The sequence below is a fragment of the Enterococcus sp. BWB1-3 genome (assembly GCF_016745275.1).
Lineage (GTDB): Bacteria > Bacillota > Bacilli > Lactobacillales > Enterococcaceae > Enterococcus_L.
This window is the reverse complement of record NZ_JADOEP010000007.1, coordinates 54,422-112,092: the sequence shown is the minus strand read 5'-3', so window position 1 is coordinate 112,092 and position 57,671 is coordinate 54,422. Positions and strand designations below refer to the sequence as shown.

Sequence of the window (57,671 nt, the reverse complement as noted above, 5' to 3'; positions counted from 1 at the left end):
GATTTTCCTTTTTCATAAGGGGTATCCAGGTTTCTGGTTGATGGTACAGGCTCCCCGTCATCAGTGAAATCAGTGACTGCCAGTCCCTCCGGCAGATTTTCTTTAGGGAATGGCTGCAGCCATGAATAATCTTTGCTTGTGTCATTTCCAAATGTTTTAGAAGAAGAAGGGAGCAGATCATGATTAAAGTCCCCTCCGCAAACAACATAATTCCCGTTTTTATATTCATTTTCCATATGGTCAAACAGTGTCATAATTTGGTTCTTTTGAATTTCTTCGTCTTTCATGTAGGCTGATAAATGAACATTGTACAACATCATTTTCTTGCCGTTTGCTACATCAATTTCTGAAACGGTAAACGCACGGTCCAAATCAAAGAATTTATTAAACGACGTTTCTATAGGCAGGCTATAGCGAATACTTGAATTTATTTTTGTGTTGCTTAAACTTAAAATACCTGATTTAGATTTACCAATCGGATCTAGTACCGGATACATTAAATAGGCTGAATCGTAGTTGGTTGCTGAAACAGCAGAATAGTCGCCAAAGCTGTCGCTGATCATTTTTACTTCATTCACACCATGACTTCTTGTTGCTTTTTCATCCACTTCCTGAAGTACTGCAAAGTCTGCATTAATTCGTTCAAGGGTTTTGACTACTCCTTCAATATTTTCATTTACAGATTCCTTACTTCGAGCTTTTGATTCTTTTCCGCCATCCATAAAGAATGTATAGTCCGGAGGGTATGCGCCATACCCAATATTAAAGGTGACTGCAGTATATTCTTTATCCGTTTCCACCTGACTATCTTTCGCTTTTTGTTCAACCTTAAGTATCAGATCATCTTCTATGCGGGAATAACCAAAAAAGACATAGCCTACATAAATCACGACTACTAACAGCATCACTCCAAGGATTGATCCAATAATTATCATTGCTTTTTTCATTTTTTTACTCCTTTTATTTTCTGATTTATTCATTACTCCAAATGATAGCAAAAAACAAAGACAGGAACCAGCTTTTCGCCCTGTCTTACTAACTCTTAATTTTATCTGTTTGTTTATTATTCGACAATCAGACTTCAATCCTAATAGCCTATTCTATGGAACACCCCTCAGTAAACACCTCTGCAACCATGGAAATCTGATGATTTGCGTACTTTTTGACTCCTTCTTCGGCATGAGCCATTGCATATGAATTTGGGAAGCAGCGGAACATACTAATATCGTTGTACGAATCTCCTACAACGGCTACCTCTGTTGCTTTAATTCCAAATTGCTCAACCAGAGAACTTACTGCAGCTCCTTTATTCACACTTTTTGGGTTAATATCAATGGTATATGGACTGGTGATTTGATAGTTTACTTCTTCATTTGCCAGAACTCTGTGAAGTCTCTCCATGTCTTTACGCAAATCATTTACATTTTCTCGAACTACGCAAATATTCGCAGGATTTTCCGGGTGAGCGAACTTTTCCGTTATCTCCATTTTTTCTACAACATTACCAAATGCCTGTTCCATCAGTTCATCAGAGACATGCGACTCATACGTATGCTGGTTTAGCGTTGAACAGCTGAATGGCAGATTTAAGCTGCGCAATTTTGCATAAATCCTTTTTGACTGTTCTTCTGAGAAGAAATCCTCCGCTGCTATATTGCTTTCACGATCCATTGCAAATGAACCATTTTGAACGATCTTATAACTTTTTGAAAACAACTCGTCTCCAAGAACAGAACGCACATCTTCCAATAAGCGTCCTGTTGCTACACAAAACAATCCACCAGCTTCAATAAATTCACTGATTGACTGATGGTTGCGTTCCGGTAATCCTTTTTTTGAAGGAGTATAGGCAGCATTGTCACTTTCTTCATAAGTCAATGTTCCATCCATATCGCAGACTAACAATTTAATTTTTTTGAATTGATCCATTATTGCTCCTTTCGCGATTCAAGAAGATATATTGATAGATAGCTATTTCTTTTACCAAATTATAAATTACATTAAAAAATAGTCTGTACATGATGTTCAATAATAGAAAATTTTAACTTGTATGCTCCAATAGTGATTACTTGGACTTGCTGTATTAATTGTTCTCTGACTTCCATCAGAGCAAAACCAAAAGATTTTCACCTTTCCATTGCAGAAAATTTTCTATTGATGGACTATCCTCAATCATACTTAGCCCTCAGATTTTATCTACAGGGCTGGTCTCCATCAGAACTCTGTTTTTCGTGTCCTGCAAAAATTTCATTAGGCTTTCGTCCTGATTGAACTTTAGATAGTTGCTCTGCTTTACAATCATGAACTTTTCTTTATCTCTAAACTGACAAGACCACCATTGACTGAAGCAGCATTTTGAAACCGAGCCGTCCTTTCCATCCCGATGCCTCTAAAAGAAAATGTACGTTAACTTCTTTTTTTAATCTTCAGATTCTGCACCTTCCCTAAGTTTCAAGCAATTCTATTCTGCTTCTTTAATTATATCAACTAATTTTGACCATTATTCACAGCTATTATTTATCCCCTTACAAAAATAATTATACTAGAGAAAAGATTGAAATAGAAAAGATTTTTCAATAAAAAAGTCTCTCTATAATATTTTTCTCAAAAAATTACGATTTTTGAAAAAAGCTGAGATTGAATGATTCATTCAGGTCTGATAAACTAAAGTTTGTTATAAAATAAATGGTAACTCAAAAGAATCTATGAAAAACTGACCAATTAAATAACTATAACATTTAACAAAAAGCCTATATTATTGAGCATTACGGAGTTAAAAAATGCGTATCAAAACAATTATTGCAGCTCAATACTGCTCAGTGTAAAGTGTTCACTTCGATACCTAAAATAACATAATTAAATTGTTATAAGGGAAGAAGAACGAAACAGGTTATGAATTCTTGCGTATCAAGGATTTGGAGGTTTTAGGCGAATATATTTTGAATTACCAAATAAATAAAAGGGGTTCAATAATGAAAAAATACTTGAAAGCATCAATAATTATGTTGCTTGCTTTGCTTTTCACAGCATGCGGAAATGGTGGGGGTGCAAAAGCTGAAACCAGCACCTATACAGTCGAGATTGAGGGTGCAACTATGGAAGCGATCTTCACACATGAAGGAGATAAGTTGATCAAAGTTGACCAAAAAATGGACTATCCGTACTCTTATTTTGGGTATGAGGATGGATATTTCATTGATGATGAAACCAAGGAAGCTCTTGAAGAAAGAGTTCGTTCTATGTACGAGGCTTATGAAGATGGAGAAGGTACTTCTATGGACATGAAATTTACAGATACAACATTACTACTTACAATGTCCGTTGACCTTGAAAAAGCAGATGCTTCCACACTTGGACTTGCAGTAAGTGACGACTCAGATAATGTCAGCTTCAAAAAAACTGTTGAAGATTTTGAAGCACAGGGATTTACAAAAAAGAAATAGATTATATAAAGCTAAGACAAACTGCGTCTTGGCTTTTTTTATTTGAGCTGAATCAATATATTAGCTTATGAGAAAAACACTCTGTTTAGATTAAGACAAATCCGTAAGAGACATTTTCTATTTTTTTAGCAAAATTCAAATTATACTTTGTTCAGATTAAACCACTGGCCTTGATTTCTTCAACTTCATATTTACCAAGATTTACATTACACTCTGTTTAGATTAAAACGTGATCAATAGCAAGTTCGATAGATTCGCCACAAAGATTTACATTACACTCTGTTTAGATTAAAACGGCTACGTTCTTGTTTATGGTAAGAAGGCATTCATATTTACATTACACTCTGTTTAGATTAAAACCGAGTAGTTCGCCTCGATCATCATGTGTGTAACGTTATTTACATTACACTCTGTTTAGATTAAAACGGAATGACTGCTTCTCCAGATCCCGAATACCTGTAAAATTTACATTACACTCTGTTTAGATTAAAACCACCCGATTTCACCTCTTGCTAAATAAGGGTTTCTAGCGGCTATTCTGTCGATCTCTTTTTCTGAATCATTCTATCCTTACATTTTAAACTACATATATTACAAAAGTCAATTTGCTGAAAAGATATTTCTTTTTCCATAATTAAATTTCTGACCCTTAAACTCCGGAAAATCAGCGTTTTCTATTCAAAACATTCTATTTCAAAGAAAAGTCTGTCGATCTCCCTGTATTTACGCGCTATCGGAGATCGACAGACCATTTACTACTTATCATTTTCCTTACTGTTGAAGAACTTCAAATAGGATTGTAAGTATTTCTTTTTAATCAATATCTCCAATTCTTATTTCTTCAATAACTGAGTATAGCTTTCTGAGCGTTCTTCCATGTCCGTAACTGTCTGATGAAGCATTTGTTCCACTTCAATTTCATCCTGTTTTATATTACGCAATGCTGAGAAACGTACCTGACTGCGTAGGAAATCTTCCATTTTTGAGAAGTCTGCTTTTTTAAAGTCTACACGCATTGGCTCCTTGCCTTTTGCTCTTAGACGAGGATCATGACGATAAAGCGGCCAGTATCCTGATTCAACTGCATCTTTCGCAACTTTAATAGACTGACTCATGCCACCACGCTGACCATGATTGATACATGGAGTATAGCCGATAATCAAAGATGGTCCCGGATAGCTTTCTGCCTCTGTTATTGCTTTCAAAGCCTGAGCCGGATTTGCTTCAATGGAAATTGATGCTACATACACATCCCGGTAAGCCATTGCCATTAAACCAAGATCTTTTTTCTTTGTCTTTTTCCCGCCGGCAGCAAATTTTGCAATCGCTGAGGTTGGAGTGGCTTTAGACATCTGCCCGCCAGTATTAGCATAAACTTCATTATCCATTACGAAGATATTTACATCTGCTCCTGTAGCCAGAACATGGTCGATTCCGCTGTAGCCGATATCATATGCCCAGCCGTCTCCGCCAAGCATCCACTGACTTGGTTTTGCAAACATTTCTTCATGATTCAAAATCTCTTTCACTCGATCATCTCTATCTTCACGAAGAGCCTGAGCCAGTTTGGCAGCCCGCTGCTGTGTCCCTTCTCCTTCAGCTGCATGATCCAGCCAATCCTGCATTTGTGCCTGTGTTGTTTCAGATCCGTAGCCGTTGTCAACTGCTTTTTGCAGCAGCACAGCCAAACGCTTACGCTTGGTTTCATTCGCAATATACATACCTAACCCATATTCTGCATTATCTTCAAACAATGAATTGCTCCAAGCAGGTCCTTTGCCCTCTGCATTTACAGTATAAGGTGTAGCTGGGGCAGACGCACCCCAAATCGATGAACAGCCGGTAGTATTAGCAATCATCATACGATCCCCATAAAGCTGAGTAAGCAGCTTAACATATGGTGTTTCACCACAGCCTGCACAAGCTCCCGAAAATTCAATCAGCGGCTGTTCAAATTGAGAACCTTTGATTGAGAATTTTTTGATTGGATTTGCTTTTTGCCTCAAGGTCATCGCAAATGCCCAGTTCAGAGCCTGTTCTTTTTGCTCTTCGTATGATTTCATCACCAGCGCTTTATCTTTGGCAGGACACATTTCCACACAAAGACCACAGCCTGTACAATCTTCCAGAGAAACTTGGATACGGTATTCTAAATTATCCGGTCCTTTCATTGTCCTTGTGATGAAGCCTTCCGGTGTTTCTTCCATCTCTGCTTCATCTGCAAGGAACGGACGGATAGCCGCATGTGGACAAATAAAAGCACATTCATTACACATTGTACAATTTTCAGGAATCCATTCCGGCACTTCTAATGCAATCCCACGTTTTTCATAGGCTGCAGTTCCCATCGCCATTTCGCCGCCCAACATACCGTTTTGAATCAAATCATTTACAGAAAGCTGATTGCCTTCCTGACGGTTTACGGGTTCCAAAATATTTCGAACGTAGGCAGGTTTATTACTTATCTCTGCCGCAGCTACTGGATTCTCCAGCGTTTTCCATTCTTCAGGTAAATCGACTTTCGTCAAGGCTGCAAAGGTTGCATCAATTGCTTCCCAGTTTTTTTCAACAATAGCCATTGATTTTTTCCCATAAGCTGCTTTTACTTCATCTTTAAGAAAAGGCAGGAATGTGCTGCGGTCCATGATATCTGTCACTTCAAAGAAAGCAGCCGACATCACTGTGTTAATTCGCCGTCCCAAGCCAAGACGCTGTGCAATTTCCATTGCATTGATAATGTAAAAGTTAATGCTATGTTCTGCAAGGTAGCGTTTCAACGATTTTGGTAAATGAGTTTTTACTCGTTCAACATCCCATACTGTATTCAACAGGAAGGTTCCGCCATCTCTTAGCCCTTTAACCAAATCATACTTATGAAGATATGCTGCATTATGACAACCGACAAAATCCGGACACTCCACATTATAGGTAGATAGAATCGGATCGTCACCGAAACGTAAATGCGAAACAGTCAGTCCACCTGATTTTTTTGAATCATAGGCGAAATAAGCCTGAGCATATTTATCTGTGTTATTTCCGATAATCTTGATTGCCTGTTTGTTTGCCCCAACTGTCCCATCTGAACCAAAGCCCCAGAATTTCGCCTGGAAAGTCGTATCTTTTGTAAGATCCAGCATTTCAGTCATTGGCAGAGATAGGTAAGTCACATCATCATTAATCCCAATTGTAAAGCGCTGTTTCAATTCATTTACTGGCAGCAGCAGATGATCAAACACAGACACAATATGATTTGGCGTTACATCTTTTGAAGCAATCCCGTAACGCCCGCCAATGATGATCGGACGATTTTCATGACGGTAAAGAACACTTTGCACATCCAGCAATAACGGTTCACCATCTGAGCCAGGTTCTTTTGTCCGGTCCAGTACTGCCACACGTTCTACTTTTTTCGGCAATTTTTCCAACAAGTTTTCTGCAGGAAAAGGACGGTACAGGTGAACATCAATATGACCAACTTTTCTTCCCTGACTGTTCAGGTAGTCTACTGTTTGCTGGATCGTTGGTGAAGCAGAACCCATGGAAATAATAACTTCAGTTGCTTCCGGGTCACCATAATAGTTCATTAAATCATAATTAGTGCCGCGCAGATTATTAATTTTCTGCATGTATTTTTGTACAATCTTCGGCATTTCATCATAATAACTGTTCACTGTTTCTCTTTGCTGGAAATGAATATCAGGATTTTGTGCGGTTCCCGATACTGTAGGATGATTCGGGTTCATGCCTCTTTTTCTAAACCGCTCCAGTGCTTCCCAATTTACCATTTCCTTCAGTTCATCATAATCAAGTGCTTCAATTTTCTGCAGCTCATGGCTGGTACGGAATCCATCAAAGAAGTTCATAAACGGCAAACTGCCTTCAATACTCGCTAAATGTGCGACAGCAGATAAGTCCATGACCTCCTGCACACTTGATTCTGCCAGCATACAGAAGCCTGTCTGCCGTGCAGCCATCACATCACTGTGATCGCCAAAAATACTCAACGCATTGGTGGAAACTGCTCGAGCTGCCACATGAAATACTGTAGGAAGCAGTTCACCGGCGATTTTGAACATATTTGGAATCATCAAAAGCAGTCCCTGAGAAGCTGTATAGGTTGTTGTTAAAACGCCCGTTTTCAATGAACCATGAACCGTTCCTGCTGCTCCGGCTTCAGATTGCATTTCAATCAAATTGACTGTTTCCCCAAAAATATTCTTTAAACCATTTTCTGCCCATTCGTCTACAACCTCAGCCATGGTAGAACTTGGTGTAATCGGGTAAATTCCGGCTACTTCGGTAAAAGCATAGGAAATATAGGCTGCTGCTGTATTGCCATCCATTGTCTTCATTTTTCTCATTACTTTACCACCTCAATTAATACCTAAATCGGCATTTTCTGTTGTTCCTTTTGAATGTACTGATCAATTTCTTTTGCTGCGATTTTTCCTGCACCCATCGCCAAGATTACTGTAGCTGCTCCTGTAACAATGTCTCCGCCTGCATATACTCCTGGAATCGAAGTCGCTGCTGTTTCGGTGTCTGCATCAATATAGCCCCATTTATTTGTTGCCAGTTCAGGAAAAGTATCCAGCAGCACTTTATTGGCTCCCTGACCAATTGCTTCAATCGCTGTGTCTGCATCAATAATAAATTCGCTTCCGGGAATCACTACAGGACGGCGCCGCCCTGAATCATCGGCTTCTCCCAGCTCCATTTTCACACATTTTACAGCTTTCAAGGTACCCGACTCATCTCCAATATACTCAATCGGATTAGTCAGCCAGTGATATTGAATTCCTTCCTCCACAGAATGATGGTATTCCTCTACTCTTGCCGGCAGCTCCTCCAACGAACGGCGATAGATGATGGATACATTTTCAGCACCCAGACGTTTTGCTGAACGAGCGGCATCCATCGCAACATTTCCACCGCCAATTACTACAACGTTTTTCGATTTTTGAACAGGTGTATCATATTTAGGAAATTGATAACCATGCATTAAATTAATTCTTGTCAGATATTCGCTGGAAGAGTACACGCCATTCAACGAAGTCCCTGGTATTCCCATAAAATTCGGCGCTCCTGCGCCGACAGATAAATAACAGGCATCAAATTCTTCCATGATTTCTTCCATTGTAATTGTTTTGCCGACAACCACATTTGTCTCTATTGTGACTCCTTGTGCAACGATTCTTTCGATCTCTTTATTGACAACCGTTTTAGGCAAACGAAATTCAGGAATACCATACGTTAAAACACCTCCTGGTGCATGCAGTGCCTCATAAATAATCACTTCATAGCCTAATTTCGCTAGATCACCTGCTGCAGTTAACCCAGAAGGTCCAGAGCCAATAACAGCCACACGACCTTTCTTCTCATCTGCTTCTTTATATTCAATAGGCTGCTCCAACGCCCAGTCCGCTACCAATCGCTCAAGTTTTCCGATAGCTACCGATTCAAATTTTTTCGAGCGCCCCAAGCGGCAAACCATTTCACATTGTTTTTCCTGAGGGCATACACGTCCGCAGATTGCCGGTAGATTGGTATATTTACTTAATATTTCTTGTGCTTTGGGCATATCCCCATCTTCAATCGCTTTGATAAAACCCGGTATATCAATCATTACAGGACAATTATCAATGCAGGGTGCATTCTTGCACTGGAGACATCGGCTGGCTTCAAGCTGTCCTTCTTCAAGTGTATATCCTAAAGCAACCTCTTCAAAGTTATGGCAGCGAACAGATGCTTCCTGCTCTTTCATTGGCGTTTGAGTATAACTTCTTTTTACCTTAGCCATTTTGTATCACCTGCTTTTCATACATTTCATTGGACTGCTGCTCTTCCGAGTTATACTGCTTCATTCGATTAATAAATTCATCCCAGTCAACAGCTTCTCCCAGAAATTCCGGGCCATCCACACAGGCAAACTTGATTTCATTTGAAATCGTCACTCTGCAGCCACCGCACATCCCCGTTCCGTCAATCATAATTGGGTTCAAAGAAACATAAACAGGTATATCATACTTCTGAGCGGTTATTGTACAGAATTTCATCATAATACTTGGACCTATCGCCCAGGCAAAAGCTACTTTTTCACGTTGAAAAACTTCTGCCATTGCCTGAGTCACCAGACCTTTTTGTCCTACAGAACCATCGTCAGTCATTAGAATCAATTCGTCGGAATATTCTTCGCACTCGTCCCTTAATATGAGTAATTCTGAATTTTTTGCTCCTAAGATGGTAATTACACGATTGCCGGCTTCTTTCAACCCTTTGACGATTGGAAACAATGCCGCTATTCCTACACCACCGCCAACTAAAAGGACTGTGCCATAATTTTCGATTTCCGTTGGTTTTCCCAATGGTCCGACTAAATCTGCCAGCTCGTCCCCTTTCAACAGTGTTGCCAGTTGAGCGGTTGATTTTCCAATCACCTGAAAAATCAATCGTACCCAGCCTTTTTCAGCATTCGTATCCACGATTGTCAGTGGAATCCGCTCACCCATTTCATCAATTCGCAGTATCACAAATTGTCCTGGACGAGCTTTCTTTGCAATCCGCGGTGCATCAACCAAAATATCAAACTCAGTCGGTGCCAGTTTTTTTCGTTCTATTATTTTAAACAAAATTACTCACACATCCTTTTATCCCTTTGCGTCCACCAAGGCTTTTACAAATGCTTTAAGCACTTTTTCATCCTCTTCATCTGCATCATTTTCAATCTTAACCAGTTCCGCTCCTCGAGTTGCCCCAGTCTTAGCCAGTGCTTCGTCAAAGTCAACTGCAGCAAAACAGAAATAATCCGGATACAGTTCGCTGTCGCCGCTGCCAACTACACCAAACACTTTTCCAGTCAGATCCTGTTCCTGTATTTCTTCATAAAAATCTTCCAGGTCAAATGGACGCTCGCCATCCCCATCTGTATAAGTTGCTAAAACACAGATATCTGCATCTTCATATGAATCTTCATCCGCATCATCTGCTTCGATACGTTCTACTTCAATTCCTAAATCTTCAAAGGCAGCCTCCAAAATTTCTGAGATTCCCTCTGTGTTCCCCGTTGCACTGGCGTATACAATTTTTGCTGCTGTCATAAATTTGTCATCCTTTCATTTTTTATGCTTTATTGTTAATTTTTATTGTTACCGATGATAAATGTTTCCTTCTTTCACTGAAAATCTGATAAATATAATTATTTTTACCCTAAAATATCTATATATCATAACAGGATATAACTTAAATAAATTTAAATTCACAAACTATTAAATTTCTCTTTAAAAAATGTATTAAAATCTGTTACAATAATCTCTGTAAAGATCTTTCATAAAATAAATGTTAGTTATAGGAATTGCTGATACTGTGTTTCCTTAAACTGACACAGATTTCCACATTTAGAATGAAAGGAAGTGAACAGGCGTTTTTTGTGAATTTAGTCACAATCAGTATAACGTCACTAATTATGAACAAGAATACTTTATGGATTACTCAGACTGCTGTCCTGCTCGCATTGCTAATTGCCGTACAGGCCGTTACTTCCGGATTTGGGAGTACACTGCTTACCGGATCACTCGTTAATTTACTCTTAATTGTAAGCGTTATTCTAGTTGATTTGCCCAGTGGTTTAACCATTGCACTTATGTCACCATTCTTTGCTTTTATGTTTGGTATTGGACCAAAATTCTGGCAGATTATTCTTTGTATTGCAATTGGAAATGCAACACTCGTTATTCTTTGGCATCTTTTAAGGAAAAGCTCTTCAAATCAGATGACAGCATTTACAATTTCTGCAGTTATTGCAGCCACAGCCAAATTTTTAGTCCTTTATGGCTTAGTAGTTAAGCTGGTTGTCCCAATTGTTCTCGGTATCCCTGAACCAAATGCCAGTGTGGTTTCAGCAGCCTTTTCTTTCCCACAGCTGTTCACAGCACTAATCGGCGGTGTACTTGCACTCTTCATACTTCCTCTTCTGGCAAAGGCACTTCAGAGAGAAATTTAACTTATCCGTGTGGATGCAGGGCAGCAGTCAAATTAGCTGGTTGTCCTGCATCCTTTTTATGATTAACTCGTACATTGAAGTTGTAACAAGTACCTAACTTCCAATAATACTTTAAGAATGCTGCAAAGCCGATCGGTCACAATAAGAAGTATGCAAAAGATGATGCGCTTTTTCACTACCCGGATGTTCCAAAAATTCTTTGTACAGATGCTGCACAATAGGACTGTCATTGGATTTCCGCAATTTCATGGCAGAGTCTTCATCGTAAAGAGCTGCGGCACGTTTTGCCTTCAGATCAATAAAATTTCGTACAGCCGCTGGTTGAACAGGCTGACCACCGCCATTAATACAACCGCCGGGACAACCCATAATTTCAACAAAGTGATAAAAAGCTTCATTGTTTTCAATCTTGTTAATCAATCGTTTGGCATTACCGATGCCAGAAGCAACAGCCACTTTTATCTCAACACCGTTGACTTCATAAGTCGCTTCTTTTATTCCAGCCATTCCGCGAACTTCATCAAAATCAAGCTGCTGCAACGCTTCTCCCGATAAGGTTTCTACAGCGGTTCTGAGCGCTGCCTCCATTACTCCGCCAGTTGTACCAAAAATATAACCGGCTCCTGTTGCTTCCCCAAGAGGATTATCAAATCCTTCATCTTCCAATTCTGCAAAGCGAATCCCAGCCTTGTCAATCATACGTGCCAATTCTCTGGTTGTCAGGGCAATATCGACATCTGAATAGCCGGCTGCTGCTTCATCCTCTCGGGTAACTTCAAATTTTTTAGCCGTACACGGCATAATTCCGACAACAAAAATATCTTTCGGATCAATTCTCATTTTTTCCGCATACCAAGTCTTCACCAAAGCTCCGAACATCTGCTGAGGAGATTTACAGCTGGAAAGATTTGGAATCAATTCCGGATGATAGGCCTCACAGTATTTAACCCATCCCGGCGAGCAGGAGGTAAACAATGGAAATGGTCCATTATTTTCCACTCGATTCAGAAACTCAGCGGCTTCTTCCATAATGGTGAAATCTGCCGCTACGTTGGTATCAAAAACCTTATCGAAACCAATTCGGCGTAACGCAGCAACCATTTTTCCTTCAACATTGGTTCCAATCGGCATATTAAATGCTTCACCCAAAGTAACCCGAATGGAAGGAGCAGTCTGAACAATGACATGCTTGGCTGGATCTCCCAGTGCTTCCCAGACTTCTTTTGTCTGATCTTTTTCAGCAATCGCTCCAGTTGGGCAGACAACGATACACTGACCGCAGGAAATACAGGCAACCTCCCCCAAATTCTGCTCAAATGCACAGCCGATATGTGTTTTAAAGCCCCGTTCATTCGAACCGATTACACCGATTGCCTGAAGTTTGGAGCAGGCTGCCACACAACGCTTGCAAAGAATACACTTATTATTGTTTCGATACATGTGAACCGTACTGTCGTCAAAATCATATTCATAATTTTCACCGTTATAGTAATCTTCATCATCCACATTAAAGTCTTTACATAAACGCTGCAGTTCACAGTTTCCGTTACGGATGCAAGACAAGCATTTACGTTCATGTGTGGAGAGAATCAGCTCCAGATTAATTTTTCGGGACTGGAAGACTTTTTCAGAATTGGTGACAATCTTCATTCCTTCACGAATCGGATAAACACAAGATGTCGCAAGGTTTTTGGCTCCTTCAACCTCAACCACACACATCCGACAGGCACCAATTTCATTAATCTCTTTTAAGTAGCAAAGTGTCGGAATATCAACACTGTTATAGCGTGCCGCTTCTAAAATCGTGGAGCCTTCAGGAGCAGTACATGTTTTACCGTTAATTGTAATCATAACTTCTTTCACAGGTTCCGCCTCCTAACCCACATTAATTGCATTAAAGCGACAAGTGTCAATACATAATCCACATTTAATACAGACTTCCTGATCAATTTCATAGATCTTCTTGACTTCTCCATGAATGGCTGATACCGGACAGGTTTTTGCACAGGCACTGCAGCCGGTACAATTTTCCGGATCGATGGTATATTGAATCAGATTTTTACAAACACCTGATGGACAACGGCGTTCCAGAACATGAGCCAGGTATTCTTCTTTGAAATAATGATAGGTGGACAGCACAGGGTTTGGAGCTGTCTGTCCTAAACCACATAACGAGTTTTCACTAATATGATGACATAATGCTTCCATTTTATCCAAGTCTTCCAGTGTTGCTTTCCCCATGGTGATTTTTTCAAGAAGCTCCAAAAGTCTTTTTGTTCCTATTCTGCATGGAACACATTTTCCACAGCTTTCTTCCACTGTAAATTCTAAAAAGAACTTGGCAATATCTACCATACAGTTTTGATCATCCATAACAATCAGACCGCCAGAGCCCATCATGGAGCCGATCTCTGTTAAATTATCATAGTCAATCGGTACATCATAGTGTTCTACCGGAATACAGCCTCCAGACGGTCCGCCAGTCTGTGCTGCTTTGAATGTCCTGCCATCAGGAATTCCTCCGCCAATGTCTTCAACAATTTCTCTCAAAGTAGTCCCCATAGGCACTTCAACCAAACCGGTATTTTTAATCTTCCCACCTAAAGCAAACACTTTCGTTCCCTTAGATTTCTTGGTTCCCATTGATGCAAACCAATCAGGGCCTTTAACGATAATTTGGGGGATATTGGCATAGGTTTCCACATTATTTACAATAGTCGGCTTTCCAAATAGTCCTTTAACTGCTGGAAATGGCGGACGAGGACGCGGCTCACCACGCTTCCCTTCAATACTTTCAAGTAAAGCAGTTTCTTCTCCACAGACAAATGCACCTGAGCCTAATCGAAGATCCAAATCAAAAGAAAACTCTGAACCTAAAATCTTTTCACCTAAAAAGCCATTTTCACGAGCCTGTTCAATCGCAATTCGCAGACGTTTCACCGCTGTCGGATATTCTGCTCTCACATATACATAGCCTTGATTCGCACCAATCGTATATCCTGCAATAGCCATTGCTTCAATAACCGCATGCGGATCACCCTCCAGCACAGAACGATCCATGAACGCCCCTGGATCTCCCTCATCAGCGTTGCAAATGACATATTTTTGATCTGATCGGCTTTCTTTGGCAAAGCCCCATTTCATAAAGGTTGGAAACCCTGCACCGCCTCGACCACGCAAACCAGATATCTCCAAGGTATTGAGAACGTCAGCTGGTGTATAGACATTCAAGACTTTAGCCAACCCCTGATACCCATCAAACGCAATATACTCTTCTATCTTTTCTGGATCAATACGACCGCAGTTTCGCAATGCTACTCGTTCCTGTTTTTGATAAAATGGAGTATCCAACAATTTATTGATAATTTCTTTCGTCTTATGATCGTGATACAGCAGCTTTTCAACAATCTCTCCTTTTATAATATGTTGAGCTACAATTTTTTTAGCATCTTTTGGTTTAACTTGATGGTAAAAAGTTCCTTCTGGATAGATAATAACGATCGGTCCTTGTTCACACAGACCAAAGCAACCAGTAGAAACAATATTGATTGTTTCACGAATACCGTTTTTTTCCAGCTCCTCTTCCATCATATGGATAAACTCTTTGCTTTTTGAAGACAGGCATCCTGTTCCGGCACATACCATAATTTCCTTATTGTACTGGGAATCTCCGCCTTCATCAAGACGAATACTGATTTTATTTCGGTATGCCTCTCGAAGCTCATTTAATTGACTCCAATTTTTCATAGACTTTTCTCCTGTTTTAAAGACTACGCGACAGACTAAGCTTTCTTGAGGTATGTTGCAAGAACTTTATCCCCTTTTTTCTGCGTCAGACGACCATATACTTCTTCATTAACTGTCAAAACAGGAGCCAGTCCACAAGCACCTATACAGCGACAGGATTCCAATGTAAATTTTCGATCAGCTGTTGTTTCTCCGGCTTTGATCTGCAGTTCATTTTCATAAGAATCTAAAATATTTCCCGCACCCTTTACATAGCAAGCTGTTCCCATGCAGATACTGATTGTGAACTCTCCTTTAGGTACAAAAGAAAACTGTGAGTAAAACGTGGCAGTACTGTAAAGCTCCTCTAGGGGAATATCCAGTTTTTCAGAAATACGTTCCAGCACCTCAATCGGCAAGTAACTGTATATTCGCTGTGCTTCCTGTAAAGCAGGCATTTGTGCGCCTTGCTGATCCTTTAAATAATTTAAGGCTGTGTCAAATTCCTGTTTCTGACTTTCCGTTTCAATAAATTCAAACGTCAATTCTTTTACACTCATTTTCCTTTCAGTCCCTCCTTCAACTTCTTTAAATTAGCAACTTACAAACTACACCGATACAGGTAACGCTTTCATTTTCGACACCCTTAGTATATCAAAAATTATTACTTCTTTGTGAAAAAACATACAATTAATTTGCTGAAAGTACTGAGAACTTTTCTCAATAAGGTTTTTTTGCTTAATTTTCCCGAAATTTTGTGAAATTCTGTAAAATAAGAAGAGAATTCAGGCGTTTATTTTATATATTTATATTTGGCAAGCAGATTCTCTCGTTCCATATACAGCTTTTTCTATTCAATAATACCCGCTAATAATCCTGCAAATTTTCGACAAAAAGAGACATCCCGCTTTCAAGGAATGTCTCTCACATATATTATTATTTTCTTTGCAACAAAGTAACACTTTCCACATGATGGGTCTGAGGAAACAGATCGATTGGCTGAACTTTCTTCACTTCATAGTTTGAAGCAAACAGTTTCAAATCTCTTGCCAGGGTTGCAGGATTACATGAAATATAAATAATTCGTTCCGGCTGCATCTCAATAGCTGTTTCAATAAATGGCTCTGTCAATCCTTTTCTAGGCGGATCAACAACTAAAACCGTTGGGTCAATACTGGACTCTTTCCATTTCTTCATCACTTTTTCAGCAGAGCCAGTTTTAAACGTAACATTCTCTATACTGTTGTTGAAGGCGTTTATTTTTGCATCATCAATTGCCTCTTTAACAATTTCGACTCCATAAACATGGTTCACTCGATCTGCCATCGACAATCCAATAGTTCCAATTCCGCAATAGGCATCAATGATGATATCGTCTTTTGAAAGTCCCGCAAAATCCATTGCTGTCTGATACATAAACTCTGTCTGTTCTGTATTCACCTGATAAAAAGAGGGGGCTGAAATTTGATAAGTTTTTCCTAACAGCTGATCTTCAATATGATCTTTACCGTAGAGCAGCTTGGATTCTTTTCCTAAAATAACATTGGTCTTATCTGGATTAATATTTTGAATAATCGAAACAACTTCAGGCAGTTCCTTCAAAATTTCTTCTGTAATTTGTTCATGCTTAAATATCTTCCCTGTTCTGGTTACCAATACAACCATCATTTGATGAGAGTAATGACCACGACGAATAATGATATGGCGCAGATTTCCAACGTGTCCCTTCTCATCATAAATCTTCACATTGAAGCGAGCCAGAATATCACGAATGACTACAATAGCCTGATCAATTGCCGGATCTTGAATATGAAAATCTTTAATAGGAATCAAATCATGACTGTTTTTGCGGTAAAAACCTGTTTCGATCTGACCGGCAACTTTTCTAACTGGAATCTGAGCTTTATTCCGGTAGCCCACAGGATTAACCATTCCAACAGTCGGCAAAACAGGAACATCCGGCATTTTACTGATTTTTTCCAGAACTTTTTCGACTTGTTTTTGTTTAAATAGAAGCTGAGCTTCATAAGTCATATGCTGAAGCGGAGCAATGCCTGTTCTCAAAAGACTTTCGTCAGTCAGCATGACTCTATCAGGACTGTCCGTCAGACGTTCCAGAACTTTTCCATAGCCAAATTTAGTTCCAGCCTTTAAAACCAGAATTTTTACCTTTTCTCCAGGAAGGCTGTTTTCTATGAAAAGCGGATAACCATCCACTTTACCGACACCTAAGCCTTCATGAGTTAAATCAATAATTTCTACTTCAATTGTTTCGTTCTTCTGTACTGGTTGTGTTTTCATAATTCGTTCCTTCCTCTTCTCACTTGTTCCATTCTAATGAAAATCAGCAGGAAAAGCAATCATGTTTCGTTTAAAACAGGAAAGTAAAATAGAACATTAGAATACGCAGTGACCTAGTGATATTGTATGGTCAAAGATACATTGGGAATTTCAAAAAAAAACATGGTTTCAGAAATAACCATGACTTTTATAAATTTCATTCTGTTTAAATTAAAACCAAAATATGAACAATCAACCAGAACATGAATTCGGAATTTACATTACACTCTGTTTAGATTAAAACAGAAATCACGCATATATAACATTAATTCCGCTTTATATTTACATTACACTCTGTTTAGATTAAAACTCTACATATTCGGCATTTTCAGTTGCATGATCTAGCATTTACATTACACTCTGTTTAGATTAAAACGTGTAACTGTTAACGCTTGTATCTGATTTTTAAAATCATTTACATTACACTCTGTTTAGATTAAAACAAAAGCGTAATATACCTTACCGCCAGTTTTAGAATATTTACATTACACTCTGTTTAGATTAAAACTTTTATCAACATTCGGTTACATTATTGCTGGGTCTGATTTACATTACACTCTGTTTAGATTAAAACGCTAAAACTTGTGCCGTTTTAGAAATTTCTGTTGTATTTACATTACACTCTGTTTAGATTAAAACCATCAGCTTTTAGGTCTATTACATCATTCCAATTATATTTACATTACACTCTGTTTAGATTAAAACTGCCCTTTAAGTTCTTTCACCCATTCATTTATCCAAATTTACATTACACTCTGTTTAGATTAAAACGGGTACCTATTTTCCCCTTACCACATAAGGATTTTCAGCGCCTGTTCTGTCGATCAGCTAACTTTCTCGCTTTGACCTCTCCATTTTACTGTAGTTATTACTCAAAAGTCAATGCTAGCAATGTTTCTATTAACTGTCGATCGCCCACCTTTTCTACAGTATTAAAGGTCGACAGCTTCAATCGTAAACCAATTTTTTTATCCTGCCGCTCGAGCATTCCCAATATTATCTCCCTTTCTAACAGAACAAAAAAGCTGAAATTCAAGAAAATCAGCACTTCTTCTGAAAGTGCGCAGTACGACCGCACCATGGCAGTCGACTGGCGATTTTCATTAAATTTCAGCTTATATTTCATATAATAATAATGCTTCCTAAAATCAAAGGTTATTTTTTAACTTTTTCTCCTCCGGCAATTTTTCCATCACCATCGATATCCTGATCTGTCAGCTTTTCAACTTCCTTCACAAAATCTCTGGTAATCCCTTCATAATCTTCTTCATCTTCATCAACAATTCCAATAACAGCGTCAGAAGGAATATCATCCATATTTGCAAACATTTCGATATGCTGATGCAGATTCTTAAAGGTCATAGGTGCTTCTCCGCCGTATTCACCATCAAGGTTAATGAGCATCCTGTTTTCAGCATTCAGTGTCTCTGCATGGAGATAGTTTGTTTTCGTATAAATCAGACGATTATCTTCTACATGTTTTCCGCCATTCAGCATCAATGCCACCAGATGAACAATTTCAAAGATGTTTGCTGTTTTTACAATAATTAATGAAAACTTGCCGTCGTCCAGTTTTGCATCAGGAGCAATCTGTTCAAAGCCTCCTACCGAATTAGTCAGACCTAAAAAGAACATAGAGGCATTTCCTTCATAAACACCGTCATCATAAGTCATTCTCATTTTGATCGGCTTTACTCTCGGCAGCATTTCTGCTCCCTTTACCAAATATGCAAGATAGCCAAAAATACTTTTCAGTTCAGAAGGCACCTCATACGTTAATTCAGTCAAGTGCCCGCCGGCAGCAATGTTAATAAAATAATTTTCAGCAGCCTGACCAATATCCATTTTCACCGTCTGATTTTTTTGAATCACTTTTGCAGCTTCTAGAATATTGTTTCTAGGAATCTTTAGTGCTCGGGCATAGTCATTTGTCGTTCCTGCCGGAATAACAGCCATCAACGGACGTTTTTCAAGAGGAGCAATGCCATTGACCACTTCATTAATCGTACCGTCTCCCCCAGCGGCAACAATCAAATCAAATCCCTGTAAAGCTGCACGTTTTGCTTCATTTTTTGCAGAATCCTGTTCCGGAGTTGTCGCATATGCACTTGCTTCATAACCAGATTCCTCTAAGACATTGAGGATATCCGCCAAGTTCTTTTTGACCAGTTCCTTTCCGGATGTTGGATTATAGATAACTCTTGCTTTTTTCATATCCTGTCAGCTGCTTTCTATCGTTTTGCTAACTCTTCCTGTAATAGCTTGTTCACAACGCCGGGATTTGCCTTTCCTTTTGTTGCTTTCATAATCTGTCCAACTAAGAATCCAACAGCACGGTCTTTCCCATTTTTGAAGTCATCAACGGATTGTTGATTATTGTCCAACACTTCATTAATTATTGGAAGCAGCTGTGCAGGATCAGATAGCTGAACCAGTCCTTTCGCTTCAACAACTTCTTTCGCATCTCCACCATGTTCAATCAATTCTTTAAAGACTGTTTTAGCAATTTTAGAACTGATAGTTCCATCTGCAATTAATTTGATCATACCTGCAAGATTTTCCGGAGTCAGCTTAGTATCAAGCAGTTCCATCTTTTCACTGTTTAAATAGGCAGAAACTTCGCCCATTAACCAGTTTGATGCTTGCTTAGCATCTGCACCGGCTGCCAATACAGCTTCAAAGAAATCAGACATTTCTTTTGTCAGCGTCAGAACCATAGCATCATATTCCGGCAAGCCCAACTCACTGCTGTATCGTTGACGACGTGAAGCCGGTAATTCAGGAAGTGTTTTCCTTACCTGTTCAATCCATGCATCGTCAATTGCAAAACGTGGAATATCCGGTTCCGGGAAATAACGATAATCGCTTGATCCTTCTTTAACACGCATCAATAATGTTTTATTCGTTGTTTCATCAAAACGGCGCGTTTCCTGCTGGATTTCTCCTCCTGAAAGAAGAACTTTTGCCTGACGTTTTTCTTCAAAAGCCAGACCTTTTTTAACAAAGCTCATAGAGTTCAGGTTTTTTAATTCTGTTTTTGTTCCAAATTCCTCCTGTCCATACGGGCGCAGAGAAATATTCGCATCACAGCGCATTGATCCTTCTTCCATTTTCACATCAGATACTTCTGTAAAGAGAATAATTGAGCGCAGAGCTTCCAAATATGCATAAGCTTCTTCCGGAGAACGCATATCAGCCTCAGACACGATTTCGATCAACGGTGTACCCTGACGGTTTAAATCGACATAAGAATATCCATCCGTTCCATGGATATTTTTACCAGCATCTTCTTCCAAATGGACGCGTTCAATACGAATTGTCTTCTTTTGACCTTCTACTTCAATTTCAATCCAGCCGTCATGACCAATCGGCTGATCAAACTGAGAAATTTGGTAGGCTTTGGGGTTATCCGGATAAAAATAGTTTTTACGGTCAAAATGTGTATCTTTTGAAATTTGGCAATTCAACGCAAGGGCTGCTTTCATTCCAAATTCCAAAGCTGTTTTATTCATAACAGGAAGGACACCGGGATAGCCCCAGTCAATCACTGCTGTATTACTGTTAGGTTCTGCACCAAAATGGGCTGGAGCCGGTGAAAAGATTTTAGAGTTTGTTTTTAATTCCACATGGACTTCCAAACCGATGACTGTTTCAAAATTCATTAATCATTTCCCCCTAAAATCACTGGTTTTTTTGTATGAAAATCAGTTGCTTGTTCAAAAGCATAGGCTGCTTTATACATTGTTGCTTCATCAAACGCTTTACCGATAATCTGAAGACCTACAGGCAATCCTTCTGAAAATCCTGCTGGAATTGACATCCCAGGCAATCCAGCCAAGTTAACAGGAATCGTTAAAATATCATTCATATACATCGTAATCGGATCATTAATATTTTCCCCAATACCATAGGCTGCTGTTGGTGCTGAAGGGCCGATAATCAAATCATACTCAGCAAAGACTTTTTCAAAGTCTTGTTTAATCAGCGTACGAACCTGTCCGGCTTTTTTAAAATGGGCATCATAGTAGCCGGCACTCAGTGAAAAGGTTCCAAGCATAATACGACGTTTTACTTCAATACCAAATCCTTCAGTACGTGAATTTACATAGACATCTTCAAGATTTTGAATATTTTCTGAACGATAACCATAGCGAATACCGTCAAAACGCTGCAGATTTGAACTTGCTTCAGAAGAAGCAATGATATAGTAAACTGCAACACCATATTTAGAATGAGGAAGACTGACTTCTTCAATTGTTGCACCAAGGCTCTTAAAGGTTTCTACAGCCTTTAAGATTGCTTCGCGCACATCAGGAGCTACACCTTCACCCAGATATTCCTTAGGTAAAGCAATCTTCATTCCCTTAATATCACCAGTTAAGCCTGCAGCAAAATCAGGAACAGAATTTCCTGCAGAAGTTCCATCTTTCGGATCAAAGCCGCTGATCGCATTTAACACAAGCGCATTATCCTCAACTGTTCTTGTCAATGGTCCGATTTGATCCAGACTTGAAGAAAAAGCAATCAAACCATATCGTGAAACTCGTCCATATGTAGGCTTCATTCCTACAATCCCATTGAATGCTGCCGGTTGTCTGATGCTTCCACCAGTATCACTTCCAAGAGAAACCGGAACCTGACCCGCTGCAACCGCAGCTGCAGAACCGCCGGAAGAACCTCCTGGTACCTTAGAATAATCCCATGCATTTTTCGTTTTCTTAAAGTAGGAATTCTCTGTGCTTCCACCCATAGCAAACTCATCCATATTCAGCTTGCCTACTGGAATTAAATCAGCCTGATAGACCTTATCCATCACTGTTGCATCATATATAGGGTTAAAATTGTTTAAAATCTTTGAAGCTGCAGTTGTCAGAATATCTTTTGTAACAATATTATCTTTAATCCCAATTGGAATTCCTGCTAAAGGATTTGATTCAGTAATTCCTTTTTTATCAATTGCTTCAGCCAGATTCACGGCTTTTTCTTCATTTAAAGTAATAAAAGCATCAATATCTGTTTCAGTTTCCTTGATTCGGTCAAATGTTGCTTTTGTAAGATCCACTGCAGTAATTTCTTTTGAAACAAGAAGATTATGCAGCTCTGCAACAGAATTATCATATAATTTTTCCATTATGCGCCAGCCTCCCCATTGTCAATAATTGCCGGCACTTTGATATATCCATCTTGTGATTCCGGTACATTTCTCATTAATTCTTTTCTATTTGTTCCAGGCTCTGAAACATCATCTCTCATTACATTTACTGTTTCCACAACGTTGGATGTAAACGGAACGCCAGTTGTATCCACTTCTTCAAGCAGTTCAACCATATCAATGATTTTACCCAACTGATCTGTAAATCCAGTCAATTCCTCTGGAGAAAATGACAGTTTTGCCAATTTTGCCACATGCTTTACTTGTTCTTCACTGATTGCCATAAATACCCTTCTTTCCTCAAAAAATACCAATGTCTTTTTTCTTTACCGCAAAAACAAAAGATGACACTTCACAGCTGCCTAATCTAATTTGATGAGGTTTTATAAACCCCAACATTTCTCAGGCAACAAAAAAGACAGTTTTTTCTATTCTATCATAAAAATATCTGGTGATTGAAAGAGATCATGGAAAAAACTGTAAATTTCTTGTTTTTCTGATCTTTCTTTCAAACCTTCAAACATAAAGGCGAAAAGGAGCCAGCTCTACTCTGTTTGTTTCAACTGGCCGTCCCTTAGATTGTTTTTTGCATAAGGAAGGATCACCAGCTGCTTCAATGCTGATACTCAGTAAAATCTCCTAAGCTGTGCCAGATGGACAACAAATACATACATCGTCTATGTTAACCAAGCCTGACATTAAACTTAACTAGAAATGGCTGTTTTCAAGTGCTTCCACCATTTGATCTTCCGTCCAGACAGATACACCTAAGTCCTGCGCTTTTGTCAGCTTGCTGCCTGCTTCTTCTCCTGCCACAACAATATCTGTTTTTTTCGAGACGCTGCCGGTTACTTTTCCACCGAGACTTTCAATTTTCTCTTTGGCTGCTTCCCGAGTGTATTTTTCCAGTTTCCCGGTCAACACAACGGTTTTATCTTTAAAAGGAGATTCCACATCTTCCAGCTGTTCACTACGCAATCCTTTATACGTCAGATTCACTCCGGCTTTTTCAAACTCATCAAGTAGTTCATGCACTTCTTCATTCTCAAAATAAGTAACCAGACTGTCTGCAATAATATCACCGATAGAATCCAAAGCAACAATGGTCTCTTTGTCCGCCTGCGAAATTGTTCGAAGATCTCCAAAATACTCAGCCAATACTTTAGCTGCTTTAGCTCCGACATGGCGAATCCCTAGACCAAAAATCAGCCGCTCCACCGAATTTTCCTTACTTGCAGCAATCGCTGTATAAATGTTATGAGCAGATTTTTCTTTAATTTTATCCAGAGTCATCAGCTGTTCCTCTGTCAGGAAATACAGATCAGCTACATCTGAAACCAGTTCTTTATCAAACATCTGCTCTAAAACTCTGGGCCCCAATCCGTCAATGTTCATTGCATTTCTGGAAACAAAATGACTAAGCCCTTCTTTAATCTGGGCGGGACATTTAGGATTAATACAACGTAAAGCAACTTCTTCATCTAAATGAACCAGTTCACTGTTGCAGACCGGACAATGTGTTGGTGCCTCAAATTCTTTGCTGTCTTCCCCTCGCTTATCAAGCAGCACCTGAGAAACTTCTGGAATGATATCTCCGGCTTTATAAATAATCACGTGATCGTTCAATCGAATACCCTTCATATTGATAAAATCTACATTGTGAAGGCTTGCCCGGCTGACTGTCGTTCCGGCAACTCGGACTGGTGTCATAACAGCTGTTGGAGTCACCACTCCAGTACGTCCGATTGTCCATTCAATATTCTCAATCACAGTTTCAGCCTCTTCTGGAGGAAACTTATAAGCAATTGCCCAGCGTGGTGCTTTCACCGTAAATCCCAGCTCATCCTGCACATGAAAGTCATTGACTTTGATTACTATTCCATCAATTTCATAGGGCAGTTTTTCACGCTTCTCATGATATGCTTCAATATAAGCCCATACTTCATCAATATCCTTGCACAGTGTTTTCTCAGGATTGGTACGCAAGCCTATCTCAGACAGCTCTTCCAAAGCATCAAACTGTGTTTCAGCCTCCATCGGTCCAAAATCAGCCACAGCATATAAAAATGTACTTAAATTACGCTTTGCTGTAATAGCCGAATCCAACTGACGAAGACTGCCTGCTGCTGCATTCCTTGGATTGGCAAAAACATCCTTGCCAGCTTCTTCCCGCTCCTTGTTCAAATTGACAAATGATTGTTTCGGCATATAGCACTCGCCGCGAACCTCAATAGATACAGGCTTCTTCAATTTAAGCGGAATAGATTTCACCGTCTTGAGATTTTCAGTAATATTTTCTCCAACGGTTCCGTCTCCACGCGTCGCTCCCTGAACAAAGTCACCATCCACATATTTCAGCGAGATAGCCAAACCGTCAATTTTTAATTCACAGCAGTAGCTGACTTGTTGACCAGCCAGCTTTTGAACCCGCTCATCAAAAGCATAGATATCTCCTTTTGAAAATCCATCATTCAAACTGTACATTGGAACATCATGGGTTACTTTCTCAAACCCTTCCAATATTTTCCCGCCTACGCGCTGTGTCGGTGAATCAGATGTGATCAGATCAGGAAATTCTGTTTCAATATCCACAAGCTCCTGATACAGTCTGTCGTATACATGGTCTTCTACTGTCGGCTGATCCTCCACATAATATTCATGAGAATAGCTGATCAGCTGCTCTCTAAGTTCCTTTGAACGCTTTGCTGCCTGTTCCAAGGTCAATGGTTGATCCGTTCCCATCTGTGTTCTCCTCCTATATTTTTTCGATTGGCGCAAATGCAGCCAGCAGACGTTTAATCCCTTTTTCCGGAAATGCAATATCCAACTCAAGATCTTTTCCATTGCCTCCGGTCTTAACGATCGTCCCTGTTCCCCAAGCTTTGTGTTTCACTTTATCTCCTGCTTTCCAGTCCATCGCTTCACCGCCGCTGGCTATTTTATCTGTAACTGATTTTTGCGTCGGCTGACTATAAGCAGGTTTAAAAATCCTTGGTTCCCGCTGCTGAACAGTTCTTTGCTGCGATGAAAAATCAACACCCTGTCTGTTAAACAGCTCTTCTTCAATTTCTTCCAGAAAACGGCTTGGACGATTGTACTGCGTTTTTCCATATAAGGTACGAGAAAAAGCATTTGTCATATACAGCACTTCTTCTGCTCTTGTAATTCCAACATAGGCAAGGCGGCGCTCTTCTTCCAGTTCATGTTCTTCAAGCATGGCACGAGAGAGAGGAAATATCCCTTCCTCCAGACCAATCAGGAAGACTACTGGGAACTCCAGCCCTTTGGCTGCATGTAAAGTCATCAGAGTTACCTGTGAAGTACTTTCTTCAAAATCATCAAGATCTGATACCAAGGCCAAATCATTCAGGAAAACAGCCAGCTTTTCTTCCGGTGCTTCCGCTTCTTCTTCATTCTGACGGGCATAGCGTTTATCAAATTCCTGCGTAACACTTAGAAATTCATCAAGATTTTCAAGCCTCGTCTGTGATTCCAAATTATTTTGTGCAACCAAATCATCTTTATAACCGCTTCGATCCAGCACTTCTTTGACCAGCTCAGTAATTGTCAGATAAGGAACCATTTGAGTCAGCTCCTGAATCATCAAGCCAAATCCCCCCAGCTCTTTCCCTGCTTTACCAGAAATATTGGCAAGCTCCACATTCTGAGCCGCTTCCAGCATAGACCAGCCATGCATGACAGAAAAACCTCTCAATTTATCGACCGATGTTTTTCCAATTCCACGCTTCGGCGAATTGACGATTCGTTCAAAGCTCAAAGAATCCATAGGATTGGAGATAATGTTCAAGTACCCCAGAATATCTTTGATCTCTTTCCGATCATAGAATTTGTGCCCGCCAATCATCGTATAAGGAATATTCGATTTCAGCAGCATCTCTTCCATTACACGCGACTGTGCGTTTGTTCTGTAAAGAACTGCAAAATCACCATAGATTCGATCATTGTCTGCCATTTCTTTTTGAATTTGCTGAACAACAAACTGTGTCTCTTCACGTTCGCTGTTTCCGCGGTAATAGACAATTTTTTCACCGTCATCATTCTCAGTCCAAAGGCTTTTATCTTTCCTATTTCGATTATTGCCGATTACATTATTGGCGGCAGATAAGATTTTTTTGGTTGAACGATAGTTTTGTTCCAGTAAAATGACTGAAGCATCAGAATAATCTGTTTCAAAATCCAGAATATTCTGCATATCAGCTCCCCGCCAGCCGTAGATACTTTGATCTGCATCTCCTACTACACAAAGATTTCGGAAGCGTTCAGCCAGCATATTGACAAGCATGTATTGTGCATGGTTTGTATCCTGATATTCATCTACATGAATATAGTGAAACTTATTTTGATAATATCCCAGTGTATCCGGCTGTTCATTAAACAAGCGAATTGTATTCATGATCAGATCGTCAAAATCCATACATTGATTGTTTCTCAGCTCTTTCTGATATTTAGCGTAACACTTAGCGGCAATTTCCTCATATTGGCTGCCCTGAAGCTCAGCCATTTTTTCAGGTGTCTGCAATGCATTTTTTGCATTGCTGATGGTTCCCAGTATTGTTCTTGGATCATATTTTTTTGCATCAATATTCAGTTCGGCAAGTACTCGTTTCATCAAAGTCCGCTGCTCTGAGGTGTCTATAATTGTAAAGTTCCGATTGTAGCCGATCTGGTCCACATCCCGGCGGAGTATTCTTACACACATTGAGTGAAAAGTCGAAATCCAGACATCCTCACCGCCATGCGCCAACAATCGAGCCACTCGTTCTTTCATTTCTTTAGCTGCTTTATTGGTAAATGTAATTGCCAAAATATTCCATGGATTGACATTCTTCTCTTCAATTAAGTAAGCAATTCTATGAGTTAAAACCCGCGTCTTTCCACTGCCGGCACCGGCCATAACTAAAAGCGGTCCCTCTGTATGTAAAACAGCTTCTTTCTGTTTAGGATTCATCCCTTGAATCAAGGCGTTTTTTGGAGCCATTTTCAACGTCCTCCCTTAAATTTCAATCCTTACTATTATACCAAATAAATGGGGGAAATTCTTTAAAAAGACCTGTTGATTTTAACAATTTATTCTGCAGCAGCTTCAAGAATTGATTATTCTTCTAAAACCAGTTGTTTCTTTAATATTAAAATAGAAAATGAACTGTTTTATCCCAAATTTCTGCTGCTAAAATTCAATTTTTTGGTTAAATACAGATACATTTAAATGTTTTTAGATGTTTTTGACTGTTTTTGATTGATTTTTATTATTCAGCATGATAATATATCAGTGAAATGAGGGATGGAAATGCTTACAGAAGAACGTCATAAAAAAATAAAGGAGCTGTTGGAGCAGCAGTCAATTGTAAAATCCCAAGATTTAACTTCTTACCTTAACGCTTCAGAATCAACTATTAGAAGGGACCTGCAGGACCTTGAAAAAGCAGGACTTCTGGAAAGAATTCATGGCGGCGCCAAAATAAAAAATGATTTAGGTACTGAACAGTCAATGATTGAAAAATCAGTCAAAAACGTTCAAAACAAACAACTTATTGCAGAGACTGCCGCTGATCAGGTAGCTGACGGAGATGTTATTTACCTTGATGCGGGGACAACAACGCTGGAAATGATTCCTTTTTTAGCCCTAAAAAAGATCACAGCTGTCACTAATTCGGTGCATCATGCAGCCAAGCTGGTTGATCTGAATATCAACACAATTATATTGGGCGGAACATTAAAGCTTTCAACTAAAGCAATTATCGGGGCATCCGGCATGGAGCAGCTGCAGCAATTCAGATTTAATAAAGCTTTCATGGGAATGAATGGTGTACATCCTGAATTTGGCTTAACTACCCCTGACCCCGAAGAAGCAGCTTTAAAAAGGCTGGCAATCCAGCACGCAGATCAGGCATTTATTTTAGCAGATCAAAGCAAGCTAAACAAAATTACGTTTACCAAAGTAGCTGATTTAGATAGTGTAATTTTACTGACAGATTATTGTCCGGAAGATCTGTTGAAAGAGTTTCAGGAAAAAACAACAGTTAAGGAGGTTTCAAAATGATTTATACAGTAACTCTTAATCCTTCCATCGATTATATTGTCCACGTCAACCATCTGGAAATCGGCGGGTTGAATCGAATGCAAACTGATATAAAGCTTCCCGGAGGAAAAGGGATCAATGTTTCCAGAGTTTTGAAAAGAATGTCCATTGAATCTACTGCAATGGGATTTATCGGAGGATTTACCGGAACCTTTATTTCAGATTGGCTTTCCTCAGAAAAGATCAAAACAAGCTTTACTGGAGTGAAGGACGATACGCGTATCAATATTAAGCTGAAATCTGATCAGGAAACTGAAATAAATGGTACTGGTCCAGTAATATCTGATGAAGAAGCAGAGCAATTAAAAGTACAATTTTCAGTCCTTTCTCCCGGTGACATTGTCATCCTCTCAGGGAGCACTCCGCCAAGTCTTCCTGTCGGCTTTTATAAAGAGCTGATAGAGCTGGTTACTTCAAGCGGTGCTGAATTTGTAATTGATACTACCGGAGAGGATTTAAAGATCGCTCTAGGTAAGCGACCTTTAGTAGTTAAGCCTAACAATCATGAACTGGCTGAACTTTATCAGACATCTTTTACGAGTGTATCAGACATATTGCCATACGGTCAGCAACTTTTAAAAGAAGGTGCAAAATACGCTATTGTATCAATGGCCGGTGATGGTGCTCTCCTCTTCACAAAAGAAGCTGTTTATCAATCCAATGTATTAAACTATCCATTAAAAAATTCTGTAGGTGCAGGCGATTCAATGATTGCCGGATTCGTCGGAAAATTTTCAGAAACCAATGATCCAATTGAAGCATTCAAATGGGGGGTTGCCTGCGGAAGTGCTACTGCTTTTTCAGATGATCTGGCAGCTGCTGAGCTTATCAATAAACTGGTTAACGAAGTTAAAATAAAAAAAATGTAAAGGGAGGAACAACATTATGGACATCAAAGATTTACTTATCAAAGACGTCATGATTATGGATTTACAAGCAACAGACAAACAAGAAGCCATTGATGAAATGGTTGCTAAAATGTATGCCGGCGGTCGTATCTCCGATATCCAAACATACAAAGAGGGGATCTTAGCACGAGAAGCGCAAACTTCAACTGGATTGGGCGATGGAATTGCTATGCCTCATGCCAAAAATAATGCGGTTAAAGAGGCTACCGTTTTGTTTGCAAAAAGCAGGAAAGGCATTGACTATGAATCTCTGGACGGACAGCCTGTTTACTTGTTCTTTATGATTGCGGCTCCTGAAGGTGCAAACGATACCCATCTTCAAGCATTGGCGGCTCTTTCCAAATTACTGGTTAATCCCGATTTTGTTGCACAATTGAAAAATGCGAAAACACCAGAACAAGTTCAGGAACTGTTTCAGTCTGCAGAACAAAAAAGACGAGAAGCAGAACAGCAGGAACAAGCACTGCAGGCTTCCCCAAAAGCTGGAGAAAAATTTATCGTAGCAGTCACTGCCTGCCCTACTGGTATTGCCCATACTTATATGGCCGAAGATGCACTCAAGAAGAAAGCTAAAGAAATGGGTATTGAAATCAAGGTAGAGACAAATGGCTCAGAAGGAATTAAAAACAAGCTGACTGCTGAAGAAATTGCCCGTGCTGACGGAGTTATCGTTGCGGCAGATAAAAAAGTGGAAATGAATCGTTTTAATGGAAAAAATCTGGTAAACCGACCTGTCAGTGATGGAATTCGCAAGCCAGAAGAACTTATAGATTTGGCAGTAAGCAACAATGCCCCTGTTTTCCACGGAAAAGATGATGGCTCTCATTCTGCTGAAGACGATGCTGCTGAAGGCTCCGTTGGTTCAAGAATTTATAAGGATTTGATGAATGGTGTTTCTCATATGCTTCCTTTCGTCATTGGCGGCGGAATTGCTATTGCTCTTTCATTTATGATTGACCAGTTTTTAGGTGTTCCACAGGATCAGTTGGCGAGTTTGGGAAGCTACAACGAAGCAGCAAGCTGGTTCAATCAGATAGGCAGTGCGGCTTTCGGCTTTATGCTGCCTGTATTAGCTGGTTTTATTGCATCTAGTATAGCCGACCGACCTGGATTAATTGTTGGATTTGCTGCAGGAGCTTTAGCAAATACTGGAGGAGCAGGTTTCCTTGGCGCACTTATTGGTGGCTTCCTTGCAGGCTATGTCATTGTTCTTTTGAAAAAGCTTTTCCGAAATCTGCCGAAATCTCTAGATGGAATTAAAACAATTCTGTTTTATCCGGTATTTGGTTTATTGATTACCGGGGCAGCAATGCTGCTTATTAATATTCCTATGAAAGTAATCAATGATGGTTTAAACAGTTTCCTGCTAGGGCTTGACGGAACAAACGCAGCTTTACTAGGTGCCCTGCTGGCAGGCATGATGGCTGTTGACTTAGGCGGACCAATTAATAAAGCCGCTTATGTTTTCGGAACTGCTTCCATTGCAACTTCTTTAACAGAAGGCGGCAGTGTGATTATGGCAGCTGTAATGGCAGGAGGAATGGTTCCTCCGCTGGCTATCTTTATTGCTACTTTATTATTCAAAAACAAGTTTACACAAGATCAAAAAGATGCAGGACTGACCAATCTGATTATGGGACTGTCTTTTGTAACAGAAGGAGCAATTCCGTTTGCTGCAGCCGATCCGCTTCGGGTGATTCCCGGATTTATTGTCGGCTCTGCATTGACAGGTGCCTTGGTCGGCGGAATGGGTATTCGTCTCTTAGCTCCTCACGGCGGTATTTTCGTTGCATTGCTGCTAAACAATCCAATCATGTACTTGCTGTTCATCGCAGTGGGTGCTCTTGTCTCAGCGATTGTGGTCGGCTCATTAAAGAAATCTGTTATTGAAGTGAAAGCTTAAATTTATAAAAAAGCTGCCGGGAATCAATTTCCCGGCAGCTTTTTTAATGCCCTTACAACCTGTTTGCATTTCATTCTTCTTCTACTGCCATTTTCAAGTTCTTTGCTTCAAGCTGAGTATTACTCAGAAAAGCCACTCTTAAATGATTTTTTGCTTTGTCTAAATCAAAATAAGTCACTTCCTTCTCCTGATTTAAATTACTGATAGTTACATCATAGAGTTTTTCATACAGAGGCTCCAAAGGAAGCTCCTTCAGAAACTGATCCGGTAAATAGAAGCGCAGCACTGCAATGTATGATTCATATCTTTCATCCATGATATCTATTTCAAGATATTGACGAATATAAAATTCATAAGCAGAGAGCCCTTCGTCAAGAGTCAGTTCCGGATTTAAGACGCGATAATTCATCATTTTTTTTCCCTCATGGTCAATCCATGGAAAATACGCCTGTACATTTAAAATTCCTCTTGTTCGATTTTCTGAATATTCCTTTCTAATATAATCACTGCTGCGAGTCACAAAATAAGTTGCTTTCTTTTTTTCAACTGGTTGAAGCTGATCGTTTTGATACTGAACAGTCTGTACCGCCTGATCAATGAATGCAAATTCTATTAATGGCGGCCGTAATACGCCTACTCCGTTGGTCCACACCAGCTGATCAAAGCCTATCTGTTCTCTGAAAAAGCACTGATATTTCTGATTGACTTCAGCTTCCCATTTAAAAGGATCTAAATACAAAGAAATTTTCACCATATCATTTTGCAGCTCTTCAATAGTTTGCACCTGCTGTACTTCCAGGAAAATCTGTCTTGGAATAATCTGAAAATATAGATTGGAATAATACATTTTCCAGCATGAGGTCATACATAACCCTTTATAATAAATATCATAGCCCGAAAAAAGATTACAATCAACGACAATCTCCTTGTTGTAGTTGTAACGCTTCGGCAGTTTTTCCAATTCATCTTGGCTTTGAAAATCCCGTTTATCCAGTCTTTCCACATTATTATACAAATATTCATCCAGTGATCGAATATACCCGTAAGTCCCATTTTTTTCCATTCTCAGATCACAGTAATTTTCAACCATTTTGTGATAAGCTGAAAAGATACTGGCATCGAAAATGTTTCTCTCCACAATCGTCAATCCTGAGATATGTACTTGAAACTCGCCTCCAGCTGCTCGGATCTTCAGCCAAAGATTACTTTCTGGAGTCAGCTGCTCAAATGCTTCTTTTATTCTAAACAAATTGAAAGCTTCCGTTTCTCCATCATTTATCCGAAATATTTCAGGATCAGTTAAAATCCTGACAAAACTGACCCAGTCCTTCAGCAGTTCTGTCAGTTCATCTTTTGAATTGCTGCTTAAGTGCGACAACATATATATTTTTTCAGTTTTTCTCATTTCATCCACCTCTATCACAATCCGATTCACATTGATAACTGAACAGCCCGCTGCTTTATTAGCAAGCGGAAGAATCGATTTATTTGTAGAAAAAGAGTCTTGACCTCTTTTAGCATAATCAATTGCTGCTTAAAATAAAACTTTTCCATAATAACCGAAAATCTATACGTTTAAACTATAGCATACGCAAATTAATTATACCATTTTTGATACTTCACAGAATTTAGAGGTTGACAAAAAAACGGGATCAGATAAATTTATCACCGACCCCGTTTCGTATTATAAAATTATTTTTCTACTGCTGTTTCAGTAACAACTTCTACAGCTTTTTTCATGCGGATATCATGTTTCAGCATGTCCTCAGTCAACACGCGACGAACCTGATCTTCCGGCATATTATATTGTTCAGCCAAATCTTTGATTTCAGCCTCAATATCTTCTTTTGTTGCTTCAATTTTTTCAGCTTCAGCAATCGCTTCAATCACAAGATTTGTTTTTGTACGATTTTCAGCTTCACCTTCAAATTGTTTATGAAGATCAGCTTCCGTTGTACCTGTTAACTGGTAATACATATCTGGAGCAATTCCCTGACGCTGCATGTTGTTCAGGAATTCATCCATTGAACGGTGAACTTCATCATGTACCATTACATGCGGAAGATCAACGATCTCAGCATTTTCAACAGCTAAACGAATTGCAGCTTCGTCTTTTGCTTCTTCAGCAGCTTCATTTTTTGATTTAGTAAGCTCTGTACGATATTTTTCTTTTAATTCAGCTAATGTTTCAACTGAATCATCAACATCTTTAGCAAAGTCATCATCAAGCTCTGGCAGTTCTTTACCTTTCACTTCATGTACTTTTACTTTGAAGACAGCTTCCTGCCCCGCAAGATCTTCAGCCTGATAATCTTCAGGGAAAGTTACGTTTACTTCTGTCTCTTCTCCTGCTTTTTTACCAACTAACTGATCTTCAAATCCTGGAATGAAAGAATTTGAACCTAGCTCAAGAGAATAATTTTCTCCTTTTCCGCCATCAAATGCTTCCCCAGCTTTAAATCCTTCAAAATCGATAACTACAGTATCACCAGTTTCAGCTGGTTCGTCTTCTTTAATTACAAGCTCTGCTTGAGATGCCTGTTCATGAGCAAGACGTTCTTCAACATCTGCTTCTGTTACTTCACGATCCTGTTTTTCAACAGTCAGTTTTTTATACTCACCAAGTTTTACTTCAGGTTTCACTGTTACTTCTGCTGTAATTACCCAGTTTTCACCTTTATTCATACTTTCAACATCAATTTTTGGTTGAGAAACCGGATCAATATCCGCTTCCTTAACTGCTGCTTCATAAGCTTCAGGTAAAACAGCGTTTAATGCATCTTCGTACAATGCTTCTTCACCATACATACGGTTAAACACCTGACGAGATACTTTTCCTTTACGGAAACCTGGAACATTAAGATTTTTCTTTACTTTATCGAATGCTTTTTTCAACCCTTTTTCGATTGTTTCGCTATCGATTGAAAAAGTTAGGACACCATCATTTGTGCCTTTTTTTTCCCATTTCGCAGACATTAAATTCCCTCCGAATAACATTTATTTATACATCATAGTTATGTTATGCATACCTTTAAATAGTACACTATCACTGGAAAAATGTAAATATTTTAGGGTGAAACAGTCAAAAATAATTATTTTTCCTGTAAAAATGAAACTGCAGTATACAATTAATCAAATGCTCAGCCGCCAAATCAACAATTTCAACAGCTGATACGGGGCTTTTCACGCTGACTATCAGTTATTTTCTGCTTCCGGGATTGGTTCAGTTAAAATGATGGTCCCAAACAGGTCACAGTAAGCAATCGTCATTGTTTCCAAATCAGAGACCCAATAACTGATACCGGACTTCCCGGCAAGTTCACAAAACTGCTCAAAATTTATCACCCCAGCCTGAGCTTGCTTAACCGCTTCTGTGATTCCGTTGAAGCTTGTTTCTTTTTCTACAATTTTCGGAACCCCATTCATTTTCATATCAACAAATGAATGTGCATCATGATACCGATACAGTCCTTCTGCAACAAAATACTCATATTTGTTAACATTTAATGCTTTGAATGCTCTAATCAACTGTGGAAATCCTCCAGTATCCGTTTCTTCGTTAACTACCTGTTCGATCGCTTTATAATTTAACGACATTTTTCTTCCTCCCTCAGCCCTGCAACTCTATTTAAGCACAATATGATTTTACTGACAAATTTCCTGAAACCATCTGTTCGTTCTGCCTGCTGGAACCTTTTTTCTTAGCCTCAAGCCTTTTCATTTTAGGGCTCTTTATTTCAGCATGCTGGCAGCTTAAACGTATAGCTCCAAAAAGCTGATAACTGACTGCTCCATTCACTCAATTATCAATACCTGCCTCCCCATTGTTTTCATTTTTCAACAAAAAAAGCCTTCACCCGCAATCACGAGCGAAGACTGTACTGCTTGCTTATTTAGTGAACTCTTCTACCAGCTCAACAACTTCTTCCATTGTATCGCACTCATTTAATGCACGATCCGCAAGCTCAGCCATTTTACCAGTATCAAGACGTTTCATTAAACTACGTGTTTTAAGAATAGATGTAGCACTCATTGAGAACTCATCCAGACCCATACCTACTAAAAGTGGTACTGCTGTTTGATCTCCAGCCATCTCTCCGCACATACCTGCCCACTTACCTTCAGCATGAGCTGAATCAATAACGTTTTTAATCAAACGCAAAATAGACGGGTTGTATGGTTGGTATAAGTATGAAACGCGTTCGTTCATACGATCAGCGGCCATTGTATACTGGATCAAATCATTTGTCCCAATACTGAAGAAGTCAACTTCTTTAGCAAATTTGTCTGCAATTACTGCTGCTGCTGGAATTTCAATCATGATACCTACTTGAATAGTATCAGACACTTCGATTCCTTCACTTACTAATTTTTGTTTTTCTTCTTCAAAGATCTTTTTAGCAGCTCTGAATTCTTTCAGAGTAGCGACCATTGGGAACATGATACGCAGATTGCCATGAATAGAAGCACGAAGCAATGCACGCATCTGTGTGCGGAACATCTCATCTCCCTGTTCTGACAAGCTGATTCGTAATGCCCGATAGCCTAGAAACGGGTTCATTTCATGAGGCAATTTAAGATAAGGAAGTTCCTTGTCTCCACCGATATCCATTGTACGGACAACAACCGGTTTGCCTTCCATTCCTTCTAGAACCGCTTTATATGCTACATACTGATCTTCCTCAGTTGGAAAATCAGGAGAATCCATATATAGAAATTCTGTACGGTATAAACCAACAGCTTCTCCGCCGTTCTTATGAACACCATCTAAATCTTTCGGTGTTCCAATGTTGGCAGCCAATTCAAAATGTTTGCCGTCAGCAGTTTCAGTTTTTGTATTTTTCAGCTTTTCCCATTCAGCTTTCAGATCAGCATATGCCTTTCCTTTTGCTTCAAAGTCAGCTTTTTCAGCATCAGAAGGGTGAATAATCACATCTCCGTCAATACCGTTAACTGCCAGAATATCTCCTGCTTTTACTTTGCCGGTGATTTCCATTGTTCCTACAATTGCAGGAATTTCAAGTGAGCGAGCCATAATCGCTGAGTGAGAAGTACGTCCGCCAATATCAGTAACAAAAGCTTTTACATACGTTCTATCCAGCTGAGCTGTATCACTTGGAGTTAAATCATGCGCAACAACGATTACTTCTTCGTTAATCATTGAAGGATTCGGCAATGTTACGTTCAGCAAATGCGCCAGCACACGTTTAGCTACGTCACGAATATCCGCAGCACGTTCCTGCATGTATGCATTGTCATCCATTGCTTCGAACATACCGATATACATATCAGTAACTTCTTTTAAAGCTGCTTCAGCATTTACTGTGTTGTCTTGAATATTTTGTTTAATCTGTCCAATCATTTCCGGATCAGCTAAAACCATTAAGTGTGCATCAAAAACCTGTGCTTCTTCTTCACCAAGACTTTTTGCTGCCTTTTCTCTGATAGCTTGAAGTTCCATTGCAGACTCTGCCAAAGCATCATCCAAACGTTTTTCTTCTGCTGCAGTATCCTCTACAGATACCTTTTTAAATGACAAGTCTGGTTGAACAAGAAGATAGGCCTTAGCAATTGCAACACCATCACTTGCGGCAATCCCCTTTAACATCTCAGACATTATTCTGACAATCCTTCTTTTTTCATAGTATCAACAATAGCAGCCATTGCTTCTGCTTCGTCAACACCATCTACAGAAATTGTAACATCAGAGCCCTGACCAACACCAAGAGACATAACACCCATGATTGATTTAAGGTTAACTGATTTACCTTTGTACTCTAAATTAATATCAGAGTTGAATTTACTTGCAGTTTGTACTAATAATGTAGCTGGACGAGCATGAATCCCTGTTTCTGCTACAACGTGAAAATCTTTCTTTTCCATATGAATCGGTCTCCTTCGTAAGTAAAATATTTTAATGTTAGGGGGCTCCAGTGATAGAATCACTGTCTGGAAACAACCCTTTCAATTTTTAAGATTACCATTTTTTTTACCTTGTTACAACTGTTTTTGCCGATTTTTTAAGGAATTGCGGAAACCTTTTCAATTAATCTGTTAATCGGTAAATAATTCTTCCATTCAGTCCCGCTTCACCTACGATTCTTGTTCGATCAGGAAGAATCTTCCACGCTTCCCTGAAAAGGTCGAAATCATTTTTTTCAACAACAATTTCAACGATCTCTCCGACCTTCAGCTGTTGAATTTTTTCTTCAAATGGATTTTCAAACATCGAAAACATCCCTCCTTTTTTCCACTGCTTCCATTTTAATTGAAACTCCATTTTTTGTCTAAGCTAATTGCTTTAACAAGCTGAAAATATGTCTTGATTTCATTACATTTTTTGAGTTAAATTACTTGATTCTGTGAGCAAACATGCTATAATATCTTCAAAGGTCAATAAAGGTCAGTTTCTATTTTGACCTTTTCAGCAGACTTTATTTTAGTCTTACGAAGTGAAAGGACGTGTTATAGCAGATGATTTGTCAAAACTGTAATCAAAATGAAGCCACAATTCACCTATACGCCAATGTCAATGGTCAAAGAAAGCAGCTGGACTATTGTCAAAGCTGTTATCAGAAATTAAAATCTCAGTCAAATAATTCTTCTCCAACGATGTCACAAGACCCCTTTGGTTTTGGAAGCTTGGATGATTTATATCGTTCACTGTCCCGTCAAATGCAGCAAAATGATCAACCAGGTCAACAAATTCCACCTGCACAGTTCGGCGGAGGAAATGGTTTTAACGGACAGCCTCCTGAAAGACCCGGACAGGCAGAAGGTCTGCTGGGTGAATACGGCATTAATATTACCGAAGCTGCCAGAAACGGAGATATTGATCCTGTTATCGGGCGTGATAAAGAAATTAAACGCGTGATAGAAATTTTAAATAGAAGAACAAAAAACAACCCCGTTCTGATCGGTGAACCCGGTGTCGGTAAAACAGCCGTAGTTGAAGGTCTCGCTCAAAAGATTGTTGACGGAGATGTCCCTCAAAAGCTTCTTGAAAAGGAAGTCATTCGACTTGATGTCGCATCTCTTGTTCAGGGAACCGGTATCCGAGGACAATTTGAAGAACGGATTCAAAAATTGGTCGAAGAAATTAAAACGGCTGAAAATATTATTCTGTTCATCGATGAAGTTCACGAGCTTGTCGGTGCAGGTGCTGCCGGGGATGGAAACATGGATGCAGGGAATATTTTAAAACCAGCTCTGGCTCGCGGAGAACTTCAAATGGTTGGTGCAACAACTTTAAGCGAGTACCGCATTATTGAAAAAGATGCTGCCCTTGAACGTCGGATGCAGCCGGTTCGTGTCGATGAGCCTTCTGTTGAGGAAACCATTGCAATATTACAGGGACTGCAAAAACGCTATGAAGATTATCATCACGTAAAATACACAGATGAAGCGATCAAAGCAGCAGCCTATCTTTCCAACCGTTACATTCAGGATCGTTTCCTGCCGGATAAAGCAATTGATCTGCTGGATGAATCCGGATCAAAAATGAATTTGACTATTCAAATTGCTGATCCAAAAACAATTGAGAAGAAGCTGGCAGAAGCCGAACAACAAAAACAACAGGCATCTGCAGAAGAAGACTTTGAAAAAGCAGCCTATTACCGTGATCAAATCAATAAGCTGCAGCGGATGAAAGAAAAACAGGTCAGTGACGAAGAAACACCTGTCATCGATGAAAAGATCATTGAAGCAATTGTGGAGCAGCGTACAGGTATTCCTGTCGGCGAATTGAAAGAAAAGGAACAGACACAGTTGAAAAATCTGGCAGAAGATCTAAAAGCCAATGTAATCGGGCAAGATGACGCTGTGGATAAAGTTGCTAAAGCAATTCGAAGAAATCGGGTCGGTCTCGGCAAAAAGAACCGCCCAATCGGCTCATTTCTGTTTGTCGGACCAACAGGTGTCGGTAAAACTGAACTGGCTAAACAGCTGGCATTTGAACTATTTGGTTCGGAAGATACCATGATTCGTTTCGATATGAGTGAATATATGGAAAAACACAGTGTGGCGAAACTAATTGGTTCCCCTCCTGGCTATGTAGGCTATGAAGAAGCTGGTCAGCTGACAGAAAAAGTACGTAGAAATCCTTACAGTCTGATCCTGCTGGATGAAATTGAAAAAGCACATCCGGATGTTCTGCACATGTTCCTGCAAATTCTTGATGATGGCCGCCTGACTGATGCTCAGGGAAGAACGGTAAGCTTTAAGGATACCATTATTATCATGACCAGCAATGCTGGAAGCGGAAAAATTGAAGCAAATGTCGGCTTCGGTGCAGCACGTGAAGGAATTACTCGTTCGATTTTAGGACAATTAAACAATTTCTTCACTCCTGAATTTCTTAACAGATTTGACGGGATTGTTGAATTCAAAGCTTTGGATAAGGAAGATTTGCTGAAGATTGTCAGCCTGATGCTGGATGAAGTAAATCAATTACTTGCATCTCAAAAGCTGCATATCGAAGTACCAACAGAAGTGAAACAAAAACTGGTTGATCTCGGTTATGATCCTGCCATGGGTGCCCGCCCACTGCGTCGGACTATTCAGGAACATATTGAAGATGGTATTGCAGAATATTATTTGGATCACTCCAGCGAACATCAGCTGGCTGCAGAGTTAACGGATGAAGGAAAAATCATCGTAACTTCTGAAGAAGCTGTTGATGAAACCAAGTCAGAGTAAACAACAATTTTTTTGATTAGATAATAGCAATTAACGATCAGACCGAGATGAATAAGACAGTGGTCTGATCGTTTTTTATCCAAACTGTCAATAGTGTTGAAAAAAGTAAAATATTAGTCTTCTTTCCATCGTATTTTATGATAAAATTTAAGCAGAATTCTTTTTATTTGAAAAAAAAAGTTTATAATTAAAGTGTGTTATATTTTACATAATTGGTATGGACGAATTTATCCGGAAGTTGAGGTGAAAATATGAAACTAGTTAACGTTACAAACAGCCATAGAAAACTGGTAAATAAACAGTTGGAAAATACAGATGCTCATTTTGTGAAAGTCTATTCTGAAGGAAATACAACCGTTGTTTATTCCGAAGCAGAAAAGCATGTTGAAATTTTGATTTTAAATCAAAAACGGGCAATCCGAAAAACGGAAACCAACGAAATTTTAAAGTTCTTTTTAAGGAGACTGCCTAAAGAACTGATTGAAAAGGAAAAAATAGAAACAATCGAAATAAAAGGCATTACAGAAATATCGATTCCATTGTCACAAGCACTGGTTAGAAATTGAGAAGGAACAGATTCCTCTTTTTGAGAAACACTCAAGACGACGAGTCTGTTCCTTCTGTTTATCAGAAAATAGTCTAACCACTCTCTCCTCTATCGCCTGATTATTTTATCTCTGTCTGTATAACGAGTATTTCATATGGCTGAAACACGATATCCGGCCGAACATTTTTTCCTACAAGCATACCTTCAGCTTCTTCTGCAATTTGAATCTGTCTAACAGCCTCATAATAAGGTTGAATCGCTGACCAAAAACTTCACAGCTTTGAACTGAAACTGCGGGCAATCTTTAATAATCAAAGGATTAGCTAACTGCAGATTTCCTGCTGTTCCTTTAATAAGCCTGACTTTAATAGTATAGGGTACTCTACATGATTAGTTGTACTAAACAATAGTGTCTCCCCCTGATAATCCAAAGCATCAACATCTGCTCCAGCATTAATCAGCGCTTCCAGATTCTTCACCCCATAGCCCGCATAATTGTGAAGAGCAGTTCTCTGCTGGTGATCCTGCATATTGATATTCGCATTTTATTCCATCAATCAAATAATGAATGTTTCCCGAATTTCTCTGATACTGAATACATTGGCTTTGTTATAGCCAAATAAGCTGCCACCTGACTATTCTCAAAATTTTTTTATTTCTTCACGATTTCCACGTTCGCAGATTTCTTCAAAATCCTTTGACACCGTTTCTCTCTTAGCCATAACACTCTTCGTTTCGTTAGTTGCATTTCTATTATAACGGGCAGAAGTATAAAATTGCAGACTGTTTCTATCATTATTCTTTCGGACGGTAACTTTGCAGAAAAGCTTGAAAAATCATGCTTCTATATTTTCACTAAATCTTCTAAATTCAAAAAAACTAGCATCAAAAAGCGAAGCAAGAGCTCAATCTATGCTTATCACAGATTTTGCTCTCACTTCGCATCCTTTTATTATAGTAAGCTGCTTAATTCAACATCTGGGTACTTGTCGGCAAACCAGCGCATTGCAAATTCATTTTCAAACAAGAACAGAGGCTGATCAAAACGATCCTTCGCCAAAATATTCCTACTTGAGCTCATGCGTTCATCCAAATCCTCTGGTTTAATCCAGCGGGCAATTTTAGAGCCCATCGGTGTCATGACCACTTCTGAGTTATATTCATTATTCATTCGATGCTGGAATACTTCAAATTGCAGCTGCCCCACTGCTCCGATAATATACTCTTCTGTCAGGTAAGTTTTATAAAGCTGAATAGCGCCCTCCTGAACCAGCTGGTACATCCCTTTATGGAAAGATTTTTGCTTCATTACATTTTTAGCAGTAACTTTCATAAACAATTCTGGTGTAAACGAAGGCAGCTCTTCATATTTCACTTTTAACTTCCCTTCGTACAGAGTATCTCCAATTTGATAGTTCCCTGTATCGTAAACGCCAATAATGTCTCCGGCAACAGCCTCGTCCACATTTTCTCTCGCATCAGCCATAAATTGGGTTACATTGCTCAACTTTATTTTCTTATCCGTCCGTTCAAGCACAATATCCATTCCGCGTTCAAATGTTCCTGAACAAATTCTGACAAAAGCAATTCTATCCCTGTGTGCAGGATTCATATTTGCCTGAATCTTAAAAACAAAACCTGAAAACTCTTCTTCATAAGGGCTGATTTCTTTACCATCTTCTGTTTTATGCCCGTAAGGTGATGGAGCAAACTTCAGGAAAGTTTCCAAAAAAGTCTGAACACCAAAATTAGTCAAGGCCGAACCGAAAAATACAGGTGTCTGATTTCCCTGTGCTATTTTTTCTTCATCAAAAGCATCTCCAGCTTCCAACAGCAGCTCAACATCCTCCAGTGCCTGATGATAAAGGTTATTCTCATTTAACGAATGACTTTCAGGGATTGTTCCATTTGTTAAAGGAATGTACTTTTCACTATTATTTGTCTCCGGTCGATAAACTTCGACTCTCTGATTATAAATATCATACAAGCCTTCCAGACCTTTACCCATACCGATCGGCCAGTTCATAGGATAAGATTCAATATCCAGCAGTTCCTCAAGCTCCTCAAGCAAATCCAGCGGCTCTCTTCCATCTCTGTCCAATTTATTAATAAAGGTGAAAATAGGAATTCCTCTTTTCTTAACAACCTGGAAAAGTTTTTTCGTTTGGGCCTCAATCCCTTTGGCACTGTCAATAACCATGACAGCACTATCCACTGCCATTAATGTTCTGTAAGTATCTTCGGAAAAATCCTCGTGCCCTGGAGTATCCAATATATTCACTCGTTTTCCATCATAATCAAACTGCATAACTGAACTCGTTACAGAAATTCCCCGCTGCTTTTCAATCTCCATCCAGTCAGATTTTGCAAAATTCCCAGTCTTTTTTCCCTTAACTGTTCCTGCCTGACGAATCGCTCCACCAAATAACAGCAGCTGTTCAGTGATTGTTGTTTTCCCTGCATCCGGGTGGGAAATAATCGCAAACGTTCGACGACTGTCAACCTGTTTTTTCAAATTAGGATTATTCATGTGTTCTTCTCCATTCCAATCAAAGTAAAAGTATATAATATAACTCAATTTATCTACATTTTCTACTCTCCTCTGTTAAATTCAACTAGTGTAGTATATCATGGAAGTAGTACGGATTTCAAAAAGATTCAAACATACAGGAATAAAAAAACAAGTTTTATTTAATATCTTATTTTGTTTTTCGTTATTTTTTAATTGACTTATTTATACTATAAATGATACTTTGTTGATTGAACATATCACTTGACTGGGGAGTAGTCGACAGATAAACACGCTTGTCAGAATTATCTTATAATCATAAAAAATACAAGGAGGGGCTTTTTATGTTTGAAGAACTTATTCTGGAAGATATTACTAAAAGAAAGCTGACTTTATTTAATTTGCTAGCATATTTACCTGATGATTATTATAGCATCAACTTTTTGGAGAGTAATTTGGATTTTTCATATAGTCGTGTTTCATATTTATTAGAACTGATTCAACAAGATCTTGACGAGATTAATCAGGAACCAACAAATTTTATCACCGATCAGGGAATTCATTATGATCGTTCTGTTTCCTATGATCAGTATTATCAATATTTGATTACACGAAGTATTCCTTATCTTTTGCTTTTATCTATTATTTATTATCCTCAAGATACTTTGGATGATTTCTGCAGAAAGAATTTTCTCAGCAAAGCTTCAGTTATTAGAAAATCAAAATCCTTAAATAATTATTTTAAACAGTTCAATATTAAACTGAATATATCCCAGTTAAAGCTGACAGGTGAAGAACGAATGATTCGTATCGTTCTATATGCCTTAGTTTGGTTTACCTCTCAAAATGCAAATTTACCCGATGTAGGATTGAGTATTGACTATGAAAAAGTTCAGAATAACGTTGATCCTCTTTTTCCCGAAAGCCGCAGCTACTCTGCTTCGAAGCAGATACAGCTGCTTTTGGACATCGTATATCTGCGTGTAACAAATGGCTACTTTTTAACAGAAACAGCAACAATTTCAGCCTATATACCTACAAGTGTTGAATTAAGCAAAGATTTTTTTGGGGCTATTGTTGACAATGATGCTGTCTTGGAAGCCGAAGCTCAGTTTTCTGCCCTGCTTCTGGTTATTACGCCAAATTTCTACAGTGAAAAAGATCCCCGCTTCTATTTCCTCGAACACTATCTTGAAATCGAAGAGAATCAGGCTACAGTATTGTTTAAGGAATTTTGGCATTTTTTAGAAACCACTTATGGTTTCAGCAAATATGAACACAGAGTTATTTACGGAAACACAGCAAATATCATTTTCCCGATAACTATCCTAAAAAAGGCTGTTCCCGGTGTACTGACAGCGAATAATAATTCGAATCACATTCAAAATAAATATTTTCTGGAGCTGCATGACTCTTTTAAAGTTTTTTTCAGAAAAATTTCCAAAAGAAAAAATTTTTCCTGGCTAAGCGAACAAATTGCACTCCTTTCCATCGCTTTTGCCTTACTGATGTTTCCGTCATGGGAAAAGCTGAAAAATAATAAAATGATCAATGTCGGCTTAATAGCAGAATCAAACTACCTGTTAAATCAGCATCTGATCAATTTTCTGGATGAACTTACCTTTGTGAAATTAGAAACATTTACTGAAAATTATTCTGATTTCGATTTGATTATTGCTACATCTTCTTGTCTGTTTCCCAAAGAGTGCACTGCTTCGACATTTGTTTTCAGATACTCTAAAGACAATCAAAAACAGTATGTCGCTTTGTATCAGATGCTGAAGGAAGTGCAAAACAACAAGACTGCTCCTAGAGAGTTAAGTTAGGACAAAACTATTAACAGTTAATTCTTACCGCTTATTTCAAATTGCAGATAAAAGTAGGTCGGGACACACTCATGAGGGCTATCGCCCACACCAGACAGAATGAACATAAAAAATCATCGACCTACACGCTATTTCCTGTCATACTAAAGAGGACAGAAAAGGCTTGTAGGTCGATGATTAATTGAGGTCCTTCTCCAAAGTTGACCTTGAGGGACAAACTAGATCGTTCTACTTATTTGCTCCTGCGGTTACTCGTCGCACAAAATACTTGCTCCTGCGGTTACTCGTCGCACAAAATACTTGCTCCTGCGGTTACTCGTCGCACAAAATACTTGCTCCTGCGGTTACTCGTCGCACAAAATGCTTGCTCCTGCGGTTACTCGTCGCACAAAATGCTTGCTCCTGCGGTTACTCGTCGCACAAAATGCTTGCTCCTGCGGTTACTCGTCGCACAAAAAGATCTGCACCAATCATTAGGTCATAGAGCCCGAGTATAAAAATAAATCATTTCTATATGAAGAGAGTTTGGAACTTTATTGCTGTCCCAAACTCCTTTATCAGATATTCAGCTCATCAAAATCTTTTAGCGTCTAGGTTCATCTTCTCCATGCTCTTTACGGAAGAAACGTCTCGATTCCTCGGGTTCAGCATCTATTTCTTCTTCTTCGTGGAAAATCGCTTTGATAACAAGAACTCGAGCACCTTCCATTTCTTCAGAGATGAGTGTGACATTCCCAACATCAAATGAAAGCTTTTCATTCTCATCAGGAATTGTCCCTAACGCCGTAATCAGATAGCCTGCCATTGTATCAACATCGCTCATATGCAAGTCTGTTCCAAAGGCTTCATTAAACTCATCTATGAGCATACGACCTTGAATAAGGTATTCATTGTCATTAATTTTAGAATACAGGTTTTCTATTTCGTCTGATTCATCATCTATTTCACCGACAATTTCTTCTAAAAGATCTTCGAGTGTTGCAAGTCCAACTACTCCGCCATATTCATCCAGCAAAATAGCCATTTGGTTTTGTGTCCGTTTCAGTTCGTATAGAAGATCATCAATAAAAATTGTTTCCGGTACAAACAGCGGCTCCTGAATGATTTCATGCAGCTTGACATTGTCAAATCCAAAATTATGTGCAGCCTTCAACAAATTTTTCGTATGAAGAACACCAATTACTTTATCTTTGTCATCTTTATAAACAGGTATCCGCGAATAATTTTCCGATAAGACCAGACTAATATTTTCTTTAATATCATCTTCTATATTTATCATGAACGCATCTGTTCTGGGAACCATAACTTCGCGGGCCACTTTTGTATCAAGTGAAAAAACCCCCTGAAGCATCTCCAGCTCATCATGCTCTAAAACACCCTCAGATTCAAGCATATACCGCATTTCATCTCTCGTCATTTTTGAATTTTCATCGTCAAATTTCATAGGCGTCAGTTTAGCGATTAAATCTGTGGAAGCAGAAAGCAGCCAGACAAAAGGTCGGGCAATCATTCCTATAAAACGAACCGGACCAGCAGTAAACTGAGCCACCTCTTCCGATTTATTCATTGCTATACGCTTTGGATAAAGTTCTCCAAATACGATGGAAACATATGTTAATATCGTCAAAATGATAATATTGGCTAAATTTTTTGCTAATGCGCCTCCACCTAGTATGGGAGCCAGCTTTGATGATAAAGTGTTTGCAAGTGAAGCCCCTGACAAAATATTTACCAAAGTAATTCCAACCTGTATCGTAGACAGGAAATTTGTCGGATCATTCAAAATGGTTAATAATTTTTTAGCTTTATTGTCTCCTTCATCTGCTTTTTGCTCCAAACGATTTTTGTTCACCGACACTGCAGCAATTTCGGCAGCAGCTAAAAATGCATTAATCAATGTTAAAACAACTAATAATAAAAGCTGCGCAATTAGCGACTGACTCTCGGGGTCAGCATTGTTCATAATGGTATTCTCTCCTTTGAATTTTAGTTAGCAGTTCACCTTTATGAACTGCTTTTATTTTTGAGGTCCGATGTCCCAATTCCTATACCGCTAAAGCGGCAAGGACTTCGGCTCTCCTTTGAATTTTAGTTAGCAGTTCACCTTTATGAACTGCTTTTATTTTTGAGGTCCGATGTCCCAATTCCTATACCGCTAAAGCGGCAAGGACTTCGGCTCTCCTTTAAATTTTGGTTAGCAGTTCATCTTTCATGATCTGCTTTTCATTTTTGAGGTCCGATGTCCCAATTCCTATACCGCTGAAGCGGTAAGGACTTCGGCTCTCCTTTAAATTTTGGTTAGCAGTTCATCTTTCATGATCTGCTTTTCATTTTTGAGGTCCGGTAGCCAACGCGTTTCATCTTCTTATAAACGCGTTTGTATCGAGGATCGCAGTGTAACGAGAACCGTAGATTCACTTATTGACACGTCTTTGTATCGAGGTTCGTAGCGTAATGAGAACCGTAGATTCACTTATTGACACGTCTTTGTATCGAGGTTCGTAGCATAATGAGAACCATAGATTCACCTATTGACACGTCTTTGTATCGAGGTTCGTAGCGTAATGAGAACCATAGATTCACCTATTGACACGTCTTTGTATCGAGGTTCGTAGCGTAATGAGAACCGTAGATTCACTTATTGACACGTCTTTGTATCGAGGTTCGTAGCGTAATGAGAACCGTAGATTCACTTATTGACACGTCTTTGTATCGAGTCCCACTGTAAATAAAAATCCTAGCTACTCTTGCTATGTTTAGCATCAGGGCCTTCGTCTCTTTAAATTCTTTGCTCTAATAAAAGTGATAAAAAACGTGACCACACTTTCCAGCAGTCACGATAAAAGAGTAGCACAAGTGGGTAATTATTTCAATCATTGATTACTATTTTTTAATTCAATTGAATCCTCCAAAACCAGCGCTTCCCGTTCTTCTTTCTTACTTTTCCGCACTGTCTCAATAATGTATATAACAATTGTCCGACAAACCGCATAGAAAGGAACACCAAGAAATATTCCTAACAATCCAGCAATATTTCCTGCTACCAGTAAAATAAGAATAATGGCTAATGGATGGATTTTAAGTGTTTTACCAATAACATTTGGATAAATGATATTCCCATCCAGCTGCTGAACAATCAGCACAACAATACAGCAAAGTAATGCTTTAAATGGATCATCAAAAATGGTAACTAACACAGCTGGGGCTAATCCCAGATACGGACCCAAATAAGGAATTAAATTCGTCAGACCTGCGATAACACCAAACAGAAAAGCATACCTCACACCGATAATCGAATAACCGATAATGGTGAATGTACCTACAAACAAACATTCAATTGCCTGTCCGCTGATATAGCTGGATAATGTCTTATCCAGCTTCTCAAGTAGTTCAACCAAATCAGTTCTGCGCTTTTTCGGCATAAAACGCTCAAGTGCAGGAATAACATGACTGCCGTCTTTAAGCATGTAAAACAAAATAAACGGCGAGGTGAAAATCACAATTGTTGTTGATGCAACAGTGGAAACTATAGAGCCTAAACTGTTGGACAGCCCGCTCAGAAACTGTTGAATAATATTCCCATAAGAAATATCCAGCCGCTCAATATAGCTGGTCAAATCCAGGTCCTTGAAAATTGGCAGAGAAGCCATTTCATAAAACCAGATTTCTGCATTTCTAATGAATTCCGGCATACTTGCAGCCAGACTGGCAAGCTGATTTGCCAAGCTTGGAATAATACTAACCAGAATCAAAATAATTGCAGCAATCAGCAGTAAAAAGACAAGAACAATTGCCCAAATCCGCTTAACTTTTAATTTCATCAACAGATTCACCAACGGATTCAACACATAATATAAAAACCCCGCAACCAGTACAGGTGCAAACAACGTAGAAAAAAAAGTGCCTATTGGTTCAAAAATGAAATTAATTTTCGATGAAACCAGGATCAGTGTAGCCAATACCAGCAGTTCAACAGACCAAAACATTAACTTTGACTGCTTTAATTTCTCAAACAATTTATTTCCCCCTCACCCAAAATTCTTGTTAATGAATTCTAGCATATCTTTTGCAGAAAAAGATAGCAAAATTCTTTTTATTCTATTTTATAGTATAATTGATTTATCTCAAAACTTAAGAGGAGGCAAAGTATGAAAATTGTCCATACAAAAGACACAATGAGTGATATGTATCTTGATGCACTTCACATCCGTCATCAGGTTTTTATGATTGAGCAGGGCGTTCCCAAAGATATCGAAATAGATAAATATGAGGCAGCTTGCATTCATTTCATTCTTTACCAGGAAAATCAGGCAATAGCAACCTGCAGACTGCTTCCATTAGAAAACAATACAGTAAAACTTCAAAGAATGGCTGTTTTGAAGCCTTATAGAGGAAAGCATTTCGGAAAGCTGCTGATTGAAGGCGTTGAAGATTTTGCAAAAAAACAAGGCTTTCACACCATTACTTTAGGTGCTCAGGCTACTGCTCTTGATTTTTATGAAAAGCTCGGCTATACCAAGCACGGTGAAGAATTTCTTGATGCAGATATTCCCCACTTTCAAATGGATAAAGTTCTTTAGAGTCGTCAAATTAGGAAATAAATTTCTCAAATAACTATTGGCAATGCCTGAACTGGATAAACCTGGTTCATTCATTACAAACAAAAACTTCCGCACTTTAAAAGTGTGGAAGTTTTTACTACATTTCGATTCATTTACATCGATCATTTCTTAGCAAGCTGCTGATAGCGTTGATACCAGATATCAATATACGCGTCAGAAAACGGCCCTTTTTCATTATTAATCCAATCTACGAGAATTTTAACATTCTCCTTCAAAATAAAATCGATATTTTCCGGATAATTCATAATTTTACTGTGAAATTCATATTCGTCCACATCAAGCAGACGTTTTTCTCCATCAGGAAAAACCTTGATATCCAAATCATAATCGATGTACTTTAAAGCCTCATCATCTAAAAGAAACGGCGAGGCAAGATTGCAATAATAAGAAACCCCCTTTTCTCTAATCATTGCTATTATATTGAACCAGTATTTTTTATGAAAATACACAATTGCCGGCTCTCGAGTAACCCATCTGCGCCCGTCAGACTCCGTAACCAGAGTATGATCATTTACGCCGATCAGAGAGTACTCGCTTGTTTTTAATACCATTGTATCACGCCAAGTTCGATGTAAATGGCCGTCATGCTTGTAACTTTGAATCGTTACAAACTCTCCCTCTTTAGGAATCTTCATAATACCCCAACTTTCCCGTGAGGTTGTGACAATTTTTGTATGACTCGAGAATCACAACAAAGTAAGAATCGTAAAGTCAAAATTGTTCAGCTCCGAGATGCTAGTTCCACTTTGCCGTTTCTGCTTGCATAGGTACTTTAACAGAATGGTACACATAGTTTCGATAAGTATTCCTTAAATGAAACCAGCTCAGCTAATTTAGTGAAACTGTATGCGCAGCACAGAAGAGCTATTTTTTCTCCTGCAATTACTCGTCGCACGAAAAGGTTTGCTTCTACGGTTCTCACGCTGCAATCCTCGAAGCACACAAACTGGAGCACCGTTTGTTCAGGTTTTAAAGCTGCCATCAACTTATGCCACAACCTCAGGATCTCATTACACCGATATCTTCTTAATTATAGCACAATTTTCTTTTTTGCAAACAAGTTAGTTTTTAAGCAGATTTCAGCTAAAATCCATAGGAGGAAGACCTATTTTCAGTATTTTCTTCTTCAGCTCTTTTTGCTGTCTGCTGCTAAGTCGTAAAAGATATTTCTACAGATGCTGTTTCCATTTTGCTTCAAATTATTTAGCTGAAAATTCTTGGACTAATAGAATCCTTTCCTGCTCTTCACTTAGAATGAACTTGAAAAATATTGTCATTACTTAAATTCCTAACTAGTGAAGCAACAAGTCAAACTCGCAGTCATTCAACAAGTTCAGTTCAAAAAATTCAAGATATTCGTAGACAGAAAAAAATTATTTTTCAGCATTTTAACCTTCTCAATCCCTTTTAAATTTTCCAATTGTCGGATAACCAAAGCAAACTCAGAAAAAAGCATCCCTTTATTCGAAATAAAGATATCTGTTCACTTTTAAAAATAAACAGAGTTTTCCTTGCCTCATTTCCTTATCTTCTTTTTGAAAAGAGATGCTGCTTCGGATAAAATAGAAAATCTCCTACAGTTCAATTAAATACTGGAAATAACTTCTATTATCAATTGGCAAAGATTCTCCAAGTTTTTGAGCTGGGAAGTTTTGGTTTACCATTGATAAATCCAGCAGGCGATTCGCTTTTAATGCCTCCGTTCTTTTCTCTGTCAGTTTCATGAATTGTGTCTCTGTTAATTGCAAATCTATTCGTATAATATGACAATTCAATCCATACAACCCACTACTAAAATCATCATTAAATAATTAATTTAGACTGAACATCATATTCAACCCTCCTTTTTATCTAGTACTTAACAAAATAAGAAATATAAAAAGAATATCATGTCGTACCTGCTGATTTTATGATAATATAAAGACAGAAAAGAAGAGAAAAAAGTTTCCATTTCAAGGAATTTTTTCTCTTCTTTTCAATTTTTTTATTTGTGTTTGAAAAAAACAATAATAATAATAACAAGCTGATCACTCTCTTAAATGCTTGTTCAAGTATTGTACTTTTTCTAGCAGCTCTACCATCTTCTGTTGCGGTTTTGGAAAAACGAGCTTTGAAAATTGAGTTGTCGATGCCCATGTCTGATTTCTTTTATTCTCTGCAATTCCCACACTTCGACCATAAAAAACTAAAATATGCCATTTTAAATGACTGAAAATATGCGTGACCTCTCCCAGTGAACGTTTCTGCCAGACAACCTGATCATGATTTTCCAACACTGAAGTTCCGGGTAACTCTTCTGCCACTAACAACGGTTGTTCCAACTCCAAAGAAATCTGTTGATTATTTTCAGTGCCTGACCACTCAGTTTTCATTTGTTCAAATTCTTTTTTTCCAACTTCTGTTATTGGAAACAGCCACATATTTGCCAGCAGACCGTTTTCTTCACGCTGTTCCAACAAATACTCCTGATTTGCATTTTCTATAATTGTACCAATGTAATAGACATCTTTGGGTTTCAGCTTTTTAGATTTAACAGGGTAATTCGTCATCGTTCCCTGTTCATAGCTTTCACAATAGCCGCTGATTGGACACTCTCCACATTTGGGAGAAGTCGGTGTACAAATTGACGAACCTAAATCCATCATTGCCTGATTGAAATCCCCCGGACACTCCTCATCAATGATTGCCCGCATAGCTTTATCGAATATTTTTCGACTGGAAGCTTTAGCTATATCTGCATTGATTTCAAATAGACGACTGACAACTCGCATCACATTGCCATCAATTGCCGGTTCCGGAAGCTGGAAAGCAATACTTCCGATCGCTCCGGCTGTATAAGGTCCGATTCCTTTTAACTGTCTTATCTCTTCAATCGTTTGAGGCATCTGTCCATTAAAGTCCATCATAATCTGCTGTGCAGCAATTTTAAGATTTCTGGCTCTGGAATAGTACCCCAAGCCTTCCCAGGCTTTCAGCAGCTTGTCATCAGGTGCTTCAGCCAGAGCCTGAATTGTGGGAAACCATTCCATAAAACGGTAATAATAATCAATCACCGTATCCACGCGAGTCTGCTGCAGCATAATCTCTGAAATCCAAATTCTATATGGATCAAGGTTTATTCGCCAAGGCAGATTTCTTTTCTCTTTTTCGTACCATTCAATAAAATTTGTCTGAAAATCCTGCTTCTTATCAGGCATCCAGCTCTGCCATTTATTCTCCATCAGCTTCCTGTTCCTTCTCATTAATAAATTGTGAAATCAGTTCATAGTCAAAGCCTTTTTGATAAAGCGACTGCTTTACTTTTAATTTCCGCTTAGCTGGTTCAAGACTTCGATTTCTTTCCCAGAGTCTATCTCCCTGCGTCTGCAGTATTGTCAGTTCCTGGTCCTCATCTTTTTCAAATTCCAGATCAGTAATCGCCTGTTCGACAATAGCTTTTGAAAAGCCTCTTTGTATCAAATAAAGTTTAGTCTTTTGAACAGCATCCTTAAAACTTTTATCTCGATATCGGTGCATCCCTTTTTCAGCAGCTTTTGATGCTGTCAGCAGCTGATCACTTAATGTATAAGCAGCCAGCCCTTGTTGAATTGCTTCATCTTCCACACCTTTTTTCTTAAGCTGCTGTTTAATCTGCTGCGGTCCTTTATCAGACGTTTTCATCAAAGTTCGGACATAGCTTTCACTATATAAATAATCATCCAGCAGCTGCATTTCAACTAGCTGATTAATGATTTTTTCTCTGTCGCTTTTTTCAAATTCCTTATCTCTAAGATAATCCCGAATTTCTTTTTTCGTTCTCATTTGATAACTAAGATAGTTTAAAGCCAACTGCAGCCCTACATCATAAGAGCCGGCCTTTTTGATTTCTGCAATTATTGAATCTGAAATTTCCTGATCTTTTAGTAACCGGTATCTCACCAGGATATCTTCTGAAACACGCAAATGTTCTCCCGAAGTCAGCCAAACAAGATAGAATTGGGATTTTTCTTTCATAATCTTTACAATCTTTTCCATCTTTTTTCCGCCTTTCTTATCAGAACATACATTCTACTATACCATAAATTCTCAAGAAGCCAAACCTGAAAAACTGTGCTAAAATAGAAAAAGGCTTGACAAAATTAATAAAGCAGGCAGAATTTCATAAACTGTACACACTCTTATTTTATAGTTAAATTAATAAAAGTTTACGAATAATTTTGTCATAAAAAAACAAATCAAAGGATGGACTTATGAGTAATCAACAAGTAAAAATCGGACAAATCATTCCTTTAAAAATTAAACGTCTGGGCATTAACGGAGAAGGTTTAGGCTACTATAAACGGACAATTGTTTTCGTTCCCAATGCTTTACCGAATGAACAGGTTTCTATAAAAATCACAAAAATAAATCCCAGATTTATTGAAGGACAGTTGCTAAAAATCAATACACCTTCTCCAAACAGAATCACACCGCCCTGCCCGGTTTATGAAACCTGCGGCGGCTGTCAGCTGCAGCATTTAAACTACCGTGCGCAGCTTGAATTCAAAAGAGATTTGCTGAAACAAGCTTTGGCAAAATTCAAACCGGATAATTACCAGCAATACGAGCTGCGAAAGACAATTGGAATGGAAAATCCATGGAACTATCGAAATAAGGCACAGTTTCAGCTTCGTCAAAAAGATGGGGTTATTGAAGCCGGACTTTATCAGCCGAACTCTCATAATCTGGTACCTATTGAAAATTGCCTTGTTCAAAACACTACTGTGACCAAGGTCATAAATACTTTAGTTGAGCTTTTGAATAAATATCAGCTGCCAATCTACGATGAAAGAAAAAACAGCGGTATTTTCCGGACACTAATGGTTCGCATTGGTGTTCAGACTGGTGAAGTTCAGGTAGTATTCATTATGCAATCACAGAAATTCCCTAAAAAAAGAGAAATACTGACAGACATTCAACAGCTTCTGCCGGAGGTTGTCTCAATCATGCAGAATATACAAAATAAAAAAACTTCCCTTATCATGGGAGAAGAAACTGTTCATCTATGGGGAAAAGAAAGTATCAACGAAAAAATAAGCGAACTATCTTTTGATCTTTCACCGAGAGCCTTTTTCCAGTTGAATCCTGAACAGACAGAGCATCTATATGCCGAAGCACGTCAGGCACTGAATCTCAAAGCAAATGAAACAGTTGTAGATGCCTATTGCGGGGTGGGAACAATTGGTCTTAGTCTGGCAAAGCAGGTGAAAGAAGTCCGGGGAATGGATACTATTCCTGCTGCGGTTGAGGATGCACAACAAAATGCTGCTGCCTTAGGTATTTCAAATACTCATTATGAAGTCGGAACAGCAGAAGAGCTGCTGCCTAAATGGCTGAACGAAGGGTTCTCTCCTGATAGTATTGTTGTTGATCCGCCAAGAACTGGACTGGATGAAAAACTGCTGCAGGTCATCTTAAAACAGCCGCCTAAAAAAATGGTTTATATTTCCTGCAATGTTTCAACCCTTGCACGGGACTTAGTTCAGCTAGCGAAAGTTTTCAAAGTAAATTATCTGCAATCCGTCGATATGTTTCCACAAACTGCCCGTTGTGAAGTCGTGGTAAAACTGACAAAAAAATAAATGGAGGTTTACTTCACTTATTAAATATACGAAATAAACGGCTGAGCCCGGTAAACTTATCATAAATATTTTCAAGCAAATAAAAATAGAAGCACATCTAAACTGACTCAGAAAATTAGATCAAAATCTAACTTCTAAAGATCAGTATAACCTTTGCTTCTATTTTTAAGCTTATACATTTTGGATATATCTGCTTATTGTTCTATTTCCAAATACTTCGGAGGTATCACATCACTCAGCCAAATTCCTTCAAGCTCCTGATAAAAACGTAAACCATTTCCAGAAGCCTCCAATGCAGCAACTCTGAGAATGATCGGAGACTGATCCCTTCTTTTTCCAACAATCACTGCAGTCTCAACCTCCTGTGACAGATGAACATATTGTCTTCCCTTAGGAATTAATCCCTCCCTTAAAATATTCTCTAAGAACCTGTGTGCTGTTCCATGGTAAAGATATTGAGGCGGTATTACAGGAAGTTTTTCGATTTTTTTCTTTGTGCTGTGACCATAAACTGCTCTAATTTTCTCATCTTTTATTTCCCAACGAGTTTTATCGCTTCTGTTCAAAATAGCTTGGAGTTTTTCTTTTGTCAATCCCGGAAAACCACTTTCAGCCATTTTCCTAATAACCTCTGACAACTCCGTATATCCTTGGTCATCCAGAACAAGGTTGAATTCCTCAGGCTTATGCCTTAATGCATAAGAAAGAGTCTTACTGATTTTTATTTCCTGATTTGTCAGCATTTTCTTTGTCCTCCATGTTAGTCATCTATTAGTATATAGGTTAGATAGGGCTTCCGTCTGATTTAATATATCACAGTTTATGGTATGATTAAACAGTAAATAAATTTGAAGGAGTGATCATTATGAGTTGGCTTTGGACATTGATTGTAGGCGCCGTTATTGGTTCCCTTGCAGGTTCAGTTACAAATAAAGGCGAATCAATGGGCTGTGTATTTAATATTATCGCCGGTTTAGTCGGCTCCTCTATAGGACAGGCGCTTTTTGGCTCATGGGGACCGAAATTGGCAGGAATGGCTTTAGTACCCTCACTACTGGGTGCAGTAATTCTGATAGCTGTTGTTTCATTTTTTTCAGGTCATAGAGATTAATTAGGGAAGTAACTGTGTTCCATTTCTGATAATTTCATAAAAAGGATATTTTGAGAGTCATGTTGTATTAAAAACAAGCTTCTCAAAATATCCTTTTTCCATCTGTTGGAAAGAAGTTATTTACAGTAATTGAAATCATTAAAACTTCAGCAATAGTGCTTTCTAACTCTTAAAACTATTCTAAAATTGTATATCCTTTTTTTATTTTTTCCACTACAATATTTGGTCTGGAATCTTTATTCTTATGAGCTTCCCTATGCTGCTGCAAGTGTTCCGGACGTTTCAACCACGCCTGAAAAGCTTTTTTATCCTTCCATTTGGAGACTAATACAAATTCACAGGTGTCTTTTGTTTCAGCAAACCAGCATTCACTTGATAAGCAGGTATCTCTTCCCAGCATTGAAACCACATCTTTTTTCGTCTTATTTTCAAAGTGCTCTTTACCCTCTTTTTTTACGACAAATGTCACTGATTGAACAAACATTTACTCTCCTCATTTCTTTTGCAAGTAGGTAACTTTTATTGATAATGATTATCAATATCAATTACACTACATTTTTTCTACTTATCGCTTATTAAAATAAATAAATTCTCAACATATTTCATAGTTATTCTTATTTTCCAAAATTTTATCCTTCATTCTAACAGCTTAATCCTTTTGCTTTTATTAGGACTTGTCTGAAAACTTTAGCAGTGAGTTTTTTCGCAAAAATAGATATGAGCTAGTTCCGTTTAAAGAAGGAGTATTACCGCATCTTTCGTATGAGTCTGTGACATTAGTATGTCTGATACCCTTAAAGCTAAATAAACGATGTTCCAATCTTTGTATGATCCGAGCATTCGAAGAAGCATAGGAGCATGTTTTTACTTGCCCTTCAGACGCGACGAGCATGCGAAGAACCGTAGGAGCATGTTTTTGCTTGCCCCTCAGACATGCGACGAGCATTCGAAGAAGCGTAGGAGCATGTTTTTACTTGCCCCTCAGACATGCGACGAGCATTCGAAGAAGCGTAGGAGCATGTTTTTACTTGCCCCTCAGACATGCGACGAGCATTCGAAGAACCGTAGGAGCATGTTTTTACTTGCCCCTCAGACATGCGACGAGCATTCGAAGAACCGTAGGAGCATGTTTTTACTTGCCCCTCAGACATGCGACGAGCATTCGAAGAACCGTAGGAGCATGTTTTT

General features: G+C 38.8%; 44 protein-coding genes and 2 CRISPR repeat arrays (1 of these 46 cut by a window edge). Of the genes, 11 read left to right on the top strand and 33 right to left on the bottom strand.

The features are described 5' to 3' along the window. A protein-coding gene (locus tag IW492_RS07370; RefSeq protein WP_202066941.1) for an endonuclease/exonuclease/phosphatase family protein crosses the window boundary here: on the bottom strand, positions 1 to 947 show its 5' portion. The gene continues 136 nt to the left of window position 1, outside the view; the window shows 947 of its 1,083 coding nt (coding positions 1-947); its start codon is at positions 945 to 947; the stop codon falls past the left edge of the window. Between the two features lie 148 nt (positions 948 to 1,095). Beyond that, a complete protein-coding gene (locus IW492_RS07365; protein WP_202066940.1) occupies positions 1,096 to 1,929 on the bottom strand; it encodes an HAD-IIB family hydrolase in 834 nt (277 codons plus the stop codon). A 1,043-nt stretch (positions 1,930 to 2,972) separates the two neighbouring features. Between IW492_RS07365 and IW492_RS07360 the strand changes: the two genes are divergently transcribed. After that, the gene (locus tag IW492_RS07360; RefSeq protein ID WP_202066939.1) at positions 2,973 to 3,443 is read left to right on the top strand and encodes a DUF1307 domain-containing protein; all 471 of its coding nucleotides are present in this window, start codon (positions 2,973 to 2,975) and stop codon (positions 3,441 to 3,443) included. A gap of 133 nt (positions 3,444 to 3,576) precedes the next feature. Further along, a CRISPR array of direct repeats spans positions 3,577 to 3,936; the repeat unit is 30 nt; unit sequence ATTTACATTACACTCTGTTTAGATTAAAAC. 340 nt (positions 3,937 to 4,276) lie between these two features. On the opposite strand, the gene nifJ is transcribed toward IW492_RS07360, so the two are convergent. From nifJ to IW492_RS07340, 4 genes are read right to left on the bottom strand one after another with little or no spacing between them, the layout of a single operon-like run. Then, positions 4,277 to 7,804 (bottom strand): pyruvate:ferredoxin (flavodoxin) oxidoreductase, encoded by a 3,528-nt coding sequence (gene nifJ, locus IW492_RS07355; RefSeq protein ID WP_202066938.1) that lies wholly within the window; start codon positions 7,802 to 7,804, stop codon positions 4,277 to 4,279. 23 nt (positions 7,805 to 7,827) lie between these two features. Beyond that, positions 7,828 to 9,243 carry an NADPH-dependent glutamate synthase gene (gene gltA / locus IW492_RS07350; protein WP_202066937.1) on the bottom strand — a complete coding sequence of 472 codons (1,416 nt, stop codon included), beginning with the start codon at positions 9,241 to 9,243 and terminating at the stop codon, positions 7,828 to 7,830. Next, positions 9,236 to 10,072: a sulfide/dihydroorotate dehydrogenase-like FAD/NAD-binding protein gene (locus tag IW492_RS07345; RefSeq protein ID WP_202066936.1), complete on the bottom strand. Its 837-nt coding sequence runs from the start codon at positions 10,070 to 10,072 to the stop codon at positions 9,236 to 9,238. Before IW492_RS07345 ends, gltA begins: the two co-directional genes overlap by 8 nt. A gap of 18 nt (positions 10,073 to 10,090) precedes the next feature. Further along, a complete protein-coding gene (locus IW492_RS07340) occupies positions 10,091 to 10,540 on the bottom strand; it encodes a flavodoxin (RefSeq protein WP_202066935.1) in 450 nt (149 codons plus the stop codon). A gap of 329 nt (positions 10,541 to 10,869) precedes the next feature. Between IW492_RS07340 and IW492_RS07335 the strand changes: the two genes are divergently transcribed. Next, positions 10,870 to 11,442: an ECF transporter S component gene (locus IW492_RS07335; RefSeq protein WP_330927591.1), complete on the top strand. Its 573-nt coding sequence runs from the start codon at positions 10,870 to 10,872 to the stop codon at positions 11,440 to 11,442. A 111-nt stretch (positions 11,443 to 11,553) separates the two neighbouring features. Here IW492_RS07335 and IW492_RS07330 read toward each other — a convergent pair whose 3' ends face one another. The 11 genes from IW492_RS07330 to pcrA all read right to left on the bottom strand — a co-directional run bounded on the left by IW492_RS07330 (position 11,554) and on the right by pcrA (position 27,629). Next, entirely contained in the window at positions 11,554 to 13,305 is a 1,752-nt protein-coding gene (locus IW492_RS07330; protein ID WP_202066934.1) for an NADH-dependent [FeFe] hydrogenase, group A6, read from the bottom strand. Between the two features lie 12 nt (positions 13,306 to 13,317). Then, positions 13,318 to 15,189: an NADH-quinone oxidoreductase subunit NuoF gene (locus IW492_RS07325; RefSeq protein WP_202066933.1), complete on the bottom strand. Its 1,872-nt coding sequence runs from the start codon at positions 15,187 to 15,189 to the stop codon at positions 13,318 to 13,320. 35 nt (positions 15,190 to 15,224) lie between these two features. Further along, positions 15,225 to 15,728, bottom strand: a complete 504-nt coding sequence (locus tag IW492_RS07320; protein WP_202066932.1) for an NADH-quinone oxidoreductase subunit NuoE family protein — start codon at positions 15,726 to 15,728, stop codon at positions 15,225 to 15,227. 376 nt (positions 15,729 to 16,104) lie between these two features. Further along, a complete protein-coding gene (rlmD, locus tag IW492_RS07315; RefSeq protein ID WP_236671832.1) occupies positions 16,105 to 17,469 on the bottom strand; it encodes a 23S rRNA (uracil(1939)-C(5))-methyltransferase RlmD in 1,365 nt (454 codons plus the stop codon). A 187-nt stretch (positions 17,470 to 17,656) separates the two neighbouring features. Then, positions 17,657 to 18,279: direct repeats of the CRISPR family, unit length 30 nt; unit sequence ATTTACATTACACTCTGTTTAGATTAAAAC. Between the two features lie 97 nt (positions 18,280 to 18,376). Beyond that, positions 18,377 to 18,634 carry a hypothetical protein gene (locus IW492_RS07310; protein ID WP_202066931.1) on the bottom strand — a complete coding sequence of 86 codons (258 nt, stop codon included), beginning with the start codon at positions 18,632 to 18,634 and terminating at the stop codon, positions 18,377 to 18,379. Between the two features lie 29 nt (positions 18,635 to 18,663). Continuing rightward, a complete protein-coding gene (locus tag IW492_RS07305) occupies positions 18,664 to 19,722 on the bottom strand; it encodes a diacylglycerol kinase (RefSeq protein WP_202066930.1) in 1,059 nt (352 codons plus the stop codon). A gap of 17 nt (positions 19,723 to 19,739) precedes the next feature. Further along, complete coding sequence (gatB, locus tag IW492_RS07300; RefSeq protein WP_202066929.1) at positions 19,740 to 21,170, bottom strand: Asp-tRNA(Asn)/Glu-tRNA(Gln) amidotransferase subunit GatB; 1,431 nt, start codon at positions 21,168 to 21,170, stop codon at positions 19,740 to 19,742. Then, on the bottom strand, positions 21,170 to 22,639 hold the full coding sequence (gene gatA, locus IW492_RS07295) for an Asp-tRNA(Asn)/Glu-tRNA(Gln) amidotransferase subunit GatA (protein ID WP_202066928.1): 1,470 nt from the start codon (positions 22,637 to 22,639) through the stop codon (positions 21,170 to 21,172). The genes gatB and gatA overlap by 1 nt, the downstream gene beginning before the upstream one ends. Further along, entirely contained in the window at positions 22,639 to 22,944 is a 306-nt protein-coding gene (gene gatC, locus IW492_RS07290; protein ID WP_202066927.1) for an Asp-tRNA(Asn)/Glu-tRNA(Gln) amidotransferase subunit GatC, read from the bottom strand. The genes gatA and gatC overlap by 1 nt, the downstream gene beginning before the upstream one ends. Before the next feature lie 424 nt (positions 22,945 to 23,368). Next, positions 23,369 to 25,402: an NAD-dependent DNA ligase LigA gene (gene ligA, locus IW492_RS07285; protein WP_202066926.1), complete on the bottom strand. Its 2,034-nt coding sequence runs from the start codon at positions 25,400 to 25,402 to the stop codon at positions 23,369 to 23,371. 13 nt (positions 25,403 to 25,415) lie between these two features. Continuing rightward, entirely contained in the window at positions 25,416 to 27,629 is a 2,214-nt protein-coding gene (gene pcrA, locus IW492_RS07280; protein WP_442896311.1) for a DNA helicase PcrA, read from the bottom strand. A gap of 339 nt (positions 27,630 to 27,968) precedes the next feature. Between pcrA and IW492_RS07275 the strand changes: the two genes are divergently transcribed. Genes IW492_RS07275 through IW492_RS07265 form a run of 3 tightly spaced genes read left to right on the top strand, consistent with a single transcriptional unit; the run spans position 27,969 to position 31,571 of the window. Beyond that, the gene (locus tag IW492_RS07275; protein WP_330927585.1) at positions 27,969 to 28,721 is read left to right on the top strand and encodes a DeoR/GlpR family DNA-binding transcription regulator; all 753 of its coding nucleotides are present in this window, start codon (positions 27,969 to 27,971) and stop codon (positions 28,719 to 28,721) included. After that, positions 28,718 to 29,629, top strand: coding sequence for a 1-phosphofructokinase (gene pfkB / locus IW492_RS07270; RefSeq protein WP_202066923.1), 912 nt, complete (start codon positions 28,718 to 28,720; stop codon positions 29,627 to 29,629). Before IW492_RS07275 ends, pfkB begins: the two co-directional genes overlap by 4 nt. A gap of 16 nt (positions 29,630 to 29,645) precedes the next feature. Then, positions 29,646 to 31,571 carry a PTS fructose transporter subunit IIABC gene (locus IW492_RS07265; RefSeq protein ID WP_202066922.1) on the top strand — a complete coding sequence of 642 codons (1,926 nt, stop codon included), beginning with the start codon at positions 29,646 to 29,648 and terminating at the stop codon, positions 31,569 to 31,571. Positions 31,572 to 31,641: 70 nt separating this feature from the next. On the opposite strand, the gene IW492_RS07260 is transcribed toward IW492_RS07265, so the two are convergent. The 6 genes from IW492_RS07260 to IW492_RS07235 form a co-directional block, all read right to left on the bottom strand. Next, positions 31,642 to 32,976, bottom strand: coding sequence for a hypothetical protein (locus tag IW492_RS07260; protein WP_202066921.1), 1,335 nt, complete (start codon positions 32,974 to 32,976; stop codon positions 31,642 to 31,644). Positions 32,977 to 33,263: 287 nt separating this feature from the next. Beyond that, complete coding sequence (gene tig, locus IW492_RS07255) at positions 33,264 to 34,547, bottom strand: trigger factor (RefSeq protein WP_202066920.1); 1,284 nt, start codon at positions 34,545 to 34,547, stop codon at positions 33,264 to 33,266. 219 nt (positions 34,548 to 34,766) lie between these two features. Beyond that, complete coding sequence (locus IW492_RS07250; protein WP_202066919.1) at positions 34,767 to 35,168, bottom strand: DUF1398 family protein; 402 nt, start codon at positions 35,166 to 35,168, stop codon at positions 34,767 to 34,769. A 292-nt stretch (positions 35,169 to 35,460) separates the two neighbouring features. Beyond that, complete coding sequence (gene ptsP, locus IW492_RS07245; protein WP_202066918.1) at positions 35,461 to 37,188, bottom strand: phosphoenolpyruvate--protein phosphotransferase; 1,728 nt, start codon at positions 37,186 to 37,188, stop codon at positions 35,461 to 35,463. Beyond that, on the bottom strand, positions 37,188 to 37,454 hold the full coding sequence (locus IW492_RS07240; protein ID WP_202066917.1) for a phosphocarrier protein HPr: 267 nt from the start codon (positions 37,452 to 37,454) through the stop codon (positions 37,188 to 37,190). Before IW492_RS07240 ends, ptsP begins: the two co-directional genes overlap by 1 nt. 163 nt (positions 37,455 to 37,617) lie before the next feature. Then, the gene (locus IW492_RS07235; protein WP_202066916.1) at positions 37,618 to 37,800 is read right to left on the bottom strand and encodes a hypothetical protein; all 183 of its coding nucleotides are present in this window, start codon (positions 37,798 to 37,800) and stop codon (positions 37,618 to 37,620) included. Positions 37,801 to 38,045: 245 nt separating this feature from the next. Between IW492_RS07235 and IW492_RS07230 the strand changes: the two genes are divergently transcribed. Then, on the top strand, positions 38,046 to 40,268 hold the full coding sequence (locus tag IW492_RS07230; protein ID WP_202066915.1) for an ATP-dependent Clp protease ATP-binding subunit: 2,223 nt from the start codon (positions 38,046 to 38,048) through the stop codon (positions 40,266 to 40,268). Positions 40,269 to 40,519: 251 nt separating this feature from the next. Next, positions 40,520 to 40,834 carry a DUF1827 family protein gene (locus IW492_RS07225; protein ID WP_202066914.1) on the top strand — a complete coding sequence of 105 codons (315 nt, stop codon included), beginning with the start codon at positions 40,520 to 40,522 and terminating at the stop codon, positions 40,832 to 40,834. Between the two features lie 304 nt (positions 40,835 to 41,138). Here IW492_RS07225 and IW492_RS07220 read toward each other — a convergent pair whose 3' ends face one another. Continuing rightward, positions 41,139 to 41,294 carry a hypothetical protein gene (locus IW492_RS07220; protein WP_202066913.1) on the bottom strand — a complete coding sequence of 52 codons (156 nt, stop codon included), beginning with the start codon at positions 41,292 to 41,294 and terminating at the stop codon, positions 41,139 to 41,141. Between the two features lie 473 nt (positions 41,295 to 41,767). Beyond that, entirely contained in the window at positions 41,768 to 43,345 is a 1,578-nt protein-coding gene (locus IW492_RS07215) for a peptide chain release factor 3 (RefSeq protein ID WP_202066912.1), read from the bottom strand. Between the two features lie 323 nt (positions 43,346 to 43,668). On the opposite strand from IW492_RS07215, the gene IW492_RS07210 reads away from it, so the two are divergent. Continuing rightward, complete coding sequence (locus IW492_RS07210; RefSeq protein ID WP_202066911.1) at positions 43,669 to 45,150, top strand: helix-turn-helix domain-containing protein; 1,482 nt, start codon at positions 43,669 to 43,671, stop codon at positions 45,148 to 45,150. Between the two features lie 583 nt (positions 45,151 to 45,733). On the opposite strand, the gene IW492_RS07205 is transcribed toward IW492_RS07210, so the two are convergent. Beyond that, positions 45,734 to 47,113, bottom strand: coding sequence for a hemolysin family protein (locus IW492_RS07205; protein WP_202066910.1), 1,380 nt, complete (start codon positions 47,111 to 47,113; stop codon positions 45,734 to 45,736). 910 nt (positions 47,114 to 48,023) lie between these two features. Beyond that, positions 48,024 to 49,166, bottom strand: coding sequence for an AI-2E family transporter (locus tag IW492_RS07200; protein WP_202066909.1), 1,143 nt, complete (start codon positions 49,164 to 49,166; stop codon positions 48,024 to 48,026). A 132-nt stretch (positions 49,167 to 49,298) separates the two neighbouring features. Here IW492_RS07200 and IW492_RS07195 point away from each other — a divergent pair, with 132 nt between their 5' ends. Next, the gene (locus IW492_RS07195; protein ID WP_202066908.1) at positions 49,299 to 49,730 is read left to right on the top strand and encodes a GNAT family N-acetyltransferase; all 432 of its coding nucleotides are present in this window, start codon (positions 49,299 to 49,301) and stop codon (positions 49,728 to 49,730) included. A 143-nt stretch (positions 49,731 to 49,873) separates the two neighbouring features. Here the strand turns inward: IW492_RS07195 and ntdP are convergent, their stop codons facing one another. From ntdP to recX, 4 genes are all read right to left on the bottom strand, one after another. Beyond that, on the bottom strand, positions 49,874 to 50,407 hold the full coding sequence (ntdP, locus tag IW492_RS07190) for a nucleoside tri-diphosphate phosphatase (RefSeq protein WP_202066907.1): 534 nt from the start codon (positions 50,405 to 50,407) through the stop codon (positions 49,874 to 49,876). A 939-nt stretch (positions 50,408 to 51,346) separates the two neighbouring features. Next, positions 51,347 to 51,496, bottom strand: a complete 150-nt coding sequence (locus IW492_RS07185) for a hypothetical protein (RefSeq protein WP_202066906.1) — start codon at positions 51,494 to 51,496, stop codon at positions 51,347 to 51,349. A gap of 303 nt (positions 51,497 to 51,799) precedes the next feature. Further along, complete coding sequence (mutY, locus tag IW492_RS07180) at positions 51,800 to 52,993, bottom strand: A/G-specific adenine glycosylase (protein WP_202066905.1); 1,194 nt, start codon at positions 52,991 to 52,993, stop codon at positions 51,800 to 51,802. Next, the gene (gene recX, locus IW492_RS07175; RefSeq protein WP_202066904.1) at positions 52,983 to 53,786 is read right to left on the bottom strand and encodes a recombination regulator RecX; all 804 of its coding nucleotides are present in this window, start codon (positions 53,784 to 53,786) and stop codon (positions 52,983 to 52,985) included. Before recX ends, mutY begins: the two co-directional genes overlap by 11 nt. A 215-nt stretch (positions 53,787 to 54,001) precedes the next feature. Between recX and rlmD (IW492_RS07170) the strand changes: the two genes are divergently transcribed. Further along, positions 54,002 to 55,372 carry a 23S rRNA (uracil(1939)-C(5))-methyltransferase RlmD gene (rlmD, locus tag IW492_RS07170; protein WP_202066903.1) on the top strand — a complete coding sequence of 457 codons (1,371 nt, stop codon included), beginning with the start codon at positions 54,002 to 54,004 and terminating at the stop codon, positions 55,370 to 55,372. A gap of 194 nt (positions 55,373 to 55,566) precedes the next feature. Here rlmD (IW492_RS07170) and IW492_RS07165 read toward each other — a convergent pair whose 3' ends face one another. Continuing rightward, the gene (locus IW492_RS07165; protein ID WP_202066902.1) at positions 55,567 to 56,115 is read right to left on the bottom strand and encodes an RNA 2'-phosphotransferase; all 549 of its coding nucleotides are present in this window, start codon (positions 56,113 to 56,115) and stop codon (positions 55,567 to 55,569) included. Positions 56,116 to 56,237: 122 nt separating this feature from the next. On the opposite strand from IW492_RS07165, the gene IW492_RS07160 reads away from it, so the two are divergent. Continuing rightward, a complete protein-coding gene (locus IW492_RS07160; protein ID WP_202066901.1) occupies positions 56,238 to 56,483 on the top strand; it encodes a GlsB/YeaQ/YmgE family stress response membrane protein in 246 nt (81 codons plus the stop codon). A gap of 175 nt (positions 56,484 to 56,658) precedes the next feature. Here the strand turns inward: IW492_RS07160 and IW492_RS07155 are convergent, their stop codons facing one another. Further along, on the bottom strand, positions 56,659 to 56,967 hold the full coding sequence (locus IW492_RS07155) for an antibiotic biosynthesis monooxygenase family protein (RefSeq protein ID WP_202066900.1): 309 nt from the start codon (positions 56,965 to 56,967) through the stop codon (positions 56,659 to 56,661). Between the last annotated feature and the right edge of the window lie 704 nt (positions 56,968 to 57,671).

Excerpts from the sequence above, each read along its gene's own strand:
- IW492_RS07340 (WP_202066935.1), bottom strand. The coding sequence starts at position 10,540 with ATGACAGCAGCAAAAATTGTATACGCCAGTGCAACGGGGAACACAGAG.
- IW492_RS07325 (WP_202066933.1), bottom strand. The coding sequence starts at position 15,189 with ATGAAAAATTGGAGTCAATTAAATGAGCTTCGAGAGGCATACCGAAAT.
- IW492_RS07310 (WP_202066931.1), bottom strand. The coding sequence starts at position 18,634 with ATGAAATATAAGCTGAAATTTAATGAAAATCGCCAGTCGACTGCCATG.
- gatA (WP_202066928.1), bottom strand. The coding sequence starts at position 22,639 with ATGGAAAAATTATATGATAATTCTGTTGCAGAGCTGCATAATCTTCTT.
- IW492_RS07215 (WP_202066912.1), bottom strand. The coding sequence starts at position 43,345 with ATGAATAATCCTAATTTGAAAAAACAGGTTGACAGTCGTCGAACGTTT.
- rlmD (WP_236671832.1), bottom strand. The coding sequence starts at position 17,469 with ATGAAAACACAACCAGTACAGAAGAACGAAACAATTGAAGTAGAAATT.
- rlmD (WP_202066903.1), top strand. The coding sequence starts at position 54,002 with ATGAGTAATCAACAAGTAAAAATCGGACAAATCATTCCTTTAAAAATT.
- IW492_RS07235 (WP_202066916.1), bottom strand. The coding sequence starts at position 37,800 with ATGTTTGAAAATCCATTTGAAGAAAAAATTCAACAGCTGAAGGTCGGA.
- IW492_RS07185 (WP_202066906.1), bottom strand. The coding sequence starts at position 51,496 with ATGAAACTGACAGAGAAAAGAACGGAGGCATTAAAAGCGAATCGCCTG.
- IW492_RS07360 (WP_202066939.1), top strand. The coding sequence starts at position 2,973 with ATGAAAAAATACTTGAAAGCATCAATAATTATGTTGCTTGCTTTGCTT.
- tig (WP_202066920.1), bottom strand. The coding sequence starts at position 34,547 with ATGTCTGCGAAATGGGAAAAAAAAGGCACAAATGATGGTGTCCTAACT.
- IW492_RS07210 (WP_202066911.1), top strand. The coding sequence starts at position 43,669 with ATGTTTGAAGAACTTATTCTGGAAGATATTACTAAAAGAAAGCTGACT.
- IW492_RS07160 (WP_202066901.1), top strand. The coding sequence starts at position 56,238 with ATGAGTTGGCTTTGGACATTGATTGTAGGCGCCGTTATTGGTTCCCTT.
- pcrA (WP_442896311.1), bottom strand. The coding sequence starts at position 27,629 with ATGAATCCTAAACAGAAAGAAGCTGTTTTACATACAGAGGGACCGCTT.
- IW492_RS07275 (WP_330927585.1), top strand. The coding sequence starts at position 27,969 with ATGCTTACAGAAGAACGTCATAAAAAAATAAAGGAGCTGTTGGAGCAG.
- IW492_RS07240 (WP_202066917.1), bottom strand. The coding sequence starts at position 37,454 with ATGGAAAAGAAAGATTTTCACGTTGTAGCAGAAACAGGGATTCATGCT.
- gatB (WP_202066929.1), bottom strand. The coding sequence starts at position 21,170 with ATGAATTTTGAAACAGTCATCGGTTTGGAAGTCCATGTGGAATTAAAA.
- ligA (WP_202066926.1), bottom strand. The coding sequence starts at position 25,402 with ATGGGAACGGATCAACCATTGACCTTGGAACAGGCAGCAAAGCGTTCA.
- IW492_RS07320 (WP_202066932.1), bottom strand. The coding sequence starts at position 15,728 with ATGAGTGTAAAAGAATTGACGTTTGAATTTATTGAAACGGAAAGTCAG.
- IW492_RS07155 (WP_202066900.1), bottom strand. The coding sequence starts at position 56,967 with ATGTTTGTTCAATCAGTGACATTTGTCGTAAAAAAAGAGGGTAAAGAG.
- IW492_RS07225 (WP_202066914.1), top strand. The coding sequence starts at position 40,520 with ATGAAACTAGTTAACGTTACAAACAGCCATAGAAAACTGGTAAATAAA.
- pfkB (WP_202066923.1), top strand. The coding sequence starts at position 28,718 with ATGATTTATACAGTAACTCTTAATCCTTCCATCGATTATATTGTCCAC.
- IW492_RS07165 (WP_202066902.1), bottom strand. The coding sequence starts at position 56,115 with ATGCTGACAAATCAGGAAATAAAAATCAGTAAGACTCTTTCTTATGCA.
- ptsP (WP_202066918.1), bottom strand. The coding sequence starts at position 37,188 with ATGTCTGAGATGTTAAAGGGGATTGCCGCAAGTGATGGTGTTGCAATT.
- nifJ (WP_202066938.1), bottom strand. The coding sequence starts at position 7,804 with ATGAGAAAAATGAAGACAATGGATGGCAATACAGCAGCAGCCTATATT.
- IW492_RS07195 (WP_202066908.1), top strand. The coding sequence starts at position 49,299 with ATGAAAATTGTCCATACAAAAGACACAATGAGTGATATGTATCTTGAT.
- IW492_RS07265 (WP_202066922.1), top strand. The coding sequence starts at position 29,646 with ATGGACATCAAAGATTTACTTATCAAAGACGTCATGATTATGGATTTA.
- IW492_RS07205 (WP_202066910.1), bottom strand. The coding sequence starts at position 47,113 with ATGAACAATGCTGACCCCGAGAGTCAGTCGCTAATTGCGCAGCTTTTA.
- recX (WP_202066904.1), bottom strand. The coding sequence starts at position 53,786 with ATGGAAAAGATTGTAAAGATTATGAAAGAAAAATCCCAATTCTATCTT.
- gltA (WP_202066937.1), bottom strand. The coding sequence starts at position 9,243 with ATGGCTAAGGTAAAAAGAAGTTATACTCAAACGCCAATGAAAGAGCAG.
- gatC (WP_202066927.1), bottom strand. The coding sequence starts at position 22,944 with ATGGCAATCAGTGAAGAACAAGTAAAGCATGTGGCAAAATTGGCAAAA.
- IW492_RS07305 (WP_202066930.1), bottom strand. The coding sequence starts at position 19,722 with ATGAAAAAAGCAAGAGTTATCTATAATCCAACATCCGGAAAGGAACTG.
- ntdP (WP_202066907.1), bottom strand. The coding sequence starts at position 50,407 with ATGAAGATTCCTAAAGAGGGAGAGTTTGTAACGATTCAAAGTTACAAG.
- IW492_RS07365 (WP_202066940.1), bottom strand. The coding sequence starts at position 1,929 with ATGGATCAATTCAAAAAAATTAAATTGTTAGTCTGCGATATGGATGGA.
- IW492_RS07250 (WP_202066919.1), bottom strand. The coding sequence starts at position 35,168 with ATGTCGTTAAATTATAAAGCGATCGAACAGGTAGTTAACGAAGAAACG.
- IW492_RS07260 (WP_202066921.1), bottom strand. The coding sequence starts at position 32,976 with ATGAGAAAAACTGAAAAAATATATATGTTGTCGCACTTAAGCAGCAAT.
- IW492_RS07230 (WP_202066915.1), top strand. The coding sequence starts at position 38,046 with ATGATTTGTCAAAACTGTAATCAAAATGAAGCCACAATTCACCTATAC.
- mutY (WP_202066905.1), bottom strand. The coding sequence starts at position 52,993 with ATGGAGAATAAATGGCAGAGCTGGATGCCTGATAAGAAGCAGGATTTT.